This window comes from Bacillus cereus group sp. BfR-BA-01380, from assembly GCF_022663535.1.
Classification (GTDB): Bacteria; Bacillota; Bacilli; order Bacillales; family Bacillaceae_G; genus Bacillus_A; species Bacillus_A cereus_BB.
In genome coordinates this window covers 57672-105748 of record NZ_JAKUFS010000019.1, presented here as the reverse complement: position 1 = coordinate 105748, position 48077 = coordinate 57672, and the positions used below count along the sequence as shown (strand labels likewise).

Sequence of the window (48077 nt, the reverse complement as noted above, 5' to 3'; positions counted from 1 at the left end):
AAGGGGCTCGTCCAGAATGTGAGGGGGATGGAGCTTCTGACGTAGAGGTGTTTTTTACCTCGCAGGAAGAAGCGAAGCCACCGAACATTCTGGACGAGCCACTGAAACTGGACAATGCTTTCGCTGAATTTTGAGGTGGGAGTATTACTGCCCACAAATAGCGGGATAAAAATATGTTCTACATTGTAGTATAACGAAAAACAATTTTAAATTTTAGAAAATTTTGTTAAAATATTTAAAAAGCTTGTACTAGAAAGGAAGAAACAAATGATACATAAATTAAAAGAAAATATCTCTTCTGTTTTTGTCGGAAAAGAAAATGTAATTGATCTCCTTCTCGTTTCTTTATTAGCAGATGGGCACATCCTATTAGAGGATGTACCTGGAACAGGAAAAACATTGCTGGCAAAAACAATTGCAAAAAGTATTGGCGGACAATTTTCACGTGTACAGTTCACACCTGATGTGTTACCGAGTGATGTAACAGGTATTGAATACTTTAATCCGAAAACAAGTGAATTTGAACTGCGCCTTGGTCCTGTTATGACAAATTTATTATTAGCAGATGAAATTAATCGTGCGATGCCGCGTACTCAATCGAGTTTATTAGAAGCAATGGAAGAAAGGCAAGTAACACTCGAAAAACAATCCACACCTCTTCCGAAACCATTTTTCGTAATCGCAACGCAAAATCCAATTGAATCACAAGGAACATTTCCACTTCCAGATGCTCAGCTTGATCGCTTTTTAATGACTGTTTCGATTGGCTATCCTACTCCAGAAGAAGAACTCCAAATGATGAGACGTTTTCGAAAGAACAAACCGTTAGATAAACTTCACCCAGTCATCTCACTAGAAGATATAATCCAAGTACAAAATAAAGTAAAGGATGTTCATGTTTCAGAACCTTTAGAAGGCTACATCATCAAACTTGCTAATGCAACTCGTAATCATGATTTTATTGCAAATGGAATTAGTCCGCGCGGAACACTCGCTTTAGTCAGGGCAATTCAAGCTCTTGCCTTTTTATGTAATCGCGAATTTTGTACACCAGAAGACGTACAATTTCTACTTCCTTACATTTGGAAGCATCGTATTATTTTATCTATGGAAGGTGCTCTTCGTACGACAAAACAAGAGATTATCGAAGGAATTTTAAAAGAGGTTGATGTACCGGTGGAGATTGAGCAAGCATGAACGGTCAACGTCTCGTTTCCATCCCGTTACTATTTCAAAGTCATATTATAAAATTAACGATCCCGATTGCACTGTTGTTCACATTTTACTTACCGCAGTCAATTATCATATACCCGTTTCTGTTTTATTATATATTTTCTTTTTTTATTTATCGGTATGTCACTTACATAGAAGACCACTTTCAAATTATCAATAAGAAACAAACAACAAGATTGTTTCCTGAGGAAAATGGACAACTATCCATTACGTTACAAAATGAAGCAAAATTACCGGTAGTGAATGGAAAATGCTTTTTTCATATAAATCCATCGCTCGTTATGCAGCCAAGTAACGGTCTAGATCAAATATCAAAAACGCTCTTTTCTTTCCCATTTTCACAACGTGCTCGCTCACAGCAAATGTGGGATTTAACATTCACAGCGACAAGACGGGGCGTTTTCCAAATTAAACAGTTTGAATGCATCATTGGTGATCCCTTTAACATCATTCAAGTTCATTTACCCGTTATGCATAAATTAAAAACAGAAATTATTATCTATCCTTCTCCAAAGCAGGTTGCGGGGTTACAAGAAATACAGCAACTATTACTAGGCACTTACAGAACAAATTTTTCTTTTTTCCATGATGAAACGTCAATTATCGGAGTAAAACAGTATGAAAGAGAATCATTTCGCTCCATCCATTGGAAAGCATCAGCGAAAATGCAAAGTTTGCAAGCAAAGCAATACGAAGCAGTAAAAAATTATAGCTGGACTATTTGCATCTGTCTTGCCTCAGATCGAGGACTTGGATGGAAAGAAAATATAGAAGACTTAATTTCTTATGCAACATACATTTGTCAAATTGCAACAGAAAAGAAAATTCCCTTTGAATTATTTATTAGCATTTTGGGAGAAGATGGGCCGCTGCACCTGACGCTGAATGAAGGTCCCATGCATTATGCAAAAGCATTGGAAGAACTTGCACGTATTTCAGAAGATAGTACATTACTGCCGCGAGATGGTTTTTTGCATTATATGATGCAAAAAAGAGTCAGGTCATCTACACTATTTTTCCTTGGCGTCCCAAAACATAATATACCTTATACAATGCAGCCAACATATATTGTTCACAATGAAGGAGTGGTGGAACAGCTTGAATACATGGCTACGGTACGTTAATAATTTTATTCTTCTTCTCCTTCTTTCTTTATTAACTGAAAAAGGAGAATTTGTACACATTGTCTTGTTTCTTCTAGTCAGTCATATTTGCTTACTTCCTATTATAAAAATTAGGAAAAATAAAAAAACATGGTTCGCAGCACTATTCATTCTACAAATCATTGCTTGCTATTCGTTGGCGTTATTTTCTTCAATAAGTTCCGTATTATTGCCGTTTTTCTTTTTACTTGTATACGCCAAAGATGATATTTCACCCTTTCATAAATTATTGGGAGCATTTCTATGGTCCTTTTGTTCGATCCTTCTCCATATGCAGCTTCCAAACATATTGGAAATAGGATTACTTATTTTGCATACATTCCTAACATTATGGATTACAAGTTTCAATCGAAACCAACAAATATTGCGTTTATTCTCAATTATAGCTATTGGGGTTATTGGCTTTTTATTCCTCCCTTTACTCTCTTACATACGAACTGGTATTGCCTATGCCATTCAATGGATTGCCTTAGGGTTGGGATATATATTAAATCCACTGTTTCTAGCAGCTGAACAGAAGCAAAAAGACGATTCTTTAAATCTTAAATTGGGGCAAGGTACTTCCCAGCCTCCTCCACCAATTCCTGAAAAAGGATATGACCCATTTATTTTACAATGTATCACTATTCTTATTATAGTAGTTGCTGCTATATATGTGATTTGGAAACTATATAAGAAACGTCATGAAATAAACTTAGGACGTATGTCTTCCTATGAACCTATCGTTGTTGGTCCAGAACAAGGAAATATACAAAAACGAAACCGAAAGTTACGACCACCAAACAGTACAATTCGTAAGGAAATATTTAAACTTGAAAAGAAATTAAAGCCGCCCTTAAATCGGCAACGTGGTGAGACAGTGGAAAAATGGATGGAAAGACTTCGTACTGAAGGAGACATATATATTCAGTCCAACATTATTATAGAAGCATATAGTACTGCCAGGTATGGAGAGAAAGAAGATAGCACTCTTCTTCAGCAGTTCAAAAACGAAACGAATACGTTATATCACTATAAAAAGGTAGCTAATAAGAAAAAATAATTCCAAATCCTAAAATTAAAAATCAAAAGGAGTACATATTAATCATGATATGTACTCTTCTTATTTGGTTGAACAGAACTCTCTATTTATCTCAAAATTTTATAAAGAAAGAGGATAAATTCCCTTATATTTTATCAAAATGGGGTTTTTCTTTGTAAAGTATTGTTCAATTTTTATAAAAAAGTTTGATCATTTTCTACTATTGATTCTCCACAATCGCTCATAAGTTATTGTTTTTTTAGCTCTTTACTTCCCTTTTTCCGGCTCAAAAATTTTTCTACCAATAATGATAACAGACCCTATCCCCGCAATAATTACACCGGTATTCATATTCTCAAACTATGATTCCCCTTTCTTACTATAAATTCCATATGCAATAACTCCAAATAAATAGCCTATTCCAGCTCCTAAACTAACTATAAATACTAGAAAGTTTGGTTTGAAAAACATGCCAAAAATTACACCGATAGCACAACCAAAAATCATTCCCATTGGTATTAAACTATCTATTAAATCTTTAGCGTCTCTTGACTTTTTCATACCTAATGTTCCTTTCTGTGTAAATAAAGTATCAAACTTTATTCCAAATCAACAAATGATCTATTTTTATCTAAGGCTATGTTAAACAATGTATGGATTTAAAACAAAGTTTAACCGTTTCAAAAAAAGATGAACCGAAATATCCTCTTAAGTGTGAAGTGACAATAAAATTGTTTAATTTTCGGAAGATTAGTAAATAATTGCTCCCCTTTACAATTTTAAAAGCCTTTCAATTACCAGTTGATCTGGAGGACTTATATTATTAGGAAGTTTTGTTAAATCAAAAAATTGAATATCTGTAGCTTCTGACTCGTCAAATTTTAATGAGCCACAATAATCTCGACAGATAAAAGCTGTTACAACATTATATACTTCATCTCCATGTGGATATTGGTAATAAAAATCCTTTCCTGAAAAAGTGCTTAGTAAATCTAATTGATTCGCTTTTAATCCTGTTTCTTCAAACATCTCTCTACTTGCAACATCTTCAAGACTTTCCCCTAATTCCATAGAACCACCCACAAGTCCCCAACATTTATTATCTTTTCTTAATTGCATCAAAAATTGATTCTTATTATTAAAAATTAACACACAGGCTCCAACCATAATTAGAGGTTCAGTTCCAACTTTTTTTCGTAAATTCATAATAAAGCTCATGTTATTTTCTCCTGCCTTTTTTCACTGATTAAATATCAAAATATTCTTTCTTTTATTATACAGAGAAGTTAAAGAAGATGGTATAAAAATCCAAATTCATACCATCTTTAAAAATTTTTGTTTGTTTTTAAACTACTTTATTGTAAATTAAACAACTTTATTATCTCTGTACAGATAAAGGAGTGCCACCAACACGGATTTACAGCGTTAAGGATATTCCAGCATTAAAAATCCCAATCTCTCAGTGATATAAATGAGAAATTGGGATTTAATTATTCAACAATTGCGCACAATTGTTAAAGAGTTTGATGCCATCAGAATTATATTTTCTTATCTCCACTAAGGACCACTCCACATTTTTTCTCTAATTTATTATCTTTCTCCTTCTAAAATAACAGCCACTAAAAAAAGAATGAATTTTCTCGCAATTACTCTTGCGTAATTCCTTTCTTGTAGTTAGAATGAATTATAGTTAGATAATCTAATTAAAAGGAGTAGACATAAAGAAAATGCGTAAGAATGGCAAAGGAACATATTCAGATGATACCTTACCAAAATTGGGTATTCACCCTTATTTAGACCTTATTAATCACTCTGCACCATCAAGTACAAACCGTAATGATGCCTCTATGGGCTTAATCATGTTATGGTTAAGCGATAATATCTTAGATGTAATGGATCAAGAGTTAGCTCACTTCGGGATTACAGAAAGCAAACTTGATTTGCTAATCTTAATAACTCTGCATGATAACAAAGTGATAACCCCTTCAGCAATAGCTGAACGTTTAGGAATTAGGCGGGCATCTGCAACTTCTATGATTGATTGGTTGGAAAAAAGAAACCTTGTTACACGAAAACCTAGTTCGTTTGATCGTAGAAAAATCCATGTCAGTATTACCGAAGAAGGCCGTACGTTTGTTGAAAAAGTATTGCCAACATATTGGTCCGTTTGTGCCTCTATTTTTGATGAATTAGATCCTACTGAGCGCCAAGTATTTGAGAAAATCATCAAGAAATTAAATGAAAATATGCAAGTACGACTTGGAGTTGGGCGATAAAGTGAAACTTTAATCAGTGTTTTTTTTTTCATCCCCCACTGATTATTAGTTGAACCAATCGGGCTTTTACGGGCAGTTTATCTCCCACCTAACTTCTTTGCCTTCGCTGAATTTTGAGGTGGGAGTATTACTGCCCGTTAATGCGGGATAAATAGCAATTAACAGCTACCTATCCAAAGCGATAGTAGCTCTTTTTCAACTATTTAATTAGGTTATCTAACTATAAGTTAATATAATTAAAGTAAAGGTGAAGGTGATTTTATGATCGCGATCGATTTTGAAAAACAGCACAACTATAATCTTATGACACTCATATTATGCTGGACTGGAATGGTTGTTATGTCCAGTTTATATGTAAGTATCCCACTCATTACCATATTTAGTGATAATTTTCATGTTTCTCTATCGCAAGCAGCTACAACTTCTAGTATATTTTCAATAGGTTTTGCTAGTGGATGTTTTATTTACGGTGCGATTTCTGAAAAATATGGCCGCAAAAACATTATATGCATTGGATTAATTTCTTTAAGTGTCATTTCATTACTGCTTGGAATGGTTCATTCTTTCTCATATATTGTTGTATTAAGAGGTCTACAAGGTTTAGCTGCTGCAACATTTTCACCAGTGGCGTTAGCGTACACACTAGAAGCATTCCCTAACGAAAGAAAGGTTGGTGCTGTTGGTTTTATTAGTACAGGATTCCTCGTTGCCGGAATCGTCGGTCAAGTGTTTAGTGCTTACGTAAGCCAACAATTTCATTGGCAATTTGTTTTTTACTCCCTTTCTGCAGTTTATATTCTTACTGCATCAATAGTGTTCTGGTTACTACCAACAAGTATAAGTCATAATCAAAAGAAAAATATTTGGGAGCCAATGAAGCAACTCGGCATTGTCTTTACTAATAAAAATCTAATATTTAGTTACGTAATAGCGTTTGTTCTACTCATGTCTTTCGTTAGTATGTACACCACCTTAGGACAATATTTAACTAATCTACCTTTCCAAATGAACAATCACGAACTTCTTTATATTCGTTCATTCGGGGTCCTAGGAATGATATTGTCTCCACTAGCAGGTAAATTAGCAAAACGTTTTAGCGTTCTGTTTGTACTTCGGTGGGCGCTACTTCTCTCCATTTTCGCCCTAGCTTCGATGGGCTTTCTTACAAACATATTCTTTTTAACAGTAATGAGTATAGTCTTTGTAAGTGGCATTGCACTCTCCGTACCTTCTTTAGTTTCTCTTGTTGGTCAATTAGGAGGTAAAGCTCGTAGTATTGCAATATCAATGTACACAGTCATTTTATTTGCTGGAACAAGTTTCGGTCCAATTATTTCTTTTACATTTATGAAAGCTTTCAGTTTCACTACGACGTTTATTCTACTTGCAGCCATACTCGGTCTAGGCTTACTTGCAGCTTGTCTCGTTAAACATGAAAATTCACCAATAGTTGAAGTGAAATAAGGAGATTTCCGCTACTTTTAACGTATTTCCGAAAGAAGTCCCCATCTTCAAGTGCATGACGGGCATGAAGTGAGCCCAGCGGTAAGGTGGGGATGAATTTTTTCGGTTAGGCATAGCCTAACTGATTTGTAAAAACTGCCAATTATTCGTATGGTGTATACGTTCTATATCCGAGTCCTTCACTTGTTTATAAGATTTAGCAGGATTTTGTATATATTGTCCATGTATGTCTTGTACGTATACCATTTTCCCTGTAAACCCTACCACAAATCCTACTTGTCCAAACACTTTCACTTTATCTCCCAAATAGATTCCATTTACATGTGGTGTATTTTTGTTGTTGCGTTTTGCACTTGTATTTCTCGTTTTTCTCCCTTTTCTTGCGGTTGCTTCATGCAGGGAACGTTTTTTCTTTCTAAATTGCTTGATGCAAAATTCGCCGCTTTGATCATATTCTTGTATTTGTGTTGAATTGGTAATCGCAATTGCGTCATTTACATGTGTTTTGGATAAACCTAATTCTTTTCGTTTTAGCATGGTGTAACTACCATACGTAATGTCACAATCTAAATGATTCATGATTTGTAACCGTAATATATTCATAAAGGCGGTTTCTTTATATTGTTTTGGTTTCTTGAAACTGTGTTTGAGTGTGCCTTGATGAAATTGTTGATGGCATTCATCATGTACTGTTACAAGATTATCTGCCATATCAGAGCCACCATTGCAGCGTTCGATAATATGATGCGTATGCAAAATGCCACCTTTCTTCTTACAAATTTGACAGGTGTAATTGTCTCTTGCGAATACATAATATCTCGTATTCCAAAAGCCAAAGGCATCTCCTTGTTGATATTCCGTTCCTTGTATATCGGGATTTTTTAGTTTTTGCGCATCAAATTTCCCTACTTCTACAATGACTTTCGGTGAGGGTAAAAGTGACTTGAATGTTTCAATCCAATGAATTTGGTTATCTACTCTGCTTTGAATGGATGGTGGCAACCATCCTTCTTTCTTTTTTCGATTGAGAAAACGTGCTTTGCGATATCTTGTTTTTCGTTGTCTTCTCCCTCTGCGTAATGTAGCTCTTAGTGTGAGGTTTTCTTTGACATCTTGACGCAATTCAATCGTTCCTTTTGTTACCACTTTGTCTCCAGTGGTAATCGCAATACCGATATGCTTTGCACCACTAACAACACCAATTGTAATGGGTTGTACCGTTTCTCCAGTAGCATATTGTAATTGAATCGTAAACGGAGTATATCTCATAATCTTTGCTTTTCCTTGTTTAAGAAGAAGCCGTGCCTTGCCATGACTGCAAGGCATGAGCGGTTCTCCTCTTAAATTCTTGACAAATACACACATGTTTTGTCCCTCCTAAGAGTATGTTTCCCTTCAATAATGTTTGTAGGTGCCCTCAACTTCTTATAAAAGAAGGCTTGTGGTTGACCGTTCCTTCCCAATCAGAACTGTTACAGAGCCACCATAGAGCCAAGAACTAGGGAATCATTCTTGGGTATGCAACCTACGAACGGAGTCCAAGAAAGACTGAGGCTAGACAACCAAGGCTTTTTTCAAGCCCCCACTTCAAAACGTGTTAACGTTTAAGTGGTGGGTAGTTGACTATGTAATGATTCATTCCATCACGTAAAAAAGAGTATACCTTTATATCCTCTTTTTTATCATACATTTCCCTATTTCTTTACGTTGTCACAATATGTTCTACACACTCAGGTAAATATTTAAGCTTTGTTGTTAAAAAGGCAGGTTGCATATGAAAAAGATGTAACTCCTCTAGTGGAACCCACTGAAATTCAAACTCTCGTCCTCCATCTTCTCTTATAAAAGAACCTGTTTTCGGAATAGGGCAATCTTCTAAATGCGTTTCATAGTAAAAGCCAATTTCATGGAAATCATGATTATCATAAGTAAAAAACTTCTCAACAACCCATATTAATCGTTTTACATTTGCATTCGCTTCGAGTTCTTCTTGAAGCTCTCTTTTCAGAGCAGACTCACTACTTTCAAGCATTTGAACTCGTCCGCCCGGTAAACACCAAAAATTATCTCCCTTCCCACGATGGAGAAGAACCTGTCCATTTTCAATACATACTGCCGCTACGCGATAATTGAATCGCTTTCCGTTTTCAGTAAAAACAATATCCATCCTTATCCCCTCCATACTTAACTAACAACTCAAAAGCCGCAAATTTCATTATAAGAAATTTACGGCTTTTTTTCTATATATATACAACTTTAAAAACCGATATAAAACTCCCTTTCTTTTCAGGGGAGACGAGAGCATCTGGCCGCGCATAGAAACGGTCAGGGCCCTTTCCTACTACATGCAAGGTTTAAAAAAAGGAGAAAGCAAGTAGCGATCAAGTTGTATTCTGCCTAGCAGCGACTTATACGTCGAAAAATTTAAATGGATATATATAACAACTTCTTAAATTTCCTAACATCCTCTAACTCTTAAAAACAAGCTTTATTTACCAAATAGTAGAAATCTCTCTCAATTTATTGTATGATATACCAGAAAATTTTAAATTTAATAAAAATATTATTATAATGAGTCAATCCATTTGGAAAAATCGAAATTATGTCCGCCTTTTCACAGCAAATTCTACTTCAAGCTTCGGCGATATGTTTGATATCATTGCTATGCTTATGCTATTTACGTATATTGGGAAAGCACAACCCATTTTAATCGCTCTTATTCCTGTTACATATACCTTTCCTAGTATATTGTTTAGTCAATTTACTGGGATTCAAATAGCATTTCGGACTGTTGGTATTATTACATTATTATTGTGTTTTACAAGTGCTATTATAAATAGACTCTTGCTAAAAAGCATTTCTCAAAAAGAAACGAAAGTATTCATTTCCTAATCAAAAAGCAGCATAACAATTTTATATCGTTTTGCTGCTTACTGTGGATTTGAAATAAAGTCACTGGTTATTGATAGTTACCTATTTTCAACAGATGTAACTTATAAAAAGCTCAGATTATATAGGTTTACCGTTTAAAGGGGTGATTAAATGATTGAAATAATCTATGATGCCAGTACCCTGGAAGGCTCTTGTTATATAGAGGTTCTCCCTGATAAGTATAAAGGCGAATGTTGGAATACTTCCTCTATTTTCTTTACAGAAGAAAACTTTGGCTATATAATGCCTGCCTTTGAAAAGTGCTATAAGAAATTCGATTATTTTGCTTTCAATGAAATAGATATAGCAACTTGGAAGTTACTTATTATGGAATTAGAAAAAATGAAACAATATCTATCTGAAAAACCTAATCCACATTCACTGAAGGATGTATTAGGTTTTCCATTCGCCTATTCCAAGGAAGAATTTATGGAAAACTATGATACGAACATAAAGCAACTTATCTCGATGATTACCGAATTTCAATCGTGGATAAAGGAAAAAAGTGTCTCAACTAAGTTCATTTCCGTTTTAGGAATGTAATTTAATGAGTTCAAAGGACTTTTCTAAATACTGAAGTCCTTTGTAAATATTAAAAATTAACAATATTATTTAACAGAGCCTAAAATTAAAGAATATCACTAGTCTTTCTTTTATTCGGCATAATTCTTCTTTTTAGTATATGTGTTCGCTGAAAGTAGCAAACCAAGTTCCTTTGATGAAATGAAATACATCGCTATATGTTCCAGTAGCGGTATATTCATATAATTGCGGAGTAAAAAATCCAGTATAGGTTATATTAGGAAAATGGGTAAATCCATGGGATCCACCTGCTATTGTAAATGTAATCTCCTTTGTAGTACGATTTATGAAACCAGATACGTCGTTACCATCTATTACACCCGATACAGTGCCGTCACTAAGAATTAAAAGGAATCCCCACATTGGAGTTGGATTCCCATCAAGAAATAATTGTACGTCATTTCTACTCCATATTGGAACGTCTTTAACACTGATTCCATCTTTTAAATTATATGAGGTGCAGTACGCGTGGGGATATGGATTATAAGGATGCTGTTGCATAATAACACTCCTTTACAGATAATAATTACAGTTACAAAATATGTGCAAATCAAGGTATGTTGCGCCTATCTTTTTCGTGGTATGTACCTAAAAAAGGGAATTCTTCAAATATTCTTGAAGGCTTATCTCCCATGTAGTAACGAACAAAAACTGGTTTCAACATCGTGGGTATTAAGTGCTTTAACTGAAAATCGGCTATTTAAAAACCCTTTCACTTGTTAATTCATATTCCTCTTTCTTTCGACCACGTTTATCCCGCATTAACGGGCAGTAATACTCCCACCTCAAAATTCAGCGAAAACAAAGAAGTTAGGTGGGAGATAAACTGTCCGTAAAGGCCCGATTGGTTCAACTAATAATCAGTGGGGGATGAAGAAAACCCCCACTGATTAAAGTTTCGTTTTATCTTGTAGTGCTTCTTCACCATTCGCTTCATACCTTCTCTTCCACTCTCTAATCGCCCCAGGATCAACCGAAATTTAGAAGTAATGTCAGCTATTGATTGATGACCATCTTTATAAAGCGCTAAAATCGCTAATTTTTTAGCTTTAGAATATTTTATTCGCTCCATAAAAAATACTCCCCTTAGATAAACAGATTTTTATTTTTTATCTGTCTACCTAATGGGAAGCATATCATCTTTTTTCAAAATAGATTCTTTTTATTTACCGTAGAATACGGGTTAACACGATATTTTTAATCAAACTTTATTTTAAAGCTACACTTACATCATTTATATATACTTTACAAATAACACTCGACTTCCACCTTTTCCATCATAGTTTGTATGTACAGACACTCCCTCTATTTCATCATCTCCTCTTTCAATATCAAATCCGATCTCACGATGAAATTGAATTGATTTTGTATTAATAGGAGATGTTATTGCTTTTACAACGTGACGACCATTAGAACGAACTACATCAAAAAAAGAAGAATACAATGCTGATGCAACCCCTTGTCTTCTAAATTTCGGATTCACACCGATAAAATGAACATACGCTTCATCTTTAAAAGTTTGCGAGAAAAAGCCGCATAAAAACCCTGCAATTTCATTGTCTTTTTCAATAATAAAACTAGTTTCTTGAAAATGAACAAAAAAGAGCTTTGGCAGCAAATCTGCCATCGGTCTCCCGCCCCACCAGTCATTAATAACAGAATGAATTGTAGTATAGTCCTCAGACCTAATTTTTCTTATGTACATATGTCATGTCCTCTCTTTTTCCAGTTATACTTATGTTATTAAATATTGAGATGTATTTTCCTGTTTAACTTAGAAATTCATTTTTGCCGATTCCTATAATCATATGAGATAATTCGTTTAAAACAAATGAAATTAGGTGAAAAAACATGCACATAAAACCTTCTTTTGGCGAGAAAAAACAGCATATAGAATACATCTCACGCCCAAGCTCTTATGCAATTATTTTTAAAGAAAATACTAGTAAAATAGCCGTTCTCCGAAAAGGAGTAAGATACTTTTTACCTGGCGGTGGAATAGAAAATAATGAAACAAAAGAAAGCTGCTTACACCGTGAACTATTAGAAGAGTTAGGCTGGGAAATTGAAGTGCAGCACTATATTGGAAATGCTGAGCGTTACTTTTATGCTAAAAAAGAAGGCGCTTACTATTTAAATGATGGGTATTTTTACATATGTAACAAAATACGAAAAAAGCATGTCCCTCAGGAAGATGACTATATCCTGCATTGGGTATCTTCTTCTGAAGCACAGCAGTTGCTTGTTCATGATCATCAACAATGGGCTGTGAGGCAAGCAATTTTATTATGCAAACAAAAATAATTACTTTTTCTTAGAATGATCACCCTTTTATTCCACAAAAAAGAAGTTTAATTTTTATTCACATAAAATCCGTTACTTAAATTTGTTACATCTTCTATAAAGTCACATGTTCGTATTCTAATTTACTACTTAACTGTTCGACTATAAGTTCAAGTGTTTGCTTTTCTAATGTATCTGCATTATTAACTATAAAATCTAATGCACTCCATATTTTAGCTATTGTAATTTGCTGTGTTAATTCTGAGGCTGAATATGGAAACAATACTGAAGTAGCTTTCCAAAAGTTAATGTATGTGTTAGCAATACTAGTTTCTAATGATTTATCTACTGTTCCTAATCCAGGGATTATAATGGCAAGATCAATTGCAGGAGAACCATATCCTATACGTTCCCAATCGAATAAAACTAATTGATTATTATTTCTTATTCCCCAATTTGTAGGATTAGGATCACCAGATATACAACATAACTTGGCAAATATTTCTTTAGATGCAATACGTAAATCTTCAATTACTGTTTTTACATTCAATGGTAGTAATTTTAATGCTTTGTTATCTAAATTCTTACTCCATTGAAAGATGAAAGGTTCATTTATATTTAGATTTTGATTCCATGTATTGAAGTGCAAAGTAAATAAATACTTTATTTGCTCTGTATCACCTTTCCATCTCGTTTTAGGAAATGACAGTGGTATATCTTCAATTACAAACCAATAACTTTGTTCTTCTTCGTATGTGTCATATGTATCAGGAATATCAATCTTTTTACTATGAAAAACCGACGTTAAATGATTATAAACATCATATTCTCTCTTATATATCGTATTTTTAACTATAACAGATTTCTTTTCAAACAAAAGGTGGAAGCAGGATGTGCCTTTTTCTTTATTCACACCGCTTAGCTCGACTATCATTTTCGGCTCTCCATAATTATCTTGGATAAATCGCCGAACCAATGTTGGTAACCTATTCAATTCACACCATCCTTTCATTTTTTATGACTTGTATTCTCTCTAAAGCTCAACTGATTTGGTACTCCATTCCATTGTATTACTTTCCGTTCATTTCCTTCAATTCAAAAAATTAAAACTCTTTTATAACATTATTTACACAATCTGAACACACAAAAAATGACCACACCCCTCACGATGTAGTCATTTCCATACTAACTTACCTTCTTTAATTTAAATACTGGCTTCTTCACTGTTCCTTTTTTCACAACATATAACCCAGCGAAAATAACAAATCCACCAAACAACTGCATCATGTTTACCTGTTCGCCAATCATCATAGCCGCAAATATAACAGCGAATAACGGAACAAGATACATATAAACCATTACTTTTGTTGACCCAATTTTACTAATTCCAACATACCACATTGCCAGTCCAAAAATTGTGGCAAAAACAATAGAATAACCTAATGATCCCCAGCTTAACATGTCAGTTGGCCATGTTAACGAGTCGACATTTATAAAACAGTATAATACAAGCGGCACAATTCCTAACAAAGTCGACCAAGCGGTAACTCGCATGGCAGAGTATTTTGTAATAAGCGGCTGAGCCAAAATCGGATACCAACCCCATGCAATCGACGCAACCAATCCAATCAGATTTCCAATCCACGCATATTCATGTGCAGACTGATTGGTATGCCCTGTTAATAATACAAGTGCTGCACCGCTAAAAGAAAGCATAGATCCGATTTGTATTTTTAGGGAAAAGCGTTCTTGTTTATGTAATACCGCTAAAATCCCCGTAAAGATTGGTGACATTGCAATTAATAATGAAGCGTTCGTCGCAGATGTGTATTTTACGGAAAGCATAAACAATGTTTGATATAAAGTTGTTCCAACAATACCTACCATCAAAAGTCTAAGCCAGTCTTTTTTCTCTATACGTAACGAGCGTTCCATAATAAAGGTAATAAGCAACAAAACCGGAGACGCCACTAAGAAGCGCATGCTATTAAATTGAACGGACGACATATATGCCACCCCATATTTTCCTATCGTATAGTTTGCTCCCCATACTAAAGCAACTAACATCAGGAGCCCTTCCATTTTCCTTTGTCTCATCCAAACCTCTCCTTCCCTCATTTAGCATAGTAAAATTGGCCTGATGTAACACCATCCAATTGGCTGTTTTTTTACCCAGCCAATTTGCTATAATGATGATTATGAAGTAACAAGGAGACGTTACAAATGAAATGGACATTAGATACTGATAGTAAAATCCCAATCTATCAACAAGTTGTTGATTATATTGAAAGGCGTATTGTGTACGGAGAGCTTCCACCTGGCAATTTTCTTCCGTCAGAGCGCAAGCTAGCAGAACAGCTTCAAGTGAATCGAAGTACAATTACAACAGCCTATAATGAACTACGTGCAATGGGAATTGTTGAAAGTACAACCGGAAAAGGAACGCGTGTAAGCACACATATGTGGGGCGTATCTCCGAAATTCACACCAAATTGGAGAGGTTTTGTAGAGGGCGGTACATTTTTACCTAACTTACCACTTCTTCGCTACATTCGTGAACAAGTACAACAAAATGACAATATCATTGATTTTGCAAACGGGGAACTTGGATGCGACTTGTTCCCGCACCAGCAATTACAAGCAATTTTACGCGAACAACCGTTAACACAATCGTTAAGTTATGATCATCCACAAGGCTATCTTCCTTTACGCCAAGCTGTAGCTACATATATGAAGGAGCACTTACAAATTGATGCAACTGAACAATCCATTATGATTACTTCCGGTGCCCAGCAAGCACTGCATCTTATTGTGCAATGTTTATTAAATCCAGGTGATGCTGTAGCATTTGAAAGTCCATCGCATTGTTATTCCTTGCCTCTTTTTCAATCCGCGGGCATTCGAATTTTCCCATTACCTGTTGACGAACATGGGATTCACCCAGATGATGTATATGAGCTGCACAGAAAGCATCGGATTAAAATGATTTTCCTAAATCCAAATTATCAAAATCCGACCGGAACACTCCTTCATCCGAAAAGAAGAGAAACTCTTTTATCTTTATGCGCGGATTTACGCATTCCGATTGTTGAAGATGATCCGTCTAGCTTATTAACATTAGAAAAAAAAGAACAAGCATGTTCAACCTTAAAATCAATTGATACAAATGGAACAGTCATTTATGTCCATTCTCTATCTAAAATGATAGCTCCAGGATTACGAATTGGCTGGCTCGTTGCTCCGCAGTCCGTTGTTGAACGCTTATCAGATGCACGGCATCAAATGGAATTAGGCTTAAGTATTTTTCCGCAATGGCTTATGCAGCAATTTTTTGAAACAGTTCCATTTGAATCACATTTACAACAGTTACGGTCTGAATTAGTACAGAAAAGAAATATATTAGCAGATGCACTGCAACATTCACTCCAGAAAGAACTCTCGTTTTCCATGCCGACAGGTGGAATTTATATATGGGGGAAATTAAAACAACCTATTAATGAAAAACAGTTCATAATGCAAAGTTTAAAACAGCAAGTTGCCTTTATGCCCGGCAGTATTTTTGGCGCAAAAGATGGTTATATTCGTCTATCGTATGGAAAAGTAGATATAAACCACATTACTGAAGGGGTCTCTCGCCTGCAACAGGCGATTCAGTTATCTCATACATAACATTATTTCTGACATCTCTCTAACCAACTACTAGTAATTAAATGCATGTAATTTATTTATATATGCAATAAAAACCATTTCCTTTTAAGGGCGAGAGTATCTGGCCGTGCATAGAAGCGGTCAGGGCCTTTTCCTGCCACATACGAAGTGTAAAACAAAGAGAGCCAGCAAGTAGCAATCATGTTGTATTCTAAATAACAGCGACTTATATGTTGAAAAATGAAAATGGATTTATATAGGATCATCTAGCTTCTAGCCTTTTCCAAATTACTCAGAAGCACAGTAGGTTTCTGTACTTCTGAATGATTTTCATTCAGTTTAATTCCTCCTAAAATATGTACATACCATTCCGTATATGATATACACTCTTATTTTTTTCCTTTCCTTGAAACTCGACAGCAAATGGTAATTCACCGTAATTCTTTAATTGATTTTGAACGATACCATTCCCTACCGGTTCACAAAATTGAATGGTTATTTTCCCAAGAGAAAAACTTTGAGATATCGCATTCCACTCCTTATTTATTTTTGGTGTACTCATTTCGATTTGTAATAACTCTTCCCATCGTTTGCTTGTTTCATTTACATTATTAACAGCATAGAACACTGTGTTCATTCCAATTATGTTATTGTTATGGGGCGAGATTACTCCTTTTTTCTGTAAATCATCCCTTCTTTTTTCATCTGACTCACTCCACTCAATGAAAAATGGGAATCTAGGACCTTCTCCCTCTTGTTCAACAAATAGCATTTTCCAGCTTAAAAGAGTTCCGTCATCCCTCATACGCTTTCCTTCCAATGGACCGTTTATTTGAAACCCCTTTTCTACCAGTCTCTCAGCAAACTCTTCCATATGTTCTGTGCGCAGTGCAATTTGAAGCATTCCTTCTCCTGTTTGCAACTTATGAACAACTTGTTGAATAAGTGGATTCTCCGCTCGGCTTGCAACCTCTTGATTTTGCACTGCTAAAAATTCAATATATGCTAAATCAAAATAACATAAACTATTATGTGTTCCCCAATTCGTATGCTCTCCCCCTTGAACTACATAAAATCCGTGTATTTTCATTTGATTTATTTCCTCAGCTGGAGAGCAATGAACGACATGAACAAGATGATCAAACTGGAACATCTCTTCACCACCCATGTTTTTATCCTTTTTAGTGTATTACTTTTCAATTATTTCTGGCAATTTAATATCAAGCATCTTTTCACTCCTTTACCATCTTCAACAATGTCTCCAATGGCAAAACAACCAACCACGGTTTTCTATCTACCTTGATCGCCAATGCATCTGGCTGTTCCCGTTCATCTTCCAACCAATTGTATAAAGTGAAACTTCCATCAGTGGAGAGTTTTTTCATCTCCCACTGATGGTTAGTTGAACCAATCGGGCTTTTACGGGCAGTTATCCCCCACCTATCTTCTTTAGAAAAGCGGAAGCGGCTCGCTCAGAATCGCAGGACGTTAGAGCCCCTGACAGAGAGGTGCTTTTTGCCTCGTCCGAGGGGGCGAAACGACCGGAGATTCTAGCCGCTAGAGCTGGACAACGCTTCTCTCTGAATCTTGAGGTGGGGGTTTTACTGCCCGTTAATGCGGGATAAAGTCTTAAATCCGTCTTTCCTCGCCTTTACTTCCCATTCAAGACCTAATCCTTTCACATCATTAGAATAGCTATCTACCACACCAGAAAGCGGCACACGAGCACCTCCTATTAAACTAGCAAATTCTATTTCACGTCTTGCACCTTTATCTCGTTGACTTTTCCCATTTTCTCAAACTCACTTTCTATTAAAAAGATTATTTTGTTTAAAAAGCCGGTTTTTTATTGACAACAGACACGCATCCTTTAGCTCCACACCACATAATGTAATGTAAATTCGCCGTATGATTTACAACTTTTGCTCTCATGGTTTGTTTCCTCATCAAAAGGAGGAAAATAGTATGGGTTTTGAAGATCGTGGTGGAGGCTTCCGTGGTGGATTCGCCTTAGTAATTGTGTTATTTATCTTATTAATCATAATCGGTTGCTCTTGTTGGGGCGGCGGATATGGTGGTGGATATGGATACGGCTACGGATGCTGCTAAGAGAAGGCACTCAATTTGAGTGTCTTTTCTTATTGAATTGACACTTCCATCCGCATAATATTTCAACATCTGCACATACTACAAACAGGCTACCCCATGTACTTACATCTTTGAGCCTACTTTTCCTTTAGTCGGGACAGGTTTTTTCAGTTTCCCCTGCACATTTGAAGAAAAAAAACATAAATTGTATTAAGCTTTGAATAAATGCATTGCTTTTCACACCTTATTTTTTCTCATAGCGCCTTCTCTAAAAAGAGCACTTATAAACGGTGCTTTTTTTAGTGCAAGCCTATAATCCAATAACGTTTTTATAATCCAATTATTCAACAAATTGTAAAAAATTATATGCAAAGTTACAAAGTGATATATGTTAGAATCTTTCATGAACACAGCACATATTATAGTACTCTCTAGAAAGCTCTAGCTGTATTAAAGCTATGGTTTTCCCTATTTTCCTATTCAAATAACGCCTTTGTTATAAAGTGAAACTTTAATCAGTGGGGGTTTTCTTCATCCCCCACTGATTATTAGCCCTCACCAATCGGGCTTTTACGAGCAGTTTATCTCCCACCTAACTTCTTTGCTTTCGCCGAATTTTGAGGTGGGAGTATTACTGCCCGTTAATGCGGGATAAATTCTCTATCTCACAAAAGAGTGCTGTTTCAATTCCAGCCCAATCCGCTGCTATACTTATTCCCGCTGTTCCCCTTTGTCCTAAAATGAAGTATTTATTAATACCTTTTAATTTCTTTCTCAACAACAAACACATGGAATCTAATTACCATTTTTGGTAATATAAAGATACCCCTAACATTTTACATATTATTTATTAGGACCTGTAGCACACCGCAGGTCCTAATTATTTTCTACAAAATAGTTATTTGATAGGAAAGCAAGGTGGAATAGTTGAGTAAGTACAGTAATTTATATGTTTCACTTAAAAGTATTGACGATCAGGTAATGTTGTTTAGTCAAGAAAATTTCAGTACGATACTTGATCATTTGAATAAAGATAAATTTATTATGCTTTTTGAACGTGTTGATGAATTGTACCTTCCTTGTGCAGTAAATACAGATGACATTATAAGTATTTTCCAAGGAACAGAGTAGAACAACATAAAGCTTTTGTTTTATTTCTCATACCAAGTAAATTGATCGCCAATTCTAGACCAAACCCACTATCCATGCTCTTTGGTTATTTCTTCTTCCGATGCATTGTCATCAAATTCAAGTTCTTCTTCCTCGACTGCGTGATCACCAAGACCGTACCGCCATCTAAACACAACAGTTTTCATGTTAACCTCTCACTTTTCGCACAAAATTCAAATTGTTTAAAATCCAAAATTCCTTTATTTACTTATATTTGGACACATTTACCAGTATAATTCCCCGGAAATTTATGTTAAATTTACTTAGTCAAGCACGCCATAACTTGACAGATTACCCGTAGAAGTCCCGTATACCTCGGGGCTTCTTTTTTAGGGTATTACTAACTTAATCAACAGAAAATTTATACTCCATTCAAAGTTCATAGCATTTTAAAAGAATGCCAGCTGCCACAAAATCTTTTCCGTTCCTCATCATGCAAAAGAAGCAATGCGTCCTTTTCGGCTGAATAATGTATTCCTTCAAAGGTTTATTTTAATTGAGGTAGTTTCATACTATCTTTATATCAATGTATAGGTACGTTACCATCCTCAAGTAGATTTGTCGAAAATAATTTCTGAATTTTCCATTAATTATTGAAGGATTTTTTAAAACGGAATGCGAAACTATTGTATAACCTGTTTTATCAAAGGAGTACTTCATACATATTTTTAGGACCGGGATGAATTTTGAAAGCGCTTTTCCAAAATAGCCGTTTTTTTCCACTAAAAAATCCTTGCAATATTTTCAGAAAATCATTACAATTGCCATATATTAAAAATCATAGTAATAGAAAAATCCTCATCAATCCGATGAGGTAGAGGTTGCGGCTTTTATTAGTAATCTAGACGAGACGCAGAGAATGTCAATAACTCTAGATAAAAGGAAAAGCTGCCGAAGTTTATACTTCTTCTCTGGAAGTATATGCTGGGGCTGTTTTCGAATAGGAACAGAACTGTCACGTTTACAAAATTACCGTGTAAACGTGGGGCGCTATCTTAACGGAAGGTATGATGGGGTGGCTATTTTTGAATTGCTCCGCTAAAGTCCTTTAGCGGTTTTTTTAATTCCCCCCGCTCCTTCCTATCTTACAAGAAAAGGAGTGTTGAACATGAACGGCGCAACTACTAACGTTACCTCTACAGCTACAAATCAATCCGCTCAAACAAATAATGAGCTACGACGCGGATTAAAATCTCGCCATCTTACAATGATTTCACTTGGTGGTACAATTGGAACAGGTTTATTCCTAGCAAGCGGTGGTGTTGTCCATACAGCTGGGCCTGGTGGTGCTCTCGTCGCCTATGCTGCAATTGGTATTATGGTATATTTTTTAATGACAAGCTTAGCAGAATTAGCATCCTACATGCCTGTAGCAGGATCATTTAGCACCTATGCGACAAGGTTTGTTGATCCATCGCTTGGATTCGCATTAGGTTGGAATTACTGGTATAACTGGGCCATCACGATTGCGGCGGAACTCTCTGCAGTTACTTTAATTATGAAGTTTTGGTTTCCTAATACGCCTTCCTTACTTTGGAGTGGAATTTGTTTAGCTATTATGTTCCTGTTAAATTATTTATCTGTTAAAGGATTTGGAGAAGCAGAATATTGGTTTGCACTTATTAAAGTTGTAACTGTTATCGCTTTTTTAATTGTCGGATTTCTTATGATTTTCGGTATTATGGGCGGAGAGCCTGTCGGTTTTAAAAACTTCACAGTTGCAGATGCACCGTTTAACGGCGGTTTCATGGCAATCATCGGTGTGTTTATGGCAGCTGGATTCTCGTTCCAAGGAACAGAATTATTAGGAGTTGCAGCTGGTGAAACTGAAGATCCACAACGCAACATCCCAAAAGCAATTCGCAGCATCTTTTGGCGAATTCTATTGTTCTATATTTTGGCAATTCTCGTAATCGGTTTATTAATCCCTTATACAAACGAAAACCTGGCCGCAAGTGATATAACCGTAAGTCCATTTACACTTGTATTTGAAAAAGCAGGGATTGCTTTTGCGGCATCAGTAATGAACGCAGTTATTTTAACTGCTGTTTTATCTGCTGGTAACTCCGGTATGTATGCATCAGCACGTATGCTTTGGGATTTAGCAAACCAAGGTAAAGCACCTAAATTTTTAGGAAAATTAAATAGTCGCGGCGTACCTGTAAATGCGTTGGTTGCAACATCATTAGTTGGATGTGCTGCTTTCTTAGCTTCTTTATTCGGTGATGGTGTTGTCTATGTATGGCTATTAAATGCCTCTGGTATGTCGGGTTTCATCGCTTGGATCGGAATTGCAATTAGTCACTATCGTTTCCGCAAAGCATACATTGCACAAGGAAAAGACTTAAATGACTTACCTTATAAAGCAAAATGGTTCCCATTCGGCCCTATCTTTGCATTTGTATTATGTTTAATCGTTATTCTTGGTCAAAACTACGGTGCATTTATGGGAAAATCTATTGATTGGAACGGTGTACTCGTTTCGTATATTGGCTTACCTCTTTTCTTAATACTTTGGTTAGGCTATAAATTTACAAAGAAAACAAAAGTTATCCCATTAGATAAATGTGAGCTTTAAATGCTTTTTATATCGATTATTGAGTTTTAAAACACAGCACAAACAACGCATGGAGAAACGAAATGGTCATGCGTTGTTTGTTTTATTTTATCCTTTTAGAACCGAATCTGCATTTTTGTCAGGAGCTTCCGTATTTACATAAAATTCTTCCGTTTTCCAATATCTATTCTCAAATTTTGTAATGTTCTTTTGTGTATCTTCACTTTCACGAAGAAATCTCTTACTTCTCGGACAAAATTCCCTTCACAAATTCCCCGATTGTTTCATGAAACACATAATCAAAATATTGTTCTTGTCCTGTTTGTTCATTATTAACAAGTATTGTTGTTGCCCCTATTTCTCGTTTTGCTATTTGCGGAAAGGATGCCACAGGCTGTACTTTCAATGACGTTCCCATCACAAGCAATACATCCGTTTCATATAACCTTTCAACCGCCATTTGAAATTGCGGTAATGTATCTCCGTATAACACAACATCAGGATTCAAAATGAAATTACACTTTTCACAGCGCGGTACTTCATGTTCAATCATATATTGTAAGTTGTATTGTACACGGCATTTCGGACAATGAGCAGATTGAAGCGTACCATGTAAATCGATGACATGTGTACTCCCGCTCAATTGATGAAGGCCATCAATATTTTGTGTTAACACTACAATATCTTTTCCCACCTGCTCTATCTGCGCAAGAAACGCATGTCCTTCATTCGGTTTATATTGATGGAATGTATCAATTTGAAAAATTGCTTTATAATGTTTCCAAAATTCTTTCGGATTTCGATTATAATATCCTCTTGATAAATACATTTCTACATTTGCATCTGCGTACAAACCATTTGCTGAACGAAAGTCTGGAATTCCACTCTCTGTACTTGCACCAGCTCCGGTTAACACTGTAATTTTCTTAGCACTTTTCATAATAGAACACACTTCTCCATAATGCTGCACAACATTCACCTCTATGTATCATTCTTTTTTCATTATAACAGGCATTCGCAATAACTTGGAAAGTTTTCCTTAATAAGTCATTCCGTCAACTACATAAAGTGAAACTTTAATCAGTGGGGGTTTTCTTTATCCCCCACTGATTATCAGCTCCCACCTAACTTCTTTGCTTTCACCGAATTTTGAGGTGGGAGTATTACTGCCCACAAATAGCGGGATAAATACCGATTGAGATGATCCCAATGAAAATAAAAGAAGGAATCAAAACTCCAAATGAGTTTTGATTCCTTCCAAAAACGATTATAACGTTCTAGCATGCGGCAGTGGCCAAAATACTGCCGAACCTTTCCCTACGATTTGTTTTTCAGAAACAAAACCAAATCGTCGGCTATCCTTAGAAACTTGACGATTATCCCCTAGTACAAATACAGAACCTTTCGGAACAGTTTTCTCGCCAGTTAGTCCTTCTAACGTAAAATCAGGAGTTAACATCTCTCCGGATATTTGCTTTTTATATTCATCTAAATACGGCTCATCCATAGCTTTACCATTTACATATAAAATATCATGTTTGTACTCTATTGTATCTCCTGGTAACCCAATTACTCGTTTTACTAAGTCATGCCCTTCATTTCCGTGAAAAACAATAATCTCAAAACGATCTAACCCTTGTAGGCTAAAGCCTATCTTGTTTACAACCATCCTCTCATTATTCTCTAAAGTTGGCATCATTGATTCACCTTGCACAAGCGATGGTGTAAATAAAAATGCACGACAAACAAATGCAATAATTAAAGCAAAAGCAATACTTTTAACCCATGATATAATCTCACTTTTTTTCATATATTCACTATCTCCTTTAACAACTAGTCAGTTTTGCAATTTCTTGTATATTTTGAACAATAACTTCACCAAAGCACGATTTTCCTTCTCTCACCGCTGTACCTACGTGAGTTTGTGTAATCCCTGTATCATGCAATAATTGTTGTACATTCTCTTTCGTCACACCACCGCCAATGATAATTTTTATCTGTCCCTCACTAGCTTCGTGCATATGGCGCAAGACCGAAATGTTATCTTCTATTTTTCCTTGTCCACCAGATGTTAAAATATGTGTGACTTTCTTAAACTTCCGCAATATTTTGACGGCCTCTATTAAATCCGCCATTTCATCAATTGCGCGGTGAAACGTCACATTCATTCCCTCTACTACTTCTAATAATTTTGCTAACTTTTCTTCATCAATTTCATTCTTTTCATTTAAAACACCTAATACAACACCAGCTGCACCAAGCTCTTTTGCCACTCGAATATCTTCTCTCATTAATTCTATTTCTTCATTAGAATAGACGAAAGATTTAGCATGTGGCCGAATCATTACATGCACCGGAATAGAAACAGCGGTTATAACATTTTTTATTAACGCATAGTTCGGTGTAAGACCACCTTCTGTAAAAGCTGTAATCAATTCTATCCGTTTCCCACCGCCACGCTCAATCCGTTTGGCATCTTCTAAACATGTTGCGATGACTTCTAGCATTTGTTAACTCCTTTTTGTACATTGTCCATTTTTATTATATACGAAAAAGGAAAGTAGTACCTATTTTTTAACATCAAAATCTTGCAAAGCATGCTGTGCTAACAGCGAAATTGTCATATCATCCATTGGAGGATTATGAAGGCCAGCGCGTACATGTAAATAATAACGGTGTAATGGATTTTTTTCAGATAAACTCCTTGCTCCGACGATACGCATCGCCTTATCTACAATAGAAATCGCCGCATTTGTCACCGTATACTTCACGGCTGCCATCTCGGCTTGCATACACTGTTTATTTTCTTCTTCATAGCGCTTTGCAACACTATATAAAAAAGAACGGGCTTGCATCATCTCTAATTCTATTTCTCCTATTAATCTTTGCACATTTGGCACCATCGCTATCGGCACCTTCAAACTATTTGGTTGATACGTTGCAGCAAATTGTAATGCATACTGCCGCGCTGCTTGTGCAATTCCAAGATAACAAGCCGGAATGTGCAAAAGCCATCCTCTTCTCTTTTCTATACTACGCGGAGAAATTTTCTCAACAAAATATTTATATGGAACTACTACTTGTTCTAAAAGTAAATCATGACTTGCTGTACCGCGCATAGCTACACTATCCCATGTTTCTTCAATTGAAACACCCTCTGTACTGCGCGGAACAAGAAATTCTCCTACTTCTTTCGTTCCTTCTATAGATGCGGAAACAAGGAAATAATCCAATACCGGTGCCATTGTTGTAAATGTTTTTTGTCCTGAAATAATCCACTTATCTCCTTTTCGTAATGCTGTTGTCTCTAGCCTTCCTCCTCTTGTCGGACTACCCGTGTTTCGTTCCGTTGCAGCACGGTTTATAAGCGCTCCGTTTTTCACCTTCTTGCAAAGCCAAGAAAACATTCTCTTATCCCATGAACGATTTTCTGAAAGTTCATGCATAATCCCAAGATGCCATCCCATACATAGTGCCGTTGCACCATCGCCTTGTGCAATGTATTCTTGAAAAAGTAAAAGATCATATAAGGATATGCCTATCCCACCTTCGTCCTTTGGAATTGTCCATGATGTATACCCAATTCCTTTTAAATCTACTACATTTTCAAAAGGAAATGAATACAATTTATCTAACTGCTGTTCTCTCTTTGAAAATAGAGTGATATATGGTTGTAATTTACTAAGCCGCTCTTGTTGCTCTTTCGTTCTTACAAAATCCATTTCATCAATCCTTTCATCATCATCCTAAAATTATATGCATACAATTCTCTTTAGTTATTACACGACAAAAATTTCGTTCATGGATACTTCACTTTACACATTCTTTTCCTTAAACATATTAATCTACATTTTAATTGTTGCACTATTCCGATATAAAAACAATGTTTTAAACAAAAAAGATTTCCTAATACATTAGGAAATCTCCCTTACCCATCACCCTTGAAAAATCGAACAGGTAAGGATGCAACATAACCAATATAAGAACACAATTCTTTAAAAAAGAACGGTAACTCTGTGTCTAGACTACGGTATGCAGACGTTGGTGTTGGTGAAGAATATGCATCCATACCGAGATGCTTAGCAATTTGCATCGCTCGTTTCATATGAAGCGGATCGCTTACAATTGTATACGTTCGCAAGCCATGTTCTTTCCCTATCTGCAAAGCATTTTTTAAATTTTCTTCTGTAAAATGCGACTCCGTTTCAATTAAAATGTCTTCATCTCTCACACCATGCTTTAATGCATATATTTTTGACGTACGCGCTTCTTCTAATTCTGCTTCAAATTTCGTACCACCTGTAAAAATAATCTTTTTAACACTTCCATTTTGATAAAGAGAAATAGCATGATTAATTCTCTCGCGAAGTACCGGTGACGGTTTTCCATTCCAAGAAGCAGCCCCTAACACAATTGCCGCATCTGTATCCACTTGATCTGTATTAGAACGATAATGCCAAATATCATACGCCGCATAGCCCACAAATACAATAATAGAACCAAGTATGAATAAGAGTGCCTGCACCACCCTTATTTTTATACTTCTTTTTTTCTTCATAAACTTATAGCCCCCGTATTTCATACATACTTTATACTAAAATTCGTTTCATCGAATAATCGGTCAATTTATTATTTACATTCATTTGAAAGAAGGTAGTTTTCTTACTAGCAGTTCTATAAAAGAGATTTTTATATTTCACACTGATATATATTCATTTCATTTTTTTCGCCATCTAAGTCGCTGCTATGCAAAATATAATATGACCTGCACTTGCTTGCTCCCTTTGTTTTAAACCATACATATGGCAGGAAAAGGCCCTGACTGCTTCTATGCACAGCCAGATGCTCTCGTCTCCCCTAAAAGGAAAGAAGTTTGTATGTCATTCTTTTAACTTATATATAAGTAGTCTATTTACAATAACAACTTATATTTCTCTCAAATTCTTAACCTCTATATTGTAGCGAATTTTTCTGTAGAATGGAATCATGAAACAAAAGTATATAAAATCCGTAATCATTTTGTAAGAAAAAAATGTCCCCTAACATGCTAGGAGACATTTCTCTTTAACTACTATTTCAAAATCCAATATTTCATATGATCTTCCTGTAGTACACAACAAAAACCTGATTTCTCTAATACTCTCGCAGAAGCAGTATTACTTGTTAAGCATTCCGCCTTAATCGTCGTTACATTTTGCTGATTTAATAACCATTGTACAAGGCCTTTTACCATCTCTGTCGCATATCCTTCTCCTTGGTAATCTGGGACAATACTATATCCAATTTCAACAATCCCATTCACATCCGGCCCACCTTTACAGCCCATATCACCAATAATTGTATTGTCTTCTTTATGAATAATAAGACCACTCCACCTACTACTTTCTGGATTTTCATGTAATCGCTCTGCTTTCCACGGTAAAATTTCCGCATAATCAGGCATAGGCCACTGATTAGAAACTTCATAAGGTGTTACTTTCGAAAGCTCCTCATTCCCTTTTATAGTAGCCTCTACTAATTCTAATGTGAAAGAAATCATTTTTAAACGCTCTGTTTCTATATACGGCAACTTTATCCCCCTTACCTATAACACATTAATTTATTTTCTAATCGTTCTTTTACACTTGGCCAATCTGATGAGATCATACTATAAACAACCGCATCCCTCACATATCCATTTGGAAGCTGCCGTTCATTTCGCATTACTCCTTCTTTAACTGCTCCTAGCCTTTCAATTGCCCGCTGTGATTTTTCATTGCGAGCATCTGTTTTAATTTGTACACGTAACATTCCCAGCTCTTCAAATGCATAGCGAAGCATCATATATTTGCACTCTGTATTTACACTTGTACGTTGAACACTTGGACTATACCAAGTATGGCCGAGCTCTGTTGTTTTGCAATCCTTTGATATGTTGTATAACCGCGTCGTTCCCACAATCTCATTTGTTGTTTGATCAATTACTGTAAACGGAAGGTCAACTCCCCTTTTATACTTTTCTACTGATTCTTCAACTAATCTTTCCATATCTTCCAAGCAATCCATTTTTGCTATTAAATATGTCCAAATATCTGGGTGTTTTTCAATAATAGCATACAATGGCCCTACATCATTTATAGATAATAATTGCAATTTCGCTCGATTGTATATATTTCCCATAAAACAGTCCCCTTTTCTTTCCATCTCTACTATATAATAATATCAATTGTATAAATTTTCAAAAACATCGAACTAGAAATGCTTAGGAGGGAATATGCTTTGAAACGCTATTTTATTAACATCGGGAAAACAGATGTACATATTACAGAATGGGGTAATGAAAATAACCCTGTAATCTTTTGTTTACACGGATTAGGCGGTACTAGTCTTAGCTTCATCGAAATTGCTGAGCAACTGAAAGAGGAGTATAGGTTGATTGCAATTGATGCGCCTGGACACGGTAAAACTTCTCCATTTGAACAACCTGAAGAATACGAAATGCCTCGTTTGGCAACGTGGCTAAACGACTTATTGAATCATCTTGAGATTGATCAATTTTATTTTTTATCACATTCCTGGGGAAGTTTTGTATCTTTGTTTTATTTAGCGGAATATCCAGAAAGAGTAAAGGGCACCATTCTCATTGATGGCGGATATCAAACAAAAAGACTTAAGAACCAAACTATGGAAGAAGAAGTAGAGTACTATGAAAAAGATTTTGAGGAATGTGTGTTTGATGATTGGAAAGGTTTCTTCAATAGTGAAAAAAAATATATACAAGGTGGTCTCCGCTCATAGAAATGTCAGTAAAGGATCTTGGCTTCGAAAAGAACAATAAAATATATTGGCACGTAAGAGGCATAACAGCTGGAAATATTATTAAAGCTATGCATAAACACGAAACAGCAGATATTTATGAAAACCTGCCATCCAATATCATATTACTAAGAGCTACATTGCCGAGCAGCTGGGACGAATACCGAGATAAGACAGCAAATATTTTTGAGCAGAAAACTAGGGGAACAGTAAAGCGAATTCCTAATACTACTCACATGCTACATTGCGATAATCCAGAAGTTGTAGTAGAGGAAATAAGGAAAAATTGGTCTTGTTCTTAATTAACTCCCCACCTCACATTTATTCGACAGATTCGAAATCATCCCTTCACTACCTATTTTCAAACAAAATAACCCCAGACACTTTTGTCTGAGGTTATCTTTGATTTATTTCTCATACTATATAAATCCACTTTGAAGAAAACTTTATATTTTTATACCTAAAAATCCTTTTAATACTCCAATCGTTTGCGGAGCTTGTAGTCTCGCTGTTATATACGGAAATTCCGGACTACCATCAAAGATCATCTGAGATGTTAACGGGGCACCTACCCACATGATGTCGTCATCAATGATAACAAATGGCATCACTTTGTTTTGCCGATACACTTGTACGTTTTTTATCGGAACTTGAGCTTCTGTATAGATCATTACAGGTGCTTCTGCACGTGCTAACGCTTGCCACACCCTTTTATCCATGCGACTTGAATTAGGAATAGATACAATGATTTTCTTTTTCGCTGAAATCATATCTTTTAATAATACTTTCGTTTCTTCTTTGCTTGTTTGTACAAACCACCGCAATCTTTTCGTAATCTTCCGCTCTAGAATTGATCTTGATGTTGTACGATCATACACATTTCCTTGCCTTTGTAAATGATGTGTTAAATGAGATAAGGCTTGTTTTCGTGAAAGATTTTGCCTCATATATTGACAATCTGATAGCTGAATAAATTTCCCTCTTGCCCTCGTTACTGCAACATTAACGAGACGGTGGTTTTTTTGGTCAAAGAATAGTACACCCGGCCGTTCTTGCGGATAGCTATCAACTGTATCGAACAAAATCATATCACGCTCAGATCCTTGAAATTTATGAACTGTTGCTGCTAGCACAGGCGCATTTTTGAACTTTGTTTTTTGAAGAAATTCCCTTATGCATGTTGATAAAAAACGCGACTGAGCACGGTATGGTGTTACAATACCAATTGACGGTATTCCATCCATTAAGCCCATTAACGTAAGCTGCATCGCTAATAATCCAGAAAAAATATTATAGCGTGAACTAGAGGCAACGTCCTTTAACGAATAAGCACCCATATTACTTGTATCTAGTAAAACTGCTGATTCTTTCATGAAAGGCTGTAAAGTTGCAATATTATTTCGCTCAGTAACAGATGGATGATCGAACACTTCGTTTTTATAAATGAATTCATTCGTAAAGCTTGAAATATGCGGATGCATACGACGCTGTTCTTGCAGCATATATAAATTCGGATGCTTTTTACGCTCATTTACGGCTTCCACTATACCCGCATGATAAAACATATCTTCTTTTAACCACTTATTTACGAGCTCATGATTTGATAAAGCAATTGGTGGTAATTGCAGAAAGTCTCCGCACACAACAATACGCTTTCCTAAAGAAGCTGCTAATGCAAGTTGTGGAACATATGCCATACTTACTTCATCGACAACCACAAGATCAAACGTTCTTTCATAAACAAGTGAATCGATTGCACATTTTGATAACGTTGCCCCAATGACTTTTGCATTTTCAATATACTCTTTTTCAACTTCTTTCACCTTTGCTTTTTGCTTGCGAAGATCTCCTTCTATTTCCTGCATTTTTCTCTTTTCAGCAGAAGTCGCTTTATAAGAAAGAATTTTTTGTCTTAATTCTTGCCTTAATTCTTCTAAATAGAGCCTTTCTTCTTCCCATTCTTCATTTGTTGATTCCACTAATCGCGTAGTTAGTAACGTTTCATGATTACGAATTTGCTCATTTTGACTAAAACCATACCGAATCACATCTCCCGGTATCCATTTCTCTTTTTTCTCAATTTGCTTTGTTACTTCGCTCATTAATACATCAACCGCTGCATTACTATGAGCTAATACAAGAACAGATTTTCCACTTTGATAATGAGCTGCAATAACGCGCGATAAATTGTATGTTTTTCCGGTTCCTGGCGGTCCCCAGACGTATGTTGTTGCATTATAAAAAGCGCGGTATGCAAGTTCATTTTTCACTGTTTTCATTTTCACAATATGTTTTGGTTCACTCGTTCCTTGTAATAACCGGTTCACGCGCTGACGCCTTTGTTTATCTTTTCTTACTTCTCTTAAACGTTCTTGCAATTGTTCTAACAGCTGCCACGGCTCACTATACAATGCCGCTTCATGTATATGTTGCTGCATATAACAATTAAGTTTGACTTCAATGTCTAATCCATGAACAGATAGTACTTCCCCAGTTGCTTCCTCACCGTCAAATTCAATTCGAATCGGTGTTCCGTCTGGCAAACTCACCTCAGAAATAAGCTGAAATACATAGACGCTACTTTCATAGTCTGTATATAAAAAACGTCCATTTATAATGGATAGTTTACTCCCACCAACTGTCTTCCAATGTTTAATTTCATATATTAACGCTTCATGCCACTCTTTCATCGTTTCTGTTAATGAAGGAGTTTGCGCAGATGTAATCATGTTTAAGTCTCCTTCCTCTACTGCAAACATACTTTCTCACTATACCACAAATCTATAGCTTGACTAAACGTGAAAAACTTCCTGATGGAGAATACCAAAATTCATTTATAAACCAGCCTATTTTTCACAAATAAGGAAATAATAGAAGCAAATAACTGTAAATATAGGAGACCTTATTTATAAAACCTAATTTTTTACAAACCGTACACAAAGCCATTGGTAATATTGAACATATCCACATTGAAGAAAGTGGATCAGACAGTTTACTCATTCATCATGATGATGTACAAAAATTAGAACAAGTTGCTGAGACATTAGAAAATCAAAAATTCCATTCTACAATTAGGAACAATGGGAATACATCTTTTATTGAAGTGATAAACAGATGAAAAAAGTTCGGCTATATGCCGAACTTTTTCCTATTTTGACCAATTTATTGGTTAATTGTGTTAGGATTAAATTGTATTTTTTAGAAAGGTTGTGTTTCTTTGGAAAACAAAATGGTTATTCCAAAGAAGAACGGTATAATTAGCTATATTTCTTTGATTATTGGAATTATTTGCTTTTTTATTGTTTTTGTAACACCAACAAGAATAGCAAATATCGGAAGTCTAGTTGGAGATTATATAACATTTTTTCTTATGGGAATAGGTATCGTACTTTCTATAATTGGGATAGTGAAGAAAACGGAGAAAAATGTAATTCCTATAATATCTTTAATCCTCTCCTCCTCCTTCTTTATATTCTGGATAATCACGATTTTCTTATTGTTTACGGGCCAAATTGAATTTGCTCCGTAGTGTGCAAATACTTTTAAACTTTAGTTCAATAAGGATAGTAAAATATTTCGTCAAAAAACGCTCAGAAATCTGAGCGTTTTTGCTTGTTATTTATCTTACTAATTTGCTGTTGAAATATATGCTGATCAACAAATATTCACATTGTTATTAGCATTTTTCTCCCCATCAACCGAACCTGTTAGGTTTTTATGTCGTTTTTTTAACTCGTATATATACCCTAAACATTACTATATATATCCATTTTATTTTTCCGACATCTAAGTCGCTGCTATGCAGAAGAAAACATGATCTGCACTTGCTTTCTCCTTTTGTTTTCAATATTACATGTGGTAGGAACAGGCCCTGACCGTTTCTACGCACGGCCAGATACTCTCGTCTCCCCTCTAAAAAGAAAAGGGTTTTTATTTGTATCTATATAGTTCTTTTCGGAAGGTAAATTGTAAACGTAGTCCCCTCGCCTTTTACACTGTGTACAGTAATACTTCCTTCATGAAGGTCAATAATTTTTTTCACAATCGAAAGCCCAAGTCCACTGCCTTCAATTGTTCTATTTCGCGCCTCATCTACTTTGTAGAATCGATCAAAAATCTTGTCAATCTCATCTTCGCTCATACCAATCCCTGTGTCAGAAATCGTAAGACACAATTCCGATTCTTTCTCTTCTCCATAAAATGAAATGGTACCGCCACTTTCTGTGAATTTAATACTATTCGTCAATAAATTTGTCCACACTTGATGGAGCAAGTTTTCATCTCCATACACTTGTATACTTGGAACATCCAATTCAATTGCGACATCTTTTTCACGCCATTGCCACTCTAACATAAAAATAACATCTCTTATTTGCTTTCCGACATCAAATGTTTTCTTATCTAAAACTCTCTCTTCTTTATCAAGAGAGGCAAGCGTTAATAATTGTTTACACAAACTAGACATACGTCTACTTTCCGATTCAATAATTTCCAAATAATGTTTACGCTCAGATTCACTCATCTCATTTGTTTGTAATGTCTTCGAAAATCCTTGAATCGATGCAAGTGGAGATTGAAATTCATGGGAAACGTTCGAAACAAACTCTTGTCGCATCCGATCTAAATCCTTTAAGCTTTTTGCCATTTTACGAAAGCTGACAGCCAGTGTTCCAATTTCATCTTTTCGATATTCTGGCAGAGCTACTTCATACTCTCCGTTTGCAATTTTTTTAGTTGCACTTGTAAAAAGCTGAATAGGACGCACAATAAACCGAGCTGCAATTGCAATAAGAATAATACTTAATCCGACCATTAAACATAATAATACAGCAAAGAAAATACGCATTTCACCAAATTGTTGCTGAATATCTGGACGAATAAAGAGCGCATATTGTTTTTCATCATGTTGGATTGGAATCCCAATACTATTTAAAAGTTCATTATCAAAAAAGCCTGTTATAAATAAACGTGTCGGATAAGTTGAAATACCATTATATGTATGACCTTTTAATACACTCTCTATTGTTTCGTCACTCACATTAATTTTCCGAAATGCATTTCCGTATCGTTTTCCTTGTTTTTGATCATCTACAACATAAATTTCAAAACCGAGATTAGAAATAGATTTCAAATATTCTTCTCGATTTTGTTCATCGGATTTCTCATATAAATGTTTTACTTCTTGTGCGTATTTTAAAATTTTTTCACTGTTATATGGTTTCAAATAAAGATGATAATACACATTCGATAATAAAAACCCAATCATACTGCTAACTAACATAATGACAATCGATATGATTACAAATCGTGAATATAATGATCGCATTTTATTTCAACTCCAATTTATATCCAAGACCACGTACCGTCTTAATTTGAAAATCATCTGTCCGTTTCGAAAAACGATCACGCAATCGCTTAATATGGACATCTACAGTGCGTTCATCACCTGCAAAATCCACTCCCCACACAAGTTCAATCAATTCTTCACGAGAAAAAGTCCGTCCTGGGTAACTCGCAAGCTGTGATAACAACTCAAATTCTTTTAACGGCAACAAAATGGTTTGTTCATGGCAACGTACTTCATAGCTTTTTCGATCGATTGTCGTTCCATGCAATTGGATGACATCTGCACTTAGCATTTGATAACGGCGTAATAATGCTTTCATTCTAAATAATACTTCAGCAGGTTCAAATGGCTTTACAATATAATCATCCGTCCCAACGGAAAAGCCCTTTTCCTTATCTACTAGCTGATCTTTTGCTGTTAACATAATAACTGGTATATCATAATATTTTCTAATTTCTTCACAAAGTGTATAACCATCTACATGTGGCATCATAATGTCAACAATCGCCAAATGAATCGTTTCTTTCTCTAAAATAGACTGTGCTGCTTTTCCATCTTCAGCTTCCCACACTGTATATCCTTCTTTTTGAAGGTGATAACGAAGGAGCTCTCTTATATGTAAATCATCATCAGCTAACAAGATATGTATCATATATATCAAACCCTTTCCTTCAGTCAGTACGACTATACATTATAAGATAGGTACAAAATATGCAAGAAAAAAGAGAAAGCAATTTGCTTTCTCTTCTATTCTAACGAATGAATAAATAAACCACTGCGAAGTTTTGGTTCAAACCATGTTGATTTTGGCGGCATTACTTCCCCAACATCTGCAATAGCTAGTAAATCTTCCATTGTTGTTGGATACATTGAAAAAGCAACAGCCCACCCTTCCTCATCAACCATTCTCTCTAACGCTTTTAGTCCTCGTATTCCTCCAACAAAATCAATTCTGTCATTTGTACGCGGATCATCAATTTGTAAAATGGTATACAATAATTGTTCTTGCAAAATCGATACATCTAATCTATTTACAACATCAGTTTCATCAACTCTGTCTTCTTTTACAGTCAATTTATACCATACTTTATTCAAATACATTCCAAACGTATGACGCTCTGCCGGTTTAAAGGATGCTTCTACTTTATCTACATAAAAAGCTTGAGAAATCGCTTGTAAGAATTGTTCTTCTGATAACCCATTTATATCTTTTACAATGCGATTATAATCCCAAATTGATAATTCATCTTTCGGGAAAAGTACAGATAAAAAATAATTAAATTCTTCTTCACCTGTATAGTCTGCATGCGCTTCGCGGCGCATCATTCCCACTTTCACAGCCGATGCGGAGCGATGATGACCGTCAGCAATATATAAAGAAGGTATGTCCTCAAACAATTCGATTAATGTAGCAACAACTCTTTCTTCATGAATAATCCATGCTTTATGTCGAATCGCATCATCTGCTGTAAAGTCATAAACAGGGCTATGCGTTACTTTCCAATTCGCAATTACATTTGCGATTTCACTTTTCCCGCGATATGTTACAAAGATAGGTCCTGTATGAGCATTACACGCATCAACATGACGAATACGATCTTTTTCCTTTTCAGCTCTTGTTCGCTCATGTTTCTTAATTGTGTCATTTATATATTCATCAATTGATGTACAAACAACAAGTCCTGTTTGAGAACGACCATTCATTGTAAGTTCATAAATATAAAAACATGGTCGTTCTTCTTGTATAAGCACACCCTCGTCAATCAAATATTGTAAATTTCCCTTCGCTTTCTCATATACCTCGTTAGAGTATAGAGAAAGCGAAGGATCTAAGTCAATTTCTGCCTTGTCAACATGCAAAAACGAATACGGATTATCTTTCGCAAGTTCTCTTGCTTCCATACTATTGAGTACATCATATGGAAAAGCAGCTACTTCTTTTGCGCGCTCTTGTATAGGGCGAATTGCCCGAAATGGTTTAATTGTTGCCACTGAAATCTCCCCCTTATCCGCATTAACGAGTAATAAACCCGGTTGGTTCAGCTAACCATCAGCGGGGGATGCCCCCCTACTAATGGAACTTTTACTTTATACAATCATTCGTACTGCTACAACACCTACAATGTCTCTAATATTCGCCACAACATCTTCTTTAATAATATCAGTTATTTCATTATCAATATCAATTATTGTATATGCAAAAGAACCTTTACTGCGGTTAATCATATCCGCAATATTAATATGATGTTCTGCCAAGCATGCCGTAATTTGTCCAACCATGTTCGGAATATTTTGATGCGCAATTGTAATTCGTTTCTTTCTAATATAAGGAAGTTCCGCATTTGGATAATTAACCGAATTGCGGATATTCCCTGTCTCTAAAAAATTTCGCAATTGCCGTGCTGCCATAGCCGCACAATTTTCTTCTGATTCATATGTAGATGCTCCGAGATGCGGCGTTGCAATAACATTTTTCATTTGTAACACACGCTCGTTTGGAAAATCTGTTATATAATGCTTCACAACCCCCGCATCAAGCGCTTGCTCTAATGCTGCTTCATCAACAAGCTCTCCGCGAGAAAAATTTAAAATACGAACTCCTTTTTTCATTACTTGAAATGCATGTTCATTTATTATCCCCCGCGTTTGTTCTACTAACGGAACATGCAAAGTAATATAATCGCATGTCGCAAAAATTTCTTCTAAACTAAATGCTCGCTGCACTTGTCTAGATAATCGCCAAGCTGTTTCAACAGAAACGTATGGATCATAACCAACAACGTCCATTCCTAATGAAAGCGCATCATTTGCAACGAGAGCTCCAATTGCTCCTAATCCAATTATACCAAGACGTTTCGAGGTGATTTCTGAACCAACGTACTGCTTTTTTCCTTTCTCAACAAGCTGCGGTACTTCTTCACCTTGTAAACCTTTTGTCCAAACAATACCGTCTATAACATTACGAGACGACATAATTAAACTTGCAAGTACAAGTTCTTTTACAGCATTTGCGTTAGCCCCTGGTGTATTAAAAACAATAATTCCTTGCTCTGTACAACGTTCAACTGGTATGTTATTTACGCCAGCTCCCGCTCTTGCAATCGCTTTTAAATTCTTAGAAAACTCTTCATGATGCAGTGAGTAGCTTCGCAGTAAAATACCATCAGGATTCTTGGTCGTTTCTCCTACTGTATATCTCTCTTTTGAAAAAGTAGCGACTCCTTTTTCAGCAATTTGATTTAACGTTTGAATATGAAACATTTTCTCATCCCCTTATTTGCACTTCTTTTCAAATGCATACATGAAATTCACAAGCGTTTGTACGCCATCTACTGGCATTGCGTTATAAATACTAGCACGCATACCGCCAACTGAGCGATGCCCTTTTAATTCTTCAAGGCCGTGCTTTTTTGCTTCTTGAATAAACAATGTATTTCGTTCACTAGAAGACGTTGTAAATGGAATATTCATTAAAGATCGATATGTAGTATGTACTGGTGAAGTGAACATACTTGATTCATCTAAAAAGTCATATAGAATGGCTGCTTTTTTGTAATTTCTTTTTTCAATCTCCTGCACGCCTCCTTGCGCTTTCAGCCACTGCAAAACTAACTTTGTTACATAAATACTGAAAACTGGCGGCGTATTATAAAGTGAATTATGTTTACTGTAAGTTTCATAGTTTAACATAGTCGGACATGAAGAATTCGCAGCACCAATTAAATCTTTACGCACGATGACCATCGTTAACCCTGCAGGTCCTAAATTTTTCTGTGCTCCAGCATAAATAAGACCGAACTTTGTTACATCATACTCTTCAGATAAAATATTTGAAGACATATCAGCAACGAGTGGGATTTCTCCTGTCTCAGGAATATTTACATAACGCGTACCTTCAATTGTATTATTCGTTGTAATATGCATATAATCTATTTCTTGAGAGAGAAGTGTACAATTTATTTCTGGAATGGATGTAAATCGGTCATTTTCAGAAGATGCAACAACCAAAACCGTTCCGATTTTTTCTGCTTCTTGCATTGCTTTTTTTGACCAGGAGCCTGTATGTACATATGCGGCTTGTTTATATCGGTGCATTAAATTTAGTGGAATCATGGAGAATTGTAAAGATGCGCCTCCTTGTATAAAAAGTACTTCATAATTTTCAGGGATATTCATTAATTCGCATAGTAGACTTTTCGTTTCGTCTATAATCTCCTGAAAGACTGTAGATCTGTGACTCATTTCCATTATAGACATGCCTGTTTCCTGATAATTTAATAATTCTTTTTGTACTTGCTCTAAAACAGGAATAGGAAGTGTAGATGGCCCCGCTGAAAAATTGTATATTCGATGCATCTTATTCCCCTCTTTCTTTTTATATTTATAAATTTTAAAACTTTCTGAATTATAACTCATATAAAATACTCGGTCAAATTGTTTTCCCCATTTTATTCTAAGAAGTATTGGAACCGTTCTCATGAGTGTTTTTTATGAAGTTCTTTACTTCCCTTTCGTATTCATACAAAAAAAATGTTAAGCACGTCTGCTTAACACTTTGAATAATAATTGTATAATTGCTACTTACTTGCAAAAAAACGGTCGAAAATTTGATACAGTGCAGAAAGACCAATAAGCCAATAAACGGTATCAACAAGTGCCGGTACAGAACCAAAAACTTTTTCCACTAGATTAAAATCTAGCGCAACAAATAACCAGTTTAAACCGCCAATAATCACCAGAATTACTGTAAGGTAAGACAAAAATTTCATTATGATTGCCCCCTCGGTGAAAAATGGTGAAAGGCCTTTCACTATATCATATGCATGAAATTCTTGAATTTTCCTATTTTTATTTTTATTTTAAACCTTGCAGGCCCTGACCGGTTCTATGCGCGGCTAGATGCTCTCGTCCCCCTTAAAAAGAAAGGGGTTTTATCTTGTATATATAGCGTTGCACTTTATACCGTTTTTATCTTTCCTTCAAATATTATTTTTCGTCCACAGGGCTCTACAACCGTTTTTCCATCTTTTTTCACCTCATGAAAAATAGGCTCTTCCATGCGGCGGGACGGTGCATATCCTTCCTTTTCCATTCTTTCTAAGCACTGTGCAATTGTTTCATCTGGTAATACTTCAAATTTCTTCTTTTTTAATTGCTTTGTCATCATTTTACCTACTTTCTACTTTCCTTATCATTGCTTGACTTTTCATATATGTCACATAAACAATCGATATTACTGCCATAATGATCATAACGGCAAAGAAAAAGCTTGTATACTGTATTTTCTCTATAAATAGTCCACCTAATACAGGCCCAGTAATACTTCCAATACTAAAAGCAATTCCGCACAAAATATTTCCTGCTGGTAATAAATGCTTGGATAATAAATCCGTCATATAACCGAGTCCAAGGGAAAAACACGATCCAATAATCATACCAGCAAGTAACATACATATAAATACAAGCCAATAATATTCATCGAATATAGCTGCTAATAGAAAAACCACTGTACTGACGCTAAATGTCCATGTTAAAATACGCTCTCTTCCAAGACGATCACTAAGTATACCAAGTGGTATTTGTGTAACAATTCCACCAATCGAAAACGCTGGCAATAAAAATGAAATTTGTTCAACTGACCAACCTTTCCTCATTGCATATACAGGCAAATTGCTATTTAGCATCCCTTCTAATACACCGTAAGCTAACGGTGCAAGTAACGCAATCCAACCCATTATCCAAACTTGCTTATAGCGCTGCAAAGATGATTCCCTTTCTTGATTTGCTTCTCCTTGATCAGGAAATGCATTTTGCGTTGGAATCAACAATAACCACCCTATTAAACAAAGGACAGTTGATACAATAAATGGCGTTGCAATACCGTATTGTACTGTACTTGCTAAATAAGGTCCCACTGCAAAACCGATACTAAAGAATGCTCCATAAATAGAAACTTGTTTTCCTACCTTGTGCGGACTTGCAGTTGTAGTAATCCACGTTTGTGTTCCAACATGAAGCATATGATCCCCTACCCCAACTAAAAAACGAAGAACAAACCATACCCAAAAAGAAAATGTTTGCGTAAATACAAATAATGCTCCAACAACAATGAAGCCTCCAATTACAATAAGAGGTTTCATTCCAAATTTTCGCATCGGTTTCTCAAGCCAAGGTGAAATAACAAGAATACCAATATATAATGCCGTTGCATGAATACCATTAAAGCTTGAGCTAATTCCCTCCTTCTCAAAAATCATTGCAATTGCCGGTAACAGCATACCTTGTGAAAGTCCAGAAATCGCAACAATTCCAACCATAATCCAAAACGTATACCTTCTCCCCATTTCATTACGCTCCCTCTCTAAACTCACATCCTTTATTATAGTCGTTTTATCCATAAATCGTATACTTTCAATTCCCACAAAAATAAAGCTAGAAGTCCAGACTTCTAGCTTTCTCCTTTTGTTTTCAACCTTGCATGTGGCAGGAAAAGGCCCTGACCGTTTCTATGCATGGCCAGATGCTCTCGCCCTCCTAAAAAGAAAGAGGGTTTTTATGTCGATTTTTTAATTTGTATTTATATAGAGATTTTACATATGGCTGCATCGTTTCTTATTTGCAATAGGAAACAATGCAGCTACTCTTTCAAAAATGCGATTACTTCATTGATAAACACCTCTAAACAATCAATAAATGGAGAATGTCCGCAATCTTCTAACACGACCAATTTTGCATTTGGTAGATGGTTTGCCAGTTCTTCACCAACTACTTTAGGCACCACATAATCACGATCACCTTGTATAACTAATATTGGCATCTGAATACGCTTCATATCCCCGTTCCCGGCTACAACTCCGTTATGTTCATCTGATATATTAAATGTTACAAGTCCATAATTTACATCAACAAAATTGCGTTGCGTCAACATATCATTCAGATATTTTTCATAGCGATCTGGGCTAGGTTGATGATGCGTATAAATAAGTAAATTCCAGATATTGCGATAATACTGCTTATCCTTTTGTTTTAAAGCTTCGACAACAGGCGCAATTTGAACAGAATCTTCCGCTATTTCTTCTTTTGTTTTTAAAAGATTAGACACAATTGGTTGACCATTTATGTCCTTCTTAAAAATTGGATATCCTTTCACTCCTACTGATTCTACCAGTATGAGTTTGTTCACATTCATCGGATAAGCTGCTGCAAACTGCATAGCAACTCCTCCTCCCATTGACCATCCGACCAATGAAAAATCTTTTAATTGCAGTTTATCTACGAATAACTTCACATCTTCTGCAAAATCATTCAATGAATCAACTGGATGGTGATAAGTTGAAAATCCAAAACCACGTAAATCAAGGGCATAAATATGATAAGAATCTTGTAATTGTTCTATAACTAAATCCCAATGCTGTGAAGATGTCATATTCCCGTGAATAAGCACTAATATTTCTGTTCCATTCCCCGCTTCTTGATAAGCAATTGTTTCTCCACTTGATAATGCTACTGATTTCATAATGCCAGGTTTCATTATTCTCTTTCCCCCTCAAAAGTATCAATTACATACATTTCAAAAGACAGAAAATTCTAATTCAATAATATCACATAGAATATATGTTCTCAATCAGAAAATCAACTAATATTTTACATTAGCATAATAATGGACTACTAGACAATTCAGATGAAAAAGGATATAGTTAGCTAGGCAACTAATTGGAAGGACAAAAAATATGGACGAAAAACAACACTTTTTTCACACTGTCAGCCAAACCTCTCGGAAATTTTCCAAGAGGTTCAATGAACGCGTTTCTCCAACTGGTTTATACAGTGCGCAGTGGGCTGTAATCTTCAGACTAAATCAAACCGGACCGTGCACGCAAACAGAATTGTGTCATTATTTAAACGTTGAGTCTCCAACAATGACTCGTACTTTAAAACGTATGGAATTAATGGGATGGATTACTCGGGCAGAAGGAACAGATCGACGCGAGAAACTCATTTCTTTGTCAGAAACAGCAATTGCAATGATACCAAGTTGGCAGGAAGAAGTAGACTCATTTGAGAAAAAGACATTACAAGACATTAGCGAGGAAGAGCTGCGCCTTGCTTTTCACGTACTACAAAAAGTAATTCATAATCTCGATTAGAAATTGGAGGGATGACTATGGAAAGTCAAAAACTTTGGACGAAAGACTTCATTGGAACATGTTTGAGTAGTCTATTTCTCTTTTTAACATTTTATATGTTAATGACAACTTTACCTATATATGTTATTGACGGATTAAAAGGAAAACCTGAAGAAATGGGTCTTGTCGCAACAGTGTTTCTTATTGCTTCTGTAATTTGCCGACCATTTACAGGGAAATGGCTTGATGATTTAGGAAGGAAGAAGATTTTATTCATCTCCCTTTCGTTATTTTTAGCTGCAACAGTAATGTACTTCGGTGCACAAAGCTTATTTTTACTGCTTGCTCTTCGCTTCTTTCATGGCATCGGATTTGGAATGGCAACAACAGCTACTGGTACAATCGTAACAGATGTAGCACCACCCCACAGGCGCGGTGAAGCACTTGGCTATTACGGAGTATTTATGAGCTTACCGATGGTTATCGGTCCTTTTTTAGGTTTAACGATTATTTCCAAGTTCTCATTTACAGGTTTATTTATCCTTTGTTCTATATTTTCTATACTTGCTTTTCTATGCGGACTATTAGTAAATATTCCTGACGAAAAAACAGCAGGCAATAACGAAAAGAAACGTATGCAATGGAAAGATTTAATTGAGCCTTCAACAATTCCAATTGCTCTGACAGGTTGTGTACTTTCCTTTTCCTATAGCGGTATTCTTTCATTTATTCCCGTTTATGCGAAGGAGCTTGGCATGGCAGATATTGCTAGTTATTTCTTTGTTGTATACGCAATTGTAGTTGTTGCTTCCAGACCATTTTCAGGAAAAATATTCGATCGATTCGGAGAAAATGTTCTCATTTATCCATCTATTATTATCTTTATGATGGGAATGTTCGTTTTAAGCCAAGCACAAACACCATTTTGGTTACTGGCTGCTGGCGTACTTATCGGCTTTGGATATGGAACCTTAATTCCAAGCTTCCAAACAATTGCAGTTAGTGTCGCACCAAATCATCGACGCGGATCTGCAACAGCCACTTATTTCTCATTCTTCGATACAGGAATCGGTATTGGTTCTTTCGTACTAGGCATTATCGCAGCACATTCAAGTTATCATCATATGTATTTTATTTCTTCGATTATTGTTGCATTTACATTATTGATTTACTATTTTCTTCATGGACGGAAACAAAAGTTCAAAAAGCAAACAACGCAAGAAAAATTATCTGCTTAATCCTATAAGAGAGAGTAAACTTCTACGTTTACTCTCCTTTTTTTGCTTCTTTATAAGCCTATCTATTATAATAATATAAGAAGGAGGCTTATATTATGAGATTTAAAAAATCCCCGCTCATTTTAATCATTTTGATTTTTGTATGTATATTAACTGGTATGGGATTTACGTTATTCAATCCAAATAAAAGTTTTTCTTCAAAACAAACAGTAACGAAAAAAAACTGGTTACAAGATCCCTATCTCCGTTGGTCTTATTCACATATGCGTGAATTTGCATCAACAAAAGTTGTTGCTAAAAATCAAAATTATGTATCCTCAATCCAGGCTAATTTGCAAAATCTAGATAATCTAGAAATCACAGATGAAAATGAAAATAATACAACGGTTCGGAAATTATTAGAAAAACAAAAAACAGATGCCTTTATTGTTTTACATGATGGAAAGCTTGTATATGAACAATACTTTCATGGATATAAAGAAAACGAACCGCACGGTATGGCATCGGTAACAAAAGTATTTACAGGGCTGCTCGTTAACTCACTCATTGAAGAAGGAAAACTACAACCCAATGCAACTGCTGAAACATATGTAAAAGAGTTACAAGGAACACCATTTGGAATCGCAACAATTCAACAACTTTTAGATATGCAAGTTTCAGTAGAATATCCAACTCACGGCTTTAAACAAGCTGGATTAAGTAATCAAGATGCACAGTTATATTTAGCAAGCAATCTTCTTCCTCGTCGTAAAAACTATAATGGACCGGCAACAATATATGACATGTTACTAGAAGCAAATGAAACCGCTGCTCCAGGAGAAACATTTTCATATAATAACGGTTCTGCTGAAACACTAGCATGGATCCTTCGTACTATAACAGGAAAATCGCTCGCAAATCTAGTAAGTGAACGTATTTGGTCACCAATTGGCGCAGAAGAAAATGCATATTACGTTGTTGATCAAACTGGGGTGGAACAAGCAAGTGCAGGATTAAATGCCACAGCTCGAGACATGGCAAGATTCGGGGAGATGATTCTGGACAATGGTGTATATGACGGAAAACAAATTATTTCTTCATCTATTATTGAAGAAATGAAACATATTAACAAATACGAACTCCCAGTTGGCGATGGCGAGGAATATTCTTATCATAACCAGTGGTGGATTTCCCATAACGAGCATGGGGCATTTGAAGTACTTGGCAGTTATGGACAAAGATTATATATCGATCCAACTGCACATATGGTTATCGTTCATTTTTCTTCCAATGCGAATCATAATGGAGAAATACAATCCGCATATGGGAATATGTATTTACAAATCGCGAAGCACTTACAAAAAGAGCCCTCTAATTAAGTTGAAATTTTCGAAGTTTTTGTTACGAAAAGAGCTGTCTCATGACAGCTCTTTCTCTATAATTGAAATTACATATTTCCATTGTTCTTCTGAAAAACATAACGGTTTTAACTGAAATACCATTGAACAGATCTCTTCTATATAATGGACATTTTCCTGTAAAAATTCCCATCGGAGCAACTTAGGTATATGCATATCTGCAACTTGTTCACTTTGTTCTACTAACATGTCTACTTCTCTCTCACAAATACCTCTTATCAGATACTCTTCTCGCACTTCTTGTTTGACTTTAGAAAATTGCTTGCTATTCTCCTTTATACCAAGTAAACAATCAAGATAAGAACCAAACAAATCATCTTCTCTTTTACATACATTCGCAATTTTGTAAATCAGTTCCCTATTTTTCATAATCTTGTTGCCTTTTCATATATCTTTTGCAGCCAGTTCTCTCTTTTTTCTTGTTTACTATTTTTCACTTGTTTCAAAATGGCATCGTTGAAGCTATAAGAGTTTGGATGTGCATATACAATTAATATGTTCATTGTAAACAACACCTTCCTTTAATTCCCTTTTGACTTTCTCTATACTCACATGCTATTCTAATACATGTCAGAGGGCAAGCCTCTTTGACAAAACGACAGGCACCTATTCGGCGATGGTGTCTTTTTTATTTGCTAGCCGAGAACGCCCATCTTTCGGGGCACATTTAATTTTTGAACACTACACACAGCACCATTTCCTTATAAAAAGACTGCATTGCACAGTCTTTTTATCTACATAATACTTATCAAATAGAATTAATTTCCAAACAAATATTACTATAAAAAAGAGAGAGTAGCTCCCTCTATATTATTTTACTGTGTAGTAAATACCTTTATCATCTATATATTTGTGCGGCTCTGCTAAAGTAATTTTCCCATCCAACTTTAACTCATCTAGCAGTCGCAGTAAGTAAAATTGCTGCAGCATCTTCTTCGCAAATTTCCCTTTATGTTCAGCTGCAATATGTTGTTGAATATCCAATAATGTAATCGGCTCTTCCTTCTCTTCCATATATTTATAAATTGCATTACGTAGTGTAATATATTTCTCAAGTGTCATAATATGCTCGCTCCTTTCTTCTCGTTATCCATCTTTCATTATCGGTTTTTTTGCAATAAAAAAACCTCTTCGATAAGAAGAAGCGGATCATATCTCTTCCTTCTCATCTGTCAGAACAAAACTGTTCTGCTGGAATTAGCACCTGCATTGCGGTTGCTGGGTTTCATCGGGCCAGTCCCTCCACCTCTCTGGATAAGAAAATATTCACTTTATCTCTTACTATAATGAGTGCAACCAAAAAAGCCAATTCTTATAAGAATGATCAGAATTCATTTTTTAGAATGCTATGATATTTTATTTCATTTTGCTCATACTACAAATGTATAAGACCAAAGGAGGCGCAGTCATGCCAAAAAATGCACGCGGTCACGTTCAAGATTCTTGCCAAGCTTTACACGAAGCAACGAACTGCTTACAAAACGCCTTACAAACAGTTGAAAAATCGGATAATCGTCAACGGATTGAGCAATCTTTGCAAGCTGTTCAACATGCGCTGCAACAATGTGATAGTACAGCGGAAATTTTGGCTCAGGAATAAAAAATCCACAACAAAAAAAGTAAGCACGTATGAATCATGCTTACTTTTTTATTTATGAACTTACTATCAGCCCTTCAATTGAAATAATACTGTAGTAGCAATGAAAAAATAAACTGAATTAACGATTTCACACACACCGTATATCTCCATATTTTCAAATTCTACAATTAAAAAAGACACCCCCTACATGATGTAAGAAGTGTCTCAAAAGGCAAACGAATATGTAAGTCGCGATCCTACTGTATATATGTATGCCTTACTAGAAGAACTTATTCACTCTTTACGTAAGAATGCGTGTATGGTAGTTCCTTATTCTAATATGCCATACTTCTTCTTAAAGCGTGTCAATATTTTAAGCCAAGATGTACTAAACATCCAAAGAAAAAGGACATTGGAAAGTGCATGAGCAAGATCAAAATAAAAGCTTGTAATATATGCTTTAATAAAAGTATCCCATGTTAATTCTTTCAAAAAGCCAATAAGGAACCATAAATTCATAATCCAGTTAAAAGCAAATCCTGCGATAAAACCAAAAAGAATTCTTCCCCATAATGTTTTCATCATCCACGTATGCCGCAATAGTCCTGCCGAAAATCCCATCATACCCCAGCAAAACATTTGCCACGGCGTCCAAGGTCCTTGTCCTAAAAATATATTAGAAACAAGTGCAGCTGTTGCCCCGATTAGGAAACCAGTCTCACTGCCAAATACAATTGCTGATACGATAATAACAAACGACGTTGGTTGTACACTTGGAATGATCGAAAACGGAACACGGCTAATCGCAGCAATTGCCGCTAGGACAGCTACAAGTACAATTTCACGTGAAACAAACGCTTTTCTCTCAAAACGCACATAAAATGGCAGCATAATCATAATTAAAAAGAAGATACTGCACCATATGTAGTATTGATCCGTCACAATAGACGTAAATAAAAGTGTACTGATCAATACGAACAAAACCGCTAAAACGATACAAGCATATCTTTTGGACACGCCTCAAACACATCCTCCCACGTTAAAGCATACGGCAATTGTTTACGAATAAACCGATTAGTTGACGTTGTATAAAAAAAGTTCTCACTAAAAAAGCGCGCCGGTGTTTCTTCCATGATAATTTTCCCATCAAATAACATAATACAGTTATCCACATATTTT

At 35.6% G+C, this 48077-nt stretch carries 49 protein-coding genes, 3 pseudogenes and 2 riboswitches (1 of these 54 only partly in view); of the genes and pseudogenes, 19 read left to right on the top strand and 33 right to left on the bottom strand.

The genetic code is table 11. The annotated features are described in order from the left end of the window. Nucleotides 1-267 precede the first annotated feature (267 nt). Genes MR076_RS17465 through MR076_RS17455 form a run of 3 tightly spaced genes read left to right on the top strand, consistent with a single transcriptional unit; the run spans nt 268 to nt 3438 of the window. On the top strand, nt 268-1197 hold the full coding sequence (locus tag MR076_RS17465) for an AAA family ATPase (RefSeq protein WP_242222593.1): 930 nt from the start codon (nt 268-270) through the stop codon (nt 1195-1197). After that, complete coding sequence (locus MR076_RS17460) at nt 1194-2357, top strand: DUF58 domain-containing protein (protein WP_242222591.1); 1164 nt, start codon at nt 1194-1196, stop codon at nt 2355-2357. The genes MR076_RS17465 and MR076_RS17460 overlap by 4 nt, the downstream gene beginning before the upstream one ends. After that, nucleotides 2332-3438 (top strand): DUF4018 domain-containing protein, encoded by a 1107-nt coding sequence (locus MR076_RS17455; RefSeq protein ID WP_242222590.1) that lies wholly within the window; start codon nt 2332-2334, stop codon nt 3436-3438. The genes MR076_RS17460 and MR076_RS17455 overlap by 26 nt, the downstream gene beginning before the upstream one ends. Before the next feature lie 339 nt (nt 3439-3777). Here MR076_RS17455 and MR076_RS17450 read toward each other — a convergent pair. Next, nucleotides 3778-3993: pseudogene (locus tag MR076_RS17450) on the bottom strand (hypothetical protein); the annotation flags it as partial. Between the two features lie 195 nt (nt 3994-4188). Next, the gene (locus MR076_RS17445) at nt 4189-4635 is read right to left on the bottom strand and encodes an NUDIX hydrolase (RefSeq protein ID WP_242222588.1); all 447 of its coding nucleotides are present in this window, start codon (nt 4633-4635) and stop codon (nt 4189-4191) included. Between the two features lie 509 nt (nt 4636-5144). On the opposite strand from MR076_RS17445, the gene MR076_RS17440 reads away from it, so the two are divergent. Both MR076_RS17440 and MR076_RS17435 read left to right on the top strand, forming a co-directional pair. Further along, complete coding sequence (locus MR076_RS17440; protein ID WP_242222586.1) at nt 5145-5693, top strand: MarR family winged helix-turn-helix transcriptional regulator; 549 nt, start codon at nt 5145-5147, stop codon at nt 5691-5693. A 261-nt stretch (nt 5694-5954) separates the two neighbouring features. Continuing rightward, the gene (locus MR076_RS17435) at nt 5955-7157 is read left to right on the top strand and encodes an MFS transporter (protein ID WP_242222585.1); all 1203 of its coding nucleotides are present in this window, start codon (nt 5955-5957) and stop codon (nt 7155-7157) included. Between the two features lie 117 nt (nt 7158-7274). On the opposite strand, the gene iscB is transcribed toward MR076_RS17435, so the two are convergent. Further along, nucleotides 7275-8522: an RNA-guided endonuclease IscB gene (iscB, locus tag MR076_RS17430; protein WP_242222583.1), complete on the bottom strand. Its 1248-nt coding sequence runs from the start codon at nt 8520-8522 to the stop codon at nt 7275-7277. Between the two features lie 337 nt (nt 8523-8859). Further along, on the bottom strand, nt 8860-9324 hold the full coding sequence (locus MR076_RS17425; protein WP_242222582.1) for an NUDIX hydrolase: 465 nt from the start codon (nt 9322-9324) through the stop codon (nt 8860-8862). A gap of 404 nt (nt 9325-9728) precedes the next feature. Here MR076_RS17425 and MR076_RS17420 point away from each other — a divergent pair, with 404 nt between their 5' ends. Together MR076_RS17420 and MR076_RS17415 are read left to right on the top strand one after the other, a co-directional pair. Further along, nucleotides 9729-10049, top strand: coding sequence for a hypothetical protein (locus MR076_RS17420; protein ID WP_242222581.1), 321 nt, complete (start codon nt 9729-9731; stop codon nt 10047-10049). Nucleotides 10050-10199: 150 nt separating this feature from the next. Beyond that, on the top strand, nt 10200-10631 hold the full coding sequence (locus tag MR076_RS17415) for a hypothetical protein (protein ID WP_242222579.1): 432 nt from the start codon (nt 10200-10202) through the stop codon (nt 10629-10631). A gap of 132 nt (nt 10632-10763) precedes the next feature. Here MR076_RS17415 and MR076_RS17410 read toward each other — a convergent pair whose 3' ends face one another. The 3 genes from MR076_RS17410 to MR076_RS17400 form a co-directional block, all read right to left on the bottom strand. Next, complete coding sequence (locus MR076_RS17410) at nt 10764-11171, bottom strand: hypothetical protein (protein ID WP_242222577.1); 408 nt, start codon at nt 11169-11171, stop codon at nt 10764-10766. Between the two features lie 352 nt (nt 11172-11523). After that, the gene (locus MR076_RS17405; protein WP_242222575.1) at nt 11524-11742 is read right to left on the bottom strand and encodes a helix-turn-helix domain-containing protein; all 219 of its coding nucleotides are present in this window, start codon (nt 11740-11742) and stop codon (nt 11524-11526) included. A 162-nt stretch (nt 11743-11904) separates the two neighbouring features. Next, nucleotides 11905-12375, bottom strand: coding sequence for a GNAT family N-acetyltransferase (locus tag MR076_RS17400; RefSeq protein WP_242222573.1), 471 nt, complete (start codon nt 12373-12375; stop codon nt 11905-11907). Nucleotides 12376-12521: 146 nt separating this feature from the next. On the opposite strand from MR076_RS17400, the gene MR076_RS17395 reads away from it, so the two are divergent. Beyond that, on the top strand, nt 12522-12974 hold the full coding sequence (locus MR076_RS17395) for an NUDIX hydrolase (RefSeq protein WP_242222571.1): 453 nt from the start codon (nt 12522-12524) through the stop codon (nt 12972-12974). A 94-nt stretch (nt 12975-13068) separates the two neighbouring features. On the opposite strand, the gene MR076_RS17390 is transcribed toward MR076_RS17395, so the two are convergent. Beyond that, complete coding sequence (locus MR076_RS17390) at nt 13069-13887, bottom strand: phosphotransferase family protein (protein ID WP_242222569.1); 819 nt, start codon at nt 13885-13887, stop codon at nt 13069-13071. 251 nt (nt 13888-14138) lie between these two features. Continuing rightward, nucleotides 14139-15050 (bottom strand): DMT family transporter, encoded by a 912-nt coding sequence (locus MR076_RS17385; protein WP_242222567.1) that lies wholly within the window; start codon nt 15048-15050, stop codon nt 14139-14141. A gap of 126 nt (nt 15051-15176) precedes the next feature. On the opposite strand from MR076_RS17385, the gene pdxR reads away from it, so the two are divergent. Further along, nucleotides 15177-16622 carry a MocR-like pyridoxine biosynthesis transcription factor PdxR gene (gene pdxR / locus MR076_RS17380; RefSeq protein ID WP_242222564.1) on the top strand — a complete coding sequence of 482 codons (1446 nt, stop codon included), beginning with the start codon at nt 15177-15179 and terminating at the stop codon, nt 16620-16622. Nucleotides 16623-16950: 328 nt separating this feature from the next. On the opposite strand, the gene MR076_RS17375 is transcribed toward pdxR, so the two are convergent. Continuing rightward, nucleotides 16951-17754 carry a VOC family protein gene (locus tag MR076_RS17375; RefSeq protein ID WP_242222562.1) on the bottom strand — a complete coding sequence of 268 codons (804 nt, stop codon included), beginning with the start codon at nt 17752-17754 and terminating at the stop codon, nt 16951-16953. Between the two features lie 812 nt (nt 17755-18566). Between MR076_RS17375 and MR076_RS17370 the strand changes: the two genes are divergently transcribed. From MR076_RS17370 to MR076_RS17360, 3 genes are all read left to right on the top strand, one after another. Further along, on the top strand, nt 18567-18710 hold the full coding sequence (locus MR076_RS17370; RefSeq protein WP_242222560.1) for a YjcZ family sporulation protein: 144 nt from the start codon (nt 18567-18569) through the stop codon (nt 18708-18710). A gap of 906 nt (nt 18711-19616) precedes the next feature. Beyond that, on the top strand, nt 19617-19820 hold the full coding sequence (locus MR076_RS17365; protein ID WP_242222558.1) for a hypothetical protein: 204 nt from the start codon (nt 19617-19619) through the stop codon (nt 19818-19820). 846 nt (nt 19821-20666) lie between these two features. Next, a riboswitch (Lysine riboswitch) is annotated at nt 20667-20860 on the top strand. A gap of 107 nt (nt 20861-20967) precedes the next feature. Next, on the top strand, nt 20968-22437 hold the full coding sequence (locus MR076_RS17360; RefSeq protein WP_242222556.1) for an amino acid permease: 1470 nt from the start codon (nt 20968-20970) through the stop codon (nt 22435-22437). 87 nt (nt 22438-22524) lie between these two features. On the opposite strand, the pseudogene MR076_RS26995 reads toward MR076_RS17360, so the two are convergent. The 8 genes and pseudogenes from MR076_RS26995 to MR076_RS17325 form a co-directional block, all read right to left on the bottom strand. Next, nucleotides 22525-22671: pseudogene (locus tag MR076_RS26995) on the bottom strand (kinase); the annotation flags it as partial. Continuing rightward, nucleotides 22658-23386 carry an NAD-dependent protein deacylase gene (locus MR076_RS17355; protein WP_242222554.1) on the bottom strand — a complete coding sequence of 243 codons (729 nt, stop codon included), beginning with the start codon at nt 23384-23386 and terminating at the stop codon, nt 22658-22660. The gene MR076_RS17355 and the pseudogene MR076_RS26995, both read right to left, overlap by 14 nt. Before the next feature lie 297 nt (nt 23387-23683). Further along, nucleotides 23684-24226, bottom strand: a complete 543-nt coding sequence (lepB, locus tag MR076_RS17350) for a signal peptidase I (protein WP_242222551.1) — start codon at nt 24224-24226, stop codon at nt 23684-23686. A gap of 16 nt (nt 24227-24242) precedes the next feature. Further along, on the bottom strand, nt 24243-24923 hold the full coding sequence (locus MR076_RS17345) for a copper homeostasis protein CutC (protein WP_242222549.1): 681 nt from the start codon (nt 24921-24923) through the stop codon (nt 24243-24245). 60 nt (nt 24924-24983) lie between these two features. Then, nucleotides 24984-26138 (bottom strand): acyl-CoA dehydrogenase family protein, encoded by a 1155-nt coding sequence (locus MR076_RS17340; RefSeq protein WP_242222547.1) that lies wholly within the window; start codon nt 26136-26138, stop codon nt 24984-24986. 206 nt (nt 26139-26344) lie between these two features. Further along, on the bottom strand, nt 26345-26974 hold the full coding sequence (locus tag MR076_RS17335) for a YdcF family protein (RefSeq protein WP_242222545.1): 630 nt from the start codon (nt 26972-26974) through the stop codon (nt 26345-26347). Between the two features lie 513 nt (nt 26975-27487). Further along, nucleotides 27488-27985, bottom strand: a complete 498-nt coding sequence (locus MR076_RS17330; RefSeq protein ID WP_242222543.1) for a GNAT family N-acetyltransferase — start codon at nt 27983-27985, stop codon at nt 27488-27490. Between the two features lie 11 nt (nt 27986-27996). Continuing rightward, a complete protein-coding gene (locus MR076_RS17325) occupies nt 27997-28575 on the bottom strand; it encodes a GNAT family N-acetyltransferase (RefSeq protein WP_242222541.1) in 579 nt (192 codons plus the stop codon). Nucleotides 28576-28674: 99 nt separating this feature from the next. Between MR076_RS17325 and MR076_RS17320 the strand changes: the two are divergent. Further along, nucleotides 28675-29513, top strand: a pseudogene (locus MR076_RS17320) (alpha/beta hydrolase). A 144-nt stretch (nt 29514-29657) separates the two neighbouring features. Here MR076_RS17320 and MR076_RS17315 read toward each other — a convergent pair. Continuing rightward, nucleotides 29658-31970, bottom strand: a complete 2313-nt coding sequence (locus tag MR076_RS17315; protein ID WP_396021711.1) for an AAA domain-containing protein — start codon at nt 31968-31970, stop codon at nt 29658-29660. Nucleotides 31971-32119: 149 nt separating this feature from the next. Here MR076_RS17315 and MR076_RS17310 point away from each other — a divergent pair, with 149 nt between their 5' ends. Then, nucleotides 32120-32329, top strand: a complete 210-nt coding sequence (locus MR076_RS17310) for a hypothetical protein (protein WP_242222610.1) — start codon at nt 32120-32122, stop codon at nt 32327-32329. A 111-nt stretch (nt 32330-32440) separates the two neighbouring features. Continuing rightward, the gene (locus MR076_RS17305; RefSeq protein WP_396021712.1) at nt 32441-32740 is read left to right on the top strand and encodes a hypothetical protein; all 300 of its coding nucleotides are present in this window, start codon (nt 32441-32443) and stop codon (nt 32738-32740) included. A gap of 411 nt (nt 32741-33151) precedes the next feature. Here the strand turns inward: MR076_RS17305 and MR076_RS17300 are convergent, their stop codons facing one another. From MR076_RS17300 to phaZ, 9 genes are all read right to left on the bottom strand, one after another. Then, nucleotides 33152-34537, bottom strand: coding sequence for a sensor histidine kinase (locus MR076_RS17300; protein WP_242222535.1), 1386 nt, complete (start codon nt 34535-34537; stop codon nt 33152-33154). A gap of 1 nt (nt 34538) precedes the next feature. Then, nucleotides 34539-35216 carry a response regulator transcription factor gene (locus tag MR076_RS17295; protein WP_242222608.1) on the bottom strand — a complete coding sequence of 226 codons (678 nt, stop codon included), beginning with the start codon at nt 35214-35216 and terminating at the stop codon, nt 34539-34541. Between the two features lie 89 nt (nt 35217-35305). Further along, nucleotides 35306-36550, bottom strand: a complete 1245-nt coding sequence (locus tag MR076_RS17290; protein ID WP_242222533.1) for a DUF1015 domain-containing protein — start codon at nt 36548-36550, stop codon at nt 35306-35308. 96 nt (nt 36551-36646) lie between these two features. Further along, nucleotides 36647-37819 carry a phosphoglycerate dehydrogenase gene (locus MR076_RS17285; protein ID WP_242222531.1) on the bottom strand — a complete coding sequence of 391 codons (1173 nt, stop codon included), beginning with the start codon at nt 37817-37819 and terminating at the stop codon, nt 36647-36649. Between the two features lie 12 nt (nt 37820-37831). Continuing rightward, on the bottom strand, nt 37832-38914 hold the full coding sequence (gene serC / locus MR076_RS17280; RefSeq protein WP_242222529.1) for a 3-phosphoserine/phosphohydroxythreonine transaminase: 1083 nt from the start codon (nt 38912-38914) through the stop codon (nt 37832-37834). A 221-nt stretch (nt 38915-39135) separates the two neighbouring features. Next, on the bottom strand, nt 39136-39327 hold the full coding sequence (locus tag MR076_RS17275) for a DUF378 domain-containing protein (RefSeq protein WP_242222527.1): 192 nt from the start codon (nt 39325-39327) through the stop codon (nt 39136-39138). A gap of 188 nt (nt 39328-39515) precedes the next feature. Next, nucleotides 39516-39722, bottom strand: a complete 207-nt coding sequence (locus MR076_RS17270; protein WP_242222523.1) for an NETI motif-containing protein — start codon at nt 39720-39722, stop codon at nt 39516-39518. Nucleotides 39723-39726: 4 nt separating this feature from the next. Beyond that, nucleotides 39727-40902 (bottom strand): MFS transporter, encoded by a 1176-nt coding sequence (locus MR076_RS17265; RefSeq protein ID WP_242222521.1) that lies wholly within the window; start codon nt 40900-40902, stop codon nt 39727-39729. Between the two features lie 293 nt (nt 40903-41195). Continuing rightward, nucleotides 41196-42092, bottom strand: coding sequence for an intracellular short-chain-length polyhydroxyalkanoate depolymerase (gene phaZ, locus MR076_RS17260; protein WP_242222606.1), 897 nt, complete (start codon nt 42090-42092; stop codon nt 41196-41198). A gap of 196 nt (nt 42093-42288) precedes the next feature. On the opposite strand from phaZ, the gene MR076_RS17255 reads away from it, so the two are divergent. The 3 genes from MR076_RS17255 (at nt 42289) to MR076_RS17245 (ending at nt 45280) form a co-directional block, all read left to right on the top strand. Beyond that, the gene (locus MR076_RS17255; protein WP_242222520.1) at nt 42289-42705 is read left to right on the top strand and encodes a MarR family winged helix-turn-helix transcriptional regulator; all 417 of its coding nucleotides are present in this window, start codon (nt 42289-42291) and stop codon (nt 42703-42705) included. 17 nt (nt 42706-42722) lie between these two features. Then, complete coding sequence (locus MR076_RS17250; protein WP_242222518.1) at nt 42723-43922, top strand: MFS transporter; 1200 nt, start codon at nt 42723-42725, stop codon at nt 43920-43922. A gap of 95 nt (nt 43923-44017) precedes the next feature. After that, on the top strand, nt 44018-45280 hold the full coding sequence (locus MR076_RS17245) for a serine hydrolase domain-containing protein (protein ID WP_242222517.1): 1263 nt from the start codon (nt 44018-44020) through the stop codon (nt 45278-45280). A 39-nt stretch (nt 45281-45319) separates the two neighbouring features. Here MR076_RS17245 and MR076_RS17240 read toward each other — a convergent pair whose 3' ends face one another. The 3 genes from MR076_RS17240 to MR076_RS17230 form a co-directional block, all read right to left on the bottom strand. Further along, a complete protein-coding gene (locus tag MR076_RS17240; RefSeq protein ID WP_242222515.1) occupies nt 45320-45688 on the bottom strand; it encodes a group-specific protein in 369 nt (122 codons plus the stop codon). Next, the gene (locus tag MR076_RS17235) at nt 45685-45822 is read right to left on the bottom strand and encodes an NAD(P)H-dependent oxidoreductase (protein WP_242222513.1); all 138 of its coding nucleotides are present in this window, start codon (nt 45820-45822) and stop codon (nt 45685-45687) included. Before MR076_RS17235 ends, MR076_RS17240 begins: the two co-directional genes overlap by 4 nt. Nucleotides 45823-46129: 307 nt before the next feature. After that, nucleotides 46130-46381, bottom strand: coding sequence for a hypothetical protein (locus MR076_RS17230; RefSeq protein ID WP_242222509.1), 252 nt, complete (start codon nt 46379-46381; stop codon nt 46130-46132). Between the two features lie 100 nt (nt 46382-46481). Next, nucleotides 46482-46580: riboswitch (SAM riboswitch) on the bottom strand. A gap of 147 nt (nt 46581-46727) precedes the next feature. On the opposite strand from MR076_RS17230, the gene MR076_RS17225 reads away from it, so the two are divergent. Continuing rightward, nucleotides 46728-46919, top strand: coding sequence for a hypothetical protein (locus MR076_RS17225; RefSeq protein WP_242222507.1), 192 nt, complete (start codon nt 46728-46730; stop codon nt 46917-46919). Between the two features lie 309 nt (nt 46920-47228). On the opposite strand, the gene MR076_RS17220 is transcribed toward MR076_RS17225, so the two are convergent. Continuing rightward, a complete protein-coding gene (locus tag MR076_RS17220) occupies nt 47229-47915 on the bottom strand; it encodes an ECF transporter S component (RefSeq protein ID WP_242222504.1) in 687 nt (228 codons plus the stop codon). After that, a protein-coding gene (locus MR076_RS17215) for an ABC transporter ATP-binding protein (protein ID WP_242222503.1) crosses the window boundary here: on the bottom strand, nt 47885-48077 show its end. Its footprint extends 1466 nt past the window's final position; only the last 193 of its 1659 coding nucleotides appear in the window; its start codon lies beyond the right edge, outside the window; its stop codon occupies nt 47885-47887. The genes MR076_RS17220 and MR076_RS17215 overlap by 31 nt, the downstream gene beginning before the upstream one ends.

Bases quoted from the DNA above. Each gene is read 5' to 3' on its own strand.
- MR076_RS17395 (WP_242222571.1), top strand. From the start codon at position 12,522: ATGCACATAAAACCTTCTTTTGGCGAGAAAAAACAGCATATAGAATAC.
- MR076_RS17360 (WP_242222556.1), top strand. From the start codon at position 20,968: ATGAACGGCGCAACTACTAACGTTACCTCTACAGCTACAAATCAATCC.
- MR076_RS17285 (WP_242222531.1), bottom strand. From the start codon at position 37,819: ATGTTTCATATTCAAACGTTAAATCAAATTGCTGAAAAAGGAGTCGCT.
- serC (WP_242222529.1), bottom strand. From the start codon at position 38,914: ATGCATCGAATATACAATTTTTCAGCGGGGCCATCTACACTTCCTATT.
- MR076_RS17405 (WP_242222575.1), bottom strand. From the start codon at position 11,742: ATGGAGCGAATAAAATATTCTAAAGCTAAAAAATTAGCGATTTTAGCG.
- MR076_RS17315 (WP_396021711.1), bottom strand. From the start codon at position 31,970: ATGTTTGCAGTAGAGGAAGGAGACTTAAACATGATTACATCTGCGCAA.
- MR076_RS17425 (WP_242222582.1), bottom strand. From the start codon at position 9,324: ATGGATATTGTTTTTACTGAAAACGGAAAGCGATTCAATTATCGCGTA.
- MR076_RS17400 (WP_242222573.1), bottom strand. From the start codon at position 12,375: ATGTACATAAGAAAAATTAGGTCTGAGGACTATACTACAATTCATTCT.
- MR076_RS17435 (WP_242222585.1), top strand. From the start codon at position 5,955: ATGATCGCGATCGATTTTGAAAAACAGCACAACTATAATCTTATGACA.
- iscB (WP_242222583.1), bottom strand. From the start codon at position 8,522: ATGTGTGTATTTGTCAAGAATTTAAGAGGAGAACCGCTCATGCCTTGC.
- pdxR (WP_242222564.1), top strand. From the start codon at position 15,177: ATGAAATGGACATTAGATACTGATAGTAAAATCCCAATCTATCAACAA.
- MR076_RS17345 (WP_242222549.1), bottom strand. From the start codon at position 24,923: ATGCTAGAAGTCATCGCAACATGTTTAGAAGATGCCAAACGGATTGAG.
- MR076_RS17390 (WP_242222569.1), bottom strand. From the start codon at position 13,887: ATGATAGTCGAGCTAAGCGGTGTGAATAAAGAAAAAGGCACATCCTGC.
- MR076_RS17375 (WP_242222562.1), bottom strand. From the start codon at position 17,754: ATGTTCCAGTTTGATCATCTTGTTCATGTCGTTCATTGCTCTCCAGCT.
- MR076_RS17325 (WP_242222541.1), bottom strand. From the start codon at position 28,575: ATGGGAAATATATACAATCGAGCGAAATTGCAATTATTATCTATAAAT.
- MR076_RS17265 (WP_242222521.1), bottom strand. From the start codon at position 40,902: ATGGGGAGAAGGTATACGTTTTGGATTATGGTTGGAATTGTTGCGATT.
- MR076_RS17415 (WP_242222579.1), top strand. From the start codon at position 10,200: ATGATTGAAATAATCTATGATGCCAGTACCCTGGAAGGCTCTTGTTAT.
- MR076_RS17235 (WP_242222513.1), bottom strand. From the start codon at position 45,822: ATGAACATATTAATTGTATATGCACATCCAAACTCTTATAGCTTCAAC.
- MR076_RS17240 (WP_242222515.1), bottom strand. From the start codon at position 45,688: ATGAAAAATAGGGAACTGATTTACAAAATTGCGAATGTATGTAAAAGA.
- MR076_RS17340 (WP_242222547.1), bottom strand. From the start codon at position 26,138: ATGGATTTTGTAAGAACGAAAGAGCAACAAGAGCGGCTTAGTAAATTA.
- MR076_RS17465 (WP_242222593.1), top strand. From the start codon at position 268: ATGATACATAAATTAAAAGAAAATATCTCTTCTGTTTTTGTCGGAAAA.
- MR076_RS17440 (WP_242222586.1), top strand. From the start codon at position 5,145: ATGCGTAAGAATGGCAAAGGAACATATTCAGATGATACCTTACCAAAA.
- MR076_RS17420 (WP_242222581.1), top strand. From the start codon at position 9,729: ATGAGTCAATCCATTTGGAAAAATCGAAATTATGTCCGCCTTTTCACA.
- MR076_RS17270 (WP_242222523.1), bottom strand. From the start codon at position 39,722: ATGACAAAGCAATTAAAAAAGAAGAAATTTGAAGTATTACCAGATGAA.
- MR076_RS17225 (WP_242222507.1), top strand. From the start codon at position 46,728: ATGCCAAAAAATGCACGCGGTCACGTTCAAGATTCTTGCCAAGCTTTA.
- MR076_RS17305 (WP_396021712.1), top strand. From the start codon at position 32,441: ATGGTTATTCCAAAGAAGAACGGTATAATTAGCTATATTTCTTTGATT.
- MR076_RS17250 (WP_242222518.1), top strand. From the start codon at position 42,723: ATGGAAAGTCAAAAACTTTGGACGAAAGACTTCATTGGAACATGTTTG.
- MR076_RS17245 (WP_242222517.1), top strand. From the start codon at position 44,018: ATGAGATTTAAAAAATCCCCGCTCATTTTAATCATTTTGATTTTTGTA.
- MR076_RS17230 (WP_242222509.1), bottom strand. From the start codon at position 46,381: ATGACACTTGAGAAATATATTACACTACGTAATGCAATTTATAAATAT.
- MR076_RS17460 (WP_242222591.1), top strand. From the start codon at position 1,194: ATGAACGGTCAACGTCTCGTTTCCATCCCGTTACTATTTCAAAGTCAT.
- MR076_RS17335 (WP_242222545.1), bottom strand. From the start codon at position 26,974: ATGAAGAAAAAAAGAAGTATAAAAATAAGGGTGGTGCAGGCACTCTTA.
- MR076_RS17255 (WP_242222520.1), top strand. From the start codon at position 42,289: ATGGACGAAAAACAACACTTTTTTCACACTGTCAGCCAAACCTCTCGG.
- MR076_RS17275 (WP_242222527.1), bottom strand. From the start codon at position 39,327: ATGAAATTTTTGTCTTACCTTACAGTAATTCTGGTGATTATTGGCGGT.
- MR076_RS17370 (WP_242222560.1), top strand. From the start codon at position 18,567: ATGGGTTTTGAAGATCGTGGTGGAGGCTTCCGTGGTGGATTCGCCTTA.
- MR076_RS17410 (WP_242222577.1), bottom strand. From the start codon at position 11,171: ATGCAACAGCATCCTTATAATCCATATCCCCACGCGTACTGCACCTCA.
- MR076_RS17300 (WP_242222535.1), bottom strand. From the start codon at position 34,537: ATGCGATCATTATATTCACGATTTGTAATCATATCGATTGTCATTATG.
- lepB (WP_242222551.1), bottom strand. From the start codon at position 24,226: ATGAAAAAAAGTGAGATTATATCATGGGTTAAAAGTATTGCTTTTGCT.
- MR076_RS17445 (WP_242222588.1), bottom strand. From the start codon at position 4,635: ATGAGCTTTATTATGAATTTACGAAAAAAAGTTGGAACTGAACCTCTA.
- MR076_RS17385 (WP_242222567.1), bottom strand. From the start codon at position 15,050: ATGAGACAAAGGAAAATGGAAGGGCTCCTGATGTTAGTTGCTTTAGTA.